Here is a 50,916-nt window from a genome sequence, read left to right on the forward strand (position 1 = left end):
GCACGGCCTCGGACAGCATCTCGTTGTAGAGCTGGAAACCCACCTCCATCATGTTGCCGCTCTGGTTCTCGCCCAGCACCTCGCCGGCGCCGCGGATCTCCAGGTCGTGCATGGCCAGGTAAAAGCCCGAGCCCAGTTCCTCCATCTGCTGGATGGCTTCCAGCCGCTGCTGGGCCTGCTTGGTCAGGCCGTCCAGGTCGGGCACCATCAGATAGGCATAGGCCTGGTGGTGGCTGCGGCCCACGCGCCCGCGCAGCTGGTGCAGCTGGGCCAGGCCGAACTTGTCGGCACGGCTGATGAGGATGGTGTTGGCGCTGGGCACGTCGATGCCGGTCTCGATGATGGTCGAGCACAGCAGGATGTTGTAGCGCTGGGCCACGAAGTCGCGCATCACCTTTTCCAGCTCGCGCTCGGGCATCTGGCCGTGGGCCACGGCGATGCGGGCCTCGGGCAGGATTTCCTCGAGCTTTTGCTTGCGGTTCTCTATGGTCTCGACCTCGTTGTGCAGGAAGTAGACCTGGCCGCCGCGCTTGAGCTCGCGCAGCACGGCCTCGCGGATCACGCCCGTGCCCTCGTTGCGCACAAAGGTCTTGATGGCCAGGCGGCGCTGCGGCGCCGTGGCGATGACGGACAGGTCGCGCAGGCCTTCGAGCGCCATGCCCATGGTGCGCGGGATCGGCGTGGCCGTGAGCGTGAGAACGTCCACCTCGGCGCGCATGGCCTTCATGGCCTCCTTGTGGCGCACGCCGAAGCGGTGCTCCTCGTCGATGATGAGCAGGCCCAGGTTCTTGAACTGGGTGGACTCGGACAGCAGCTTGTGCGTGCCCACCACGATGTCCACCGTGCCTTCGGCAATGCCCTTGACGGCGGCCGAAATCTCCTTGCCCGAACGGAAGCGCGAGACCTCGGCCACCTTGATCGGCCATTTGGAGAAACGGTCCACCAGGGTCTGGTAGTGCTGCTCGGCCAGCAGCGTGGTCGGAGCCAGGAAGGCCACCTGCTTGCCGCCCATGGCCGCCACGAAGGCCGCGCGCAGCGCGACCTCGGTCTTGCCGAAGCCCACGTCGCCGCAGACCAGCCGGTCCATGGGCCGGGGGCTGATCATGTCCTGTACCACGGCATGGATGGCCGCGCGCTGGTCGGCGGTCTCCTCGAAGCCGAAGTCGGCCACGAACTGCTCGTAGTCGGCCGCGGGAAAGCGGAAGGCATGGCCCTGGCGCGCGGCGCGGCGCGCGTAGATGTTGAGCAGCTCGGCGGCCGAGTCGCGCACCTGCTCGGCGGCCTTGCGCTTGGCCTTTTCCCACTGCGAGCCGCCCAGCTTGTGCAGCGGCGCATCCTCGGGCGAGACGCCGGTGTAGCGGCTGATGAGCTGCAGCTGGCTCACGGGCACGTAGAGCACGGCGTCGCTTGCGTACTCCAGGTGCAGGAACTCCTGCAGCGCGGGCGTGCCGTCGGGGTTCTTCTGGCCCATGTCCATGTTGACGAGGCCGCGGTAGCGGCCTATGCCGTGGTCGGCATGGACCACGGGGTCGCCCACCTTCAGCTCGGACAGGTCCTTGATCAGCGCCTCCACGTCGCTGACCTGCTCCTGGCGGCGCCGGCGGCGGCCCGTGGGCGCGGTGGCGAACAGCTCGGTCTCGGTGACGAAGTCCAGGCCTTCCTCGACCCAGGCGAAGCCATTCATCAGGCTGGAGGTGGCGATGCCGACCTTCTCCTGCGTATCAGCCTGGAACTCGGCCAGCGAGTCGAAGACCGGCGGATTCACGCCCGAGGCGCGGAAGAAGTCCAGCAGGCTTTCGCGCCGGCCGTCGGATTCGGCCAGGAGCAAGACCCGGTGCGCGCTGGATGCTATATGTTTCTGCAGCCTGGCCAGCGGGTCCTCGGCGCCGCGCATGACCGACAGGTCCTCGAGCTTCTGGAAGAGGGCGCTGTCCTGCACGTCCTCGGCGCCCGGGCGCAGGGCGAGCTGGGCATGCTCCCTGGAGCGGGTGTAGAACTGCTCGGCCGTGAGGAACAGCGCCTCGGGCGGCAGGGCCGGGTGGTCGGGATCGCCCTGCACCAGGCGGTAGCGGTCCCTGGTGTCCTGCCAAAAGCGCTGGAAGGCCGGTTCCAGCTCGCCGTGCAGCACCACGGTGGCGTCATCGCCCAGGTAGTCGAATACGGTGGCGGTCTCGTCGAAGAACAGCGGCAGGTAGTACTCGATGCCGGCCGTGGCAATGCCCTGGCCCATGTCCTTGTAGATGCGGCTGCGCGTGGGATCGCCCTCGAGCAGCTCGCGCCAGCGGCTGCGAAACTTGGCGCGCGCCTCCTCGTCCATGGGGAATTCGCGCCCCGGCAGCAGGCGCACCTCGGGCACGGGGTAGAGGCTGCGCTGGGTGTCGGGATCGAAGGTGCGGATGGAGTCGATCTCGTCGTCGAACAGGTCCACGCGGTAGGGCTGGGGCGAGCCCATGGGGAACAGGTCGATCAGGCCGCCGCGCACCGCGTATTCGCCATGGCTTACCACTTGCGATACATGCTGGTAGCCGGCCAGCGTGAGCTGGGCGCGCAGCCGGGCCTCGTCGAGCTTCTGGCCGGTCTTGAACTCGAAGGTGTAGCCCGCCAGGAAGGAGGGCGGCGCCAGCCGGTACAGCGCCGTGGTGGCGGGCACGACGACCACGTCGGCGCCGTGCTCGCGGTCGCGCTGGTTGATGCGCCACAGCGTGGCCAGGCGTTCGCTGATCAGGTCCTGGTGCGGCGAGAAGCTGTCGTAGGGCAGGGTCTCCCAGTCGGGAAACAGCGCGCAGCGCAGCCCGGGCGCGAAAAACGCCATCTCGTCGATCAGCCGCTGGGCATCCGCAGCGTCGGCCGTCACGATGGCCGTGACCCGCCCGGCGGCTTTCTCGCGTTCGCCCAGGCGAGCCAGCAACAGGGCGTCGGCGCTGCCGGTGGGGCGGGGCAAGGTGAAGCGTTTACCGGGAGTGAGCTTGGGCAGTTGCATGTTCAGATGAAGGCGCGGCAAGGTAGCGACAAAACCCCTCGGCGCAGGCAGAGGGGATGCGCCACATTCTACGCAGCCGTCTTTTGCGCATGGCAGACCCTAGAATTCGCTCCTATGACAGAGATGCAAGCGACAGCCCCGCGCCCGGTACGTCTATGGGCCCTGATTCCCTGCGCCGGCACGGGCACGCGGGCCGTGGCTGCCGGCGCACCGGCGCCGGAGCTGCCCAAGCAGTACCAGCCGGTGGCCGGCCAGCCCATGGTCATGCACACGCTGGCGGCCTTTGCCGCGGTCGCGCGCATCCATCACACCCTGCTGGTGATTGCCCCGGGCGACGGCTTCTGGAACGGCCGCGCGCCGGCTGCCCGCTGTTCGGTGGCGGCGTGCGGCGGCGCAAGCCGCGCGCAGACCGTGGGCAACGGCCTGCAGGCCCTGCTCGGGCGGGGCGCGAGCCTGCAGGACTGGGTGCTGGTGCACGATGCGGCGCGCTGCCTGGTGACGCCGCAGCTCATCGACGCACTGATCGATGCCTGCGAGCACGATGCCGTGGGCGGGCTGCTGGCCCACAAGCTGCCCGACACCCTCAAGACCGCGACCGTCGGGCCCGGCGGCGTGCGCGTGGCCGAGACCGTGGACCGCAGCGACAAATGGCTGGCGCAGACGCCGCAGATGTTCCGCATCGGCCCGCTGCAGCAGGCCCTGCACCAGGCCGGCGCCGAAGTGACCGACGAGGCCAGCGCCATGGAGGCTGCGGGCCTGCATCCGCGCCTGGTGCCGGGCGGGGCGCAGAATTTCAAGGTCACCTATCCCGACGATTTCGCGCTCGCCGCGGCCGTGCTGTCCCAGCGCCAGAACCAGGCCACTCTGGCGCGCTACAAGGGGCTGCGCGACCAGCCCCAGCCCCAGGGCAATCCATTTTTCTGATCAAAAAAGGAGCTGCTGGCGCTTGCGGTGCGTGGTTTTCAGATGGAAAACCATCTGAAAGCATTGAATGGCAGGCGCTGACAGCTACTTTGATTGACGGTCAACACGTTCCAAGGATTTGAGATGAATTTTCGTATTGGTGAAGGCTGGGATGTGCACGCGCTGGTGCCGGGCCGCAAGCTGATCCTGGGCGGCATCGAGGTGCCGCATACCCTGGGCCTGCTCGGCCATTCGGATGCCGACGTGCTGCTGCACGCCATCACCGACGCCTTGCTGGGCGCCGCGGCGCTGGGCGACATCGGCCGCCATTTCCCCGATACCGATGCGCAGTTCAAGGGCGCCGATTCCGTGGCGCTGCTGGCCGAGGCCGCCCGCCGCGTGCGCGCCACGGGACTGGAAATCGGCAATATCGACAGCACCATCGTGGCCCAGGCGCCCAAGCTGGCGCCTCATATCGACGCCATGCGCACTCGCATCGCCCAGGCCCTGGGGCTGGACGCGGGCCAGGTCAACGTCAAGGCCAAGACGGCCGAGAAAATGGGCCCGGTGGGCCAGCAGCAGGCCATGGAAGCGCGTGCCGTGGCCCTGCTGTACAAGGCCTGAAAAGCTTTCACGACGCGTTGCCGATCTCCGCGCGCCCCGACAGCGGCTTTGCGGGAGGGGCGGCCAGGCGCAGCACCGCAGCAACAGCCACGCTATCGCGAGGATTGGCGCGGCCGGCTAGGCAACGCCGCAGGCCGCCCCTCATCCGGGCGGCCGCCAAGCCACCGCCCCGCAGGGCTGGAGCGCCATCGGGCGATGTCTTCGCACTGTCTCTTGCCTGCACCCCGGTGCAAGCTGCGAACCATTGCTTTGAATTCATCCCGATGGCTCTCCAACGCGGCTGCGTAGAGACCGCAAACACGTTCTCAGGCCTGGGATAGCGCAGGCGCGCGGTAGACCAGCACCTTGAGGCTGCGCTCCTCGTCCACATCGGCAAACACGGGCGGGTTGGCCACGCGCTCCACCCATTGCAGCTCGGGTGCGAACTCCTGCATCTGGGCGGTGAGAAACCGGGTATCGAGTTCGGGCGCGTTCAGGCACAGCAGCACCTGGCCTTCGGGCAGCAGCAGATCGGGCAGGCGGCGCATCAGGCGGGCGTAGTCCTTGGTCGCCACGAAGCTGCCCTTCTGGTAGCTCGGAGGGTCCACGATGATGAGGTCGTAGGGGCCGCCGCGCGTGATCTTGCCCCAGCTGCTGAAGATGTCGTGGGCCGCAAAGCTGGCGCCGTTCTTGACGCCGTTGAGCTGGTGGTTCTGCTGGCCGATGGCCAGGGCGCCCTTGCTCATGTCCATGTTGAGCACCTGGCCCGCGCCCGCCAGCCGGGCCACGACGGAAAAGGCGCAGGTATAGGCAAAGAGGTTGAGCACCTTCATGCGCGCGGGGCGCGGATGGGCCTGCACCTGCCGGCGCACCCATTCGCGGCCGGCCGCCATGTCCAGGAACAGGCCGTGGTTCTGCCCGCGTGCCAGATGCACCAGATAGCGGGCGCCGTTTTCCGTGACCACATGGGGTTCGGGCACGGTGCCGGCCATGATGCGGATGTCGAACTTGCCGCCCACTTCGCGCGTCTGCAGCAGCCAGTTCAGCGGCTGGGCATCGGAGGCGATCCGGGCCCAGCGCGCGCGCAGGGCCTGGTCGACGGCGGCGACCGCCTGCTCGGCCAGCGGCTCGAAGCTGGTGAGCACGATGACCGGCGGGTAGGCATCCAGCGATAGCTGCTCGCAGCCCGGATGCCGGCCGCCACGCCCATGGAAGATGCGCCGGGCATCCGTGGGGTAGGGCATGGCGGCGATGGCATCGAGCAGGGGCTGCAGTGCTTGCATGGAAATACGGCTTTGGCGGTTCTGGTCAAAGCCGCCAAGTGTATGTCCGTGCAATGCCCTCCAAACGGGCGCGGTCCGGACCGCAGGCATCAGGCAAGAACCTGGACGGGCCGCGCCGCCGCGCAGCGCGGAGGTCGCCCCCATTGGGAGAAGGGCGCGAAGCGCCTCAGGGCGCCGCCTTCCTCACTTCGAAGAAGCAGGACTCGGTGCCGCCGATTCCCTGTAGCCCGGCTTCGGCTGCGGCGCGGGCAGCCTTCATCCAGCGCGTGAAGACCTGCTTGGCTTCCTCGGTGATTTCCTCCGGGGGCGTGTCCTCCAGCCTTTGCACGAGAGACAGGGCTTGTGTCACTTCGGCCTCGCCGCCGAACTGGCGGGCCAGCACACGGGCATAGCGGGCCTCGGCCTGCTGGCGCTTGTCTTCGGGCAGCTCGGGGTAGTCGCAAAGCGTGACGGTGAAAATGGCTTCTTGCATGTCCTTGGGTTCACTGTGTTGAGACTGTGTAAATATACAGCAAACAACTGTTGTTGCATCCAGTGTTTTTGCCATGGCATGCTTTCCACCTCCACCTGCTGTTGCTGCCCATGTCCGAGCCCTCGCTTTTTCCCGTCTGCGGCCATGCCGTGTTTGCCACGCGCATCGGCCTGTGCGCGCTGGCCTGGCGCGATGCGCGCATTGCGGCCGTGCAGTTGCCCGAGGGCGCGGCCGAGCCGACGCGCGCCCGCCTGCTGCGGGGCTTGCGCCAGCGCTGGCCCGGCGTGGCGGACGGGCAATGGACGGCGGTGGATGATGCTGGCGCCTTGCCGTCCGTGGCCCTGCAAGCGGTGGCCGGCGTCCAGGTCCTGATGGCGGGCCATGGGGCGTTCCATGCACAGGAGCACGAGGCGGACGGCGTGCTGCCCGATCTGCGCTCTGCCTTCCAGCCTGCCGGTGCCGTGGGAGGCGGCGTGCCGGGCGTCGATACGCCGGGTGCCGGTGCGCTGCCCATGCTGGGCGAAATCGAGCTGGACTGGCATGGCGTCTCCGACTTTCACCGCCAGGTCTATGAATGGGCGCGTGGCATTGCGCCCGGGCGCACCGTCACCTATGGAGAAGTGGCCAGTGCGTTGGGCGATGCCGCCCTGGCGCGCGCCGTGGGCCAGGCACTGGGCGCCAATCCGTTCGCGCCCATCGTGCCCTGCCACCGGGTACTGGCCGCCGGGGGGCGGCCGGGCGGTTTTTCGGGCGGCCAGGGGCCGTTGACCAAGCTGCGCATGCTGGAGCTGGAAGGGGCCGCTTGGGGCGGTTCGCGCTCGCTGTTCGAAGGCCTCTGAAGAGAGGGTGGCCGGCTCGACACGCAGGTGACAACGCGGCGCATGCGCCGCCTGCAAAATGGCCGGCAGATTTTTTGCATGGAATCCAAGGAGACAAGCGCATGACACGCAAGGTGCAGCAACTTTTTGATCTGACGGGCAAGACCGCCTTGGTGACCGGCGGCTCGCGCGGCCTGGGCCTGCAGATGGCCCATGCCCTGGGCGAGGCCGGGGCCCGCATTCTGCTGACGTCGCGCAAGGCGGCCGATCTGCAGGAGGCGGCGGCCGAGCTCAAGGCCGCGGGCATCGAGGCCGACTGGATCGCGGCCGACTGCGCCGACGAGGCCGACATCGCGCGCCTGGCCAAGGAGGCCGTGCAGCGCCTGGGCCATGTGGACATCCTGGTCAACAACGCGGGCGCCAGCTGGGGCGCGCCGGCCGAAGACCATCCGACGGCGGCCTGGGACAAGGTGATGAACCTCAATGTGCGCGGCTACTTCCTGCTGAGCCAGCAGATCGCGCGGCTGAGCATGATCCCGCGCGGCAGCGGCCGCATCATCAACCTGGCCTCCATCGCGGCGCTGGGCGGCAATCCCGTCGGCATGAAGACCATTGCCTACAACACCTCCAAGGGGGCCGTGCTCAACTTCACGCGGGCGCTGGCCGGCGAGTGGGGCGTGCACGGCATCACCGTCAACGCGATCTGCCCGGGCTTCTTCAAGACCAAGATGGCGGCCGTGCTGATCGAGACCCTGGGCGAGGACGAAATGAAGTCGCATGCGCCGCTGCGCCGCCTGGGCGACGACGAGGATCTCAAGGGCATCACGCTGCTGTACGCCAGCGACGCGGGCAAGCACATCACGGGCCAGTGGATGGCCGTCGACGGCGGCGTGAGCGCCCTGGTCGGCGGCTGAGCGCGGCAGCAAACCACCACGGCTTACGCAGATCAGTTCCGGGCGCGGGCCTTGCCTCGGGAAAAACATTCAGGCACCTCCTGGCTTGCGTAAGTCCTCACAATATTCATCCATCACCCTGGAAAGGTCGCACGTGCCGTCTTTTGGAGCAGAAATTCCCTTTGTGCATGAGTTGGGCTTCACGCTCCGGAAAATGGAAGGCGGCCAGTCCGAGCTGCACTACACGGCCCGGCCGGAGCACCTGAATTCCTTTGGCGTGACCCATGGCGGCGCATCCATGACGCTACTGGACGTGACCATGGCCGTGGCCGCGCGCAGCGTGCAGGCGGACATGGGCGTGGTGACGGTGGAGATGAAGACTTCGTTCATGCAGCCTGCCCGCGGCGCCCTGGTCGCCCGGGGCCGGCTGCTGCACCGCACGAGCCAGATGGCCTTCACCGAAGGCCATATCTACGATGCCGAAGGCAGGCTGTGCGCCCATGCCACGGGCACCTTCAAGTACATGCGCCGCAAGAGCGCGCCGGATGCCGGCGGTGCGGGCGAAACGGTCCTGGTGACCGATTGACTCTTTAGAAACGGTAGCGGCCAGCGCACGAAATGCCTTGCTTTCAAGGCGATGGAGCATTGAAAGCTCCGAACAGCGAGCGCTGGCCGCTATCAAAAAATCAGCCTGCGGCGATGAGGCATGGTCATCTCCGCAGCCCTTGCAAGGCGCTGCACTGCGCTGCCAATACTCCAGGAGATATGCCATGACCGCGAACCAGCAGATTACTTTGGACAACCGCCCCCAGGGCGAAGCCGTGGAGAGCAACTTCAAGCTGGTGCAGGGCACGGTGCCCGCACTGCAGGACGGGCAGGTGCTGGTGCGCCACCACTACCTGAGCCTGGACCCCTACATGCGCGGCCGCATGAACGATGCCAAGAGCTATGCGGCACCCCAGCCCCTGGGCGAAGTCATGCAGGGTGGCACCGTGGGCGAGGTGGTGGACAGCCGCCACCCCAAGTACCAGGCCGGCGACAAGGTGGTCGGCATGGGCGGCTGGCAGGAGTATTCGGTGGTCGACGGCAACGCGCCGGGCGCGCTGCGCAAGGTCGATACCACGCACGTGCCGCTGTCCTACTACCTGGGCGCCGTGGGCATGCCCGGCGTGACCGCCTGGTACGGCCTGGTGAAGATCATCAACCCCAAGGCCGGCGAGACCGTGGTGGTCAGCGCCGCCACGGGGGCCGTGGGCAGCGCGTTTGCGGCACTGGCCAAGGCGCGCGGCTGCCGCGTGGTGGGCATCGCGGGTGGCCCCGACAAGTGCCGCTACGCGACCGAGGAGCTGGGCTTCGACGCCTGTATCGACTACCGCGAGCATCCCGACCTCAAGAGCATGGCCAGGGCCTTGAAGGAGGCCTGCCCCGACGGCATCGACGGCTATTTCGAGAACGTGGGCGGCTACATCTTCGATGCCGTGCTGCTGCGCACCAACGCCTTTGCGCGCGTGGCCCTGTGCGGCATGATCGCCGGCTACGACGGCCAGCCGCTGCCGCTGGCCAATCCCGCGCTGATCCTGGTCAACCGGCTCAAGATCGAAGGCTTCATCGTCAGCGAGCACATGGAGGTCTGGGGCGAGGCGTTGGCCGAGCTGGCCGGCCTGGTCGCCGCCGGCAAGCTGCGTCCGCGCGAAACCATCTCCGAAGGCCTGGCCTCGGCACCCTCGGCCTTCCTGGGGCTGCTCAAGGGCAAGAACTTCGGCAAGCAGCTCGTGAAACTGGTCTGACCCCCTGAGCCCCCGACGCGGCTTCGCCCTTGAAGGAGGCGACATCCCCGGTGCGGGGAGGCTCTCGCCCGGTGTCTCCGGGCGAGGCGGCACCTGCATCAGGGGAGAGGGCCGTGTCCAGGCCGGGGTAACAGCCAAATCCAACCACAACAACCCCAGGAGACAAGGGAATGATCAAGAATTTCGCAGGCAAGACGGCGGTGCTGACCGGCGCGGGCTCGGGCTTCGGGCTGGAGTGCGCGCGCATAGGCGCGGCGCGGGGCATGAACCTGGTGCTCGTCGATGTGCAGCAGGAGGCGCTGGACAAGGCCGAGGCCGAGATGAAGGCCGCGGGCGCCAAGGTGCTGGCGCGGCGGGTCGACGTTTCGGATGCCGCGCAGATGGAGGCCCTGGCCGTCGAGGTCAAGGCCACCTTCGGTGCGCCGCACTTCGTGTTCAACAACGCCGGCGTGGGTGCGGGCGGCCTGGTCTGGGAAAACTCCGTGGCCGACTGGCAATGGGTGCTGGGCGTCAACCTCTGGGGCGTGATCCATGGCGTGCGCCTGTTCACGCCCATGATGCTGGAGGCCGCCAAGGCCGACCCGTCATTCGAGGGCCATATCGTCAACACGGCCAGCATGGCGGGCCTGCTCACGCCGCCCAACATGGGCATCTACAACGTGAGCAAGCACGCGGTGGTGAGCCTGACCGAGACGCTGTACCAGGACCTGGCCCTGGTGTCCGACCAGATCAGCGCCAGCGTGCTGTGCCCGTTCTTCGTGGCCACGGGCATCAGCCACAGCGAGCGCAACCGCCCGGCCCACCTCGCGGCCCAGCCGCTGACGGCCAGCCAGAAGATCGGCCAGGCCATGACCGACAAGGCCGTGGGCTCGGGCAAGGTGACGGCGCCCGATGTGGCGCAGAAGGTGTTCGACGCCATTGCCGCCAACCAGTTCTACATCTACAGCCACCCCCATGCGCTGGGCTCGGTGCAGGTGCGGCTGGAGGACGTGGTGCAGGGCCGCAACCCCACCGATCCGTTCGCCCACAAGCCCGAGCTGGGCGCCAGCCTCAAGGCCTCGTTGAGAGGAGCAGCCGCCTCCTGAAGCGCTGCGCGCCTTCATCCTGGAAGGGGGCGGCATCGCCGCTGCGGGGCGGTGCGGCCGGCCCGGGACCTTGCTCCATGTCCCTGGCTCGGCCCATGCCGGCTTGGCGGCACCTGGGCGGCGCGGGCGCCACCCGCAGCGGAGGCCGGTCAGGGCCGGGGCAGGTCCGCGTCCTGCATGGGACGCACCAGCCGCACCATGAGCTGGTTGCCGCGGCCCATGTCCGGGGCGGTTTCCAGCGTGTCCAGGTTGATGGCCCAGGCCTGCTGCGCGGCCAGCTGGGAGATCGGGCTCTGGCCCGAGATCTGGCTGTAGTTGTACGGGTTGGAAGGGCGCGCATTGACGGCTGCCGAGCCCGTCCAGTGCCAGCCGCGCGGCGCATCCGGGAACAGGACGGGATGCAGTCCCTGGGGGCGCACGCTGCGGTCTATCAGGCGGCGCATCTCGTTCACGCGCGGCATGCGCCAGCGCACATCGCCAGTGCGGCTTTGCTCCTGGGCCCGGGCCTGGGCCTGCTTGTAGGTCAGCAGGTCGGGCAGGCCCTGGCAATGCTGCCCGTCCCATTGCATGCCTTCCACGCAGCGCGGCCAGGCCAGGCGCGCGCGCATGTCCAGCACGAAGCGGCCATCCTGGGAGAGCTGGAATGCGGGCGGGGCGGTTTCCGCCTGGCTCGTCGCTGCCGCTGCGGGTTCTTGGGTGTCGGTGGCTGGGCTGGCCCATACCGGCATGGCCTGAAGACCGGCCAGGGCCAGCAGGACGGCGGCTTGGCGAAAAGGGCGGGGCAGTGAGGAGGCAAGGCTTGTGACGGGCATGGCAGGCATGGCAGGCATGGCAGAGGCGGCGAAGCGAAGTGAAGGGCGGCGTTCGCAAAAGCCATGGCAAAAGCGATGGCGAATGGTGGCCGCATTGAACGATTGTGTGGGACTTTTGCACAGGACATGGCTGTGATCAGCAAGGCGATTGCCCTGCAATTGGACGCTTGGGCCGCGCAGATGCCGGTTTGCCTGCGCCTCCATCGCCATATGTGCAGGCCGGATGGCCGCTCAAAGCCAGCGCCGCAAGCGTGCAACGGCACAAGCCGCGACAATGCAGGCTCTATGCAAGCGACTGTTTCTCTGCGCCTGGTGTTGATCCTCGGGCTTTTGTCGGCCATCGGGCCTTTTGCCATCGATATGTATCTGCCTGCCTTGCCCCAGATCGGCGCAAGCCTGGGCGCGCAGGTGGGGGCCGTGCAGGCCAGCCTCACGGCGTTCTTTCTTTCCGTGGGCGTGGGCCAACTGCTCTACGGGCCGGTTTCGGACATGCTGGGGCGCAAGCTGCCGCTGTACTTCGGCCTGCTGGTGTTCGCGCTGGCCAGCGTCGGCTGTGCGCTGGCCACCAGCATCGACACGCTGATCGTGCTGCGCTTCATCCAGGGTCTGGGCGCCGCGGCCTGCATGGTCGTGCCGCGCGCCGTGGTGCGGGATCTGCACACCGGCCACGCGGCGGCGCGCATGATGTCGCTTCTGATGCTGGTGTTCAGCGTGTCTCCCATCCTGGCGCCGCTGGCCGGCAGCGGAGTGATTGCCGTCAGCAGCTGGCGCGGCGTGTTCTGGGTCGTCATGGCCGCGGCCGTGCTGGGCCTGCTGCTGGTGTGGCGCGGCGTGGAGGAGACCCGCGGCGCCGAGGCCCGGCTGGACAGCAGCCTGTCAGGCGCCATCAAGGCCTACGGCGTGCTGATGCGCGACTGGCATTACCTGGGACTGGTGTTCATAGGCGGTTGCGCCATGGCGGGCTTTTTCGTCTACCTGGCCGGCTCGCCCTTTGTGCTCATCAACCACTACGGCCTGTCGTCCACCCAATACAGCATGGCGTTTGCGCTCAACGCCATTGCCTTCATCGGGGCGGCCCAGTTCACGGGTCGGCTGGGCCAGCGCTTTGGCCTGGTGCCGGTGGTCAAGGTGGCGGCCACGGCCTCGGGCGTGGTCATGGCGTCGCTGCTGGTCTATTACCTGCTGGGGGGCGAGCGGCTGGCGGTGCTGGTCGGCCTGTATTTCGTGGCCAGCGCGCTGATGGGGCTGGTGATTCCCACGACCTCGGTGCTGGCGCTGGAGGAGCATGGCGCCATTGCCGGCACGGCCTCGGCCTTGCTGGGCACGCTGCAGATGCTCACGGGCGCTGCGGCCATGCAGATCGTGGGCCATTTCTCCAACGGCAAGCCGCTGCCCATGGTGGTGGGCATGGCCGCGGGCGCCCTGCTTGGCGTGGCGCTGACCTGGCTCACGCTGGGCGGCGCGCAGGCGCGGTATGCCCATGCCACGGCCGGCCATGGGGCCGATCCGAAAGGACCGCAGCAATGACGGCCGCCATGCAGGCCCCGGACGGGCGCGACATGGGCGGCGCAGCGGTGGCCGACGGCATGCCTGCGGGTCCGCGCGGCAAGGCCATGCTGGTCATCGTGCTGGGCCTGATCCTGGCGGTGCTGGACAGCAGCATCGTCAATCTGGCCCTGCCGGCCATCGCGCGGGAGCTGCAGGCCAGCTCGGCCCACACGCTGTGGGTGGTGAATGCCTACCAGCTGGCCAGCCTGGTGCTGCTGCTGCCGCTGGCGGCGCTGGGCGAGCGGCTGGGCTACCGCCGCGTGTATCTGGTGGGCATGGCCGTGTTCATCGTGGCCTCGCTGGGCGCCATGCTGGCCGATTCGCTGGCCACGCTGATCGCGGCGCGCACCTTCCAGGGCGTGGGCGCGGCCGGCATCATGAGCGTGAATGCCGCCATGGTGCGCCTGATCTATCCGCGCGCCATGCTGGGCCGCGGCATGGCCATCAATTCCCTGGTCGTGGCCACGTCCTCGCTGGCCGGACCTTCGGTGGCGGCGGCCATTCTGTCGGTGGCCCACTGGCACTGGCTGTTCGCCATCAATCTGCCGCTGGGCCTGTTCACCTGGTGGCTGGGGCGCACGGCCCTGCCCGTGAATCCGGTGCGCAACACCGCGCACGAGGCGATTGCGCCGCTGGATGTGTTGCTCAACATCCTGATGTTTGCACTGCTGTTCCTGGGCGGAGAACAGCTGGGGGCGCGTGCCGGCGGCGGCGTCCATGCCGCAGCTTCGGCCCTGCCTTCGGGCTGGTGGCTGCTGGGCGCGGGCCTGGTGGTGGCCGTGTTCTACATCCGCCGGCAACTGGGCAAGACCGCACCGCTGTTTCCGGTGGACCTGCTGCGCATTCCCGTGTTCGCGCTGTCCATGTGCGGCTCGGTCAGCGCGTTCTGCGCCCAGATGCTGGCCTATCTGGCGTTGCCGTTCCTGCTGCTTGAATCGCGCGGCCTGTCGCCCATGGAGGCCGGCCTGCTGATCACGGCCTGGCCGCTGGCCACCATGATCACGGCGCCGGTTGCCGGCCGCCTGATCGGCAGGTATCCCGATGGCCTGCTGGGCGGCATAGGCATGGCCATGTTTGCCTGCGGGCTCTGGCTGCTGGCCGCCATGCCAGAGGCCACGGCCGGCTGGGACATGGTCTGGCGCATGGCCCTGGCGGGCTCGGGCTTTGCGCTGTACCAGTCGCCCAACAACCACACCATCGTGACTTCGGCGCCGCTGGCGCGCAGCGGGGCGGCCAGCGGCATGTTGGGCTCGGCGCGGCTGACGGGGCAGACCCTGGGCGCCGTGGTGCTGGGCACCATTTTCACGCTCACAGGCGGCCATGGCGGGCATGCGGAAACGCTGGCCCTGGCCGTTGCGGGCTTTTTTGCCGCGCTGGCCGGCGTGTTCAGCACCTTGCGCGTGAGTCGCGCGGCCTCCGCGGGGCATGGCGGCTGAGCGGCTGCGCGCATTCTACAAGGGGCGGTGGCTTCGATACGCCGGCAGGTGCCGGGCAATATTTGTCACTCAATTGTCCGTTTGGAACGGTGGCTGCCACGGATAATTTCCCGTTGCGCGGCAGGCTCGCCTGCCGCAAGCGGCATACCCACAATCCAAAGGAGCGACAAGCCATGGCAGAGACCCTGCTCAATCCCCAGTCCGATGTGATCGCCGAGGTGCGCGGCCGGCTGGGCATGATCACGCTGAACCGGGCCAAGGCGCTCAATGCGCTGTCCCTGGGCATGGTGCGCGATCTGCTGGCCGCCTTGCTCGCATGGCAGAACGACGACAAGGTCATGGCCGTGGCCATCCGCGGCATGGGCAAGGAGGGCGCATTCGGCGCCTTCTGCGCGGGCGGCGACATCCGTTTTCTGCATGCGGCAGGCAGCACCGGCAACCCGCAGCTGGAGGATTTCTTCACCGAGGAATACACGCTCAACCACCTGATCCACCACTACGGCAAGCCCTATATCGCCTTCATGGACGGCATCGTCATGGGCGGCGGCATGGGTATCAGCCAGGGCGGCTCGCTGCGCATCGTGACCGAGCGCACCAAGATGGCCATGCCCGAGACGGCGATCGGCCTGTTTCCCGATGTGGGCGGCGGCTACTTTCTCTCGCGCTGCCCCGGCCATGTGGGCGAGTGGCTGGCCCTGACCGGCGAGACCATCGCTGCGGGCGATGCGTTGGCCTTCGGCCTTGCGGACGGCTGCATTCCGTCCGACCAGCAGGCCGTTCTCTGGGAGACGCTGGCGACCACCGACTTTGCCAATGTTCAGGCACTGGATGCCGTGGTGCGGGCCCGCTTTGTCGAGATGCCGGCCAGGAACGCGGCCCGTCGCGAGGAGATCGACGCCTGCTTTGCCAGGCCCTCGGTGCTGGAGATCGAGCAGTCGCTGCGGGCGGGCAGCGACTGGGCGCGGACGCAGGCAGATGTCCTGCGCAGGCGCTCTCCGCTGATGCTGCATGTGGTGCTGGAGCAGATCCGCCGGGCGCGCGGCATGACGCTGGCCGAGGACCTGCGCATGGAGCGCGACATGGTGCGCCACTGCTTCTACCTGCGCCCCGGCCAGAGCGAGACCGTGGAAGGCATCCGCGCACTGGCGGTGGACAAGGACCACCAGCCGCGCTGGAACCCCGCGCGCATCGAGGATGTGCAGGAGGCGCAGTGGCAGGCCTTCTTCGACAGCCCCTGGCCGGCATTTGCCCATCCGCTGCGCTATCTGCGCCACTGATCCTGCCCCGCGGGCAGGGGCGACGGCCGCCGCCTTTTTCACAGGGTGGCGGACGGGAGCGCAGGTCAATCGCCGCCGACTTCGCGTTCTTCTTCCCAGTCCCCGCTTTCATCGGCCTGCGCCGCAGCCAGGGCCAGCATGCGGTCGAATGTGGCCTCCAGCGTGAGCCTACGGTTGTGCCTGTAGTCGGCATCGGGCTCCAGGGCGTCGATGCTGGCATCCCAGGCAGCCAGAAAGGTTTCTTTCCATCGGGCCAGCGTTGCGCTGGCGGGCCACTGGGGTTCCATGCCGTTTTCGGTCATCACGCACAGCAGTTCGATCCGGCAGGGCACCAGGTCGGCGTCCGGCTCGTCGGCCCCCAGCGATTGCGGCGAGGCCATGGCTTCGGCAATCTCGTCAAGCAGCTGGCCCGTGATGTCGTCCAGCCAGTCCAGTGCGGTGTCGTTGTCGAAGTTCCCGTGCGACCAAGTGCCCATATGACCTCCTGTTGCTGCTTGGCTTGGACAGGAGCCCACCTTAGGTCGCGCCGATGTCAAAGCCGTGTCAGAGAACATCGGCAGGCAGGGGCGGTGCGCAGCCGTGGACTGCGGTGTTCTGGCTCTCTTGCTGCAGATCAATCGGGGTCCGGGTTTTACCTGATATATGTAGGGTGTCACCATCAATGGCATCCGAGAAAGGCAAGACCATGAATCGTGCAGACTTCAACACCCCCAGCCAACCCAGGGCTTCTGTTCGTGTCGAGGCGAATGTTGGGGAGGGCTTCTGGCGCAAGGGCGCGAAAGACACCTTGCCCCCGCCGGACATGGTGGGCCCGTACATGCGCAATCGTCCGGTACCCGCAGCGCCGGTGCCGGGGCGCAAGGCATGGATCATCGGCAGCGGCATCGCCGGGCTGGCAGCGGCTTTCTACCTGATCCGCGACGGCGGCATGAAGGGGGAGGACATCACCATCCTCGACACCCAGCGCGTGGCCGGCGGCTCTCTCGATGGCGCGGGCAATGCCGAGGACGGCTACATCGTGCGCGGCGGCCGTGAAATGAACTGGAACTATGACAACTTCTGGGATCTGTTCCAGGATGTGCCGGCACTGGAGTTGCCCGCAGGCTTCAGCGTGCTCGACGAGTACCGCTGGGTCAACGACAACGACCCCAACTGGTCCAAGGCGCGGCTGATGCACAAGCAGGGCCAGATCCGCGATTTCTCGACGCTGGGCCTGAGCAAGTCGCACCAGTGGGAGATCGTCAAGCTGCTGCTCAAGCGCAAGGAGGACCTGGACGACATCACGATCGAGCAGTATTTCAGCAAGAGCTTCCTCGAGACCAATTTCTGGTACCTGTGGCGTTCGATGTTCGCCTTCGAGAACTGGCAAAGCCTGCTGGAGATGAAGCTGTACATGCACCGCTTCCTCGACGCCATCGATGGCCTGACCGACATGTCGGCCCTGGTGTTCCCCAAGTACAACCAGTACGACAGCTTTGTCGTGCCGCTGACCCGCATGCTGCGGGACCAGGGCGTACGGGTGCAGTTCGATACCCGGGCCCATGACCTGGACCTGCGCGAGGAGGGTGGCAGCCGTACCGTGACCGCGATCCGCTGCAAGGTGGCGGGCCGCGAGGAGACCATTGAAGTCGGCGCCAACGACGTGGTGTTCGCGCTCACGGGATCGATGACCGAGGGCACGGCCTATGGTGACATGGATACGGTGCCGGTGCTGGCGCGCGGCAATGCAGAGCCGGGCGAGGACAGCGACTGGATGCTGTGGAAGAACCTGGCGAAGAAATCGCCGGTCTTCGGCAGGCCCGAGAAGTTCTGCGGCGACGTCTCTCGTTCGATGTGGGAGTCGGCCACGCTGACCTGCAGGCCTTCGCCGCTCATCGACAAGCTCAAGGAGCTGGCCGTCAACGATCCGTATTCGGGCAAAACCGTCACCGGCGGCATCATCACCTTCACCGACTCCAACTGGGTGATGAGCTTTACCTGCAACCGCCAGCCGCACTTTCCCGACCAGCCGGACGACGTGCTGGTGCTGTGGGTCTATGCGCTGCTGATGGACAAGGACGGCAACCATGTCAAGAAGCCCATGCCGGCCTGCACCGGGCGCGAGATCCTGGCCGAGCTGTGCCATCACCTGGGCATCGCCGACCAGCTCGACGCGGTGGCCGCCAACACCAAGGTGCGCCTGGCGCTGATGCCCTACATCACCGCGCAGTTCATGCCGCGCGCGGCGGGCGACCGGCCCCGTGTGGTGCCGCAAGGCTGCACCAACCTGGCCTTGCTGGGCCAGTTCGTGGAGACCAGCAACGACGTCATCTTCACGATGGAGAGCTCGGTACGCACCGCGCGCATCGGCGTCTACACGCTGCTGGGCTTGCCCAAGCAGGTGCCCGACATCAGCCCCACGCAGTACGACATCCGCAACATCCTGAAGGGCGCGCGGGCGCTGAACAACAACGAGCCTTTCCCGGGCGAGCGCCTGCTGCACCGGGTGCTGGGCAACAGCTATTACGCCCATGTGCTGCCGCCGCTGCCCGAAGGCGAGGAGACGCTGCGCGAGCGCGCCGAGGCGGAGCTTTCCACGCTGCTGGGCAAGGGCAGCCAGGCGCTGGCGTCAGCCTCGGGCTGGCTGGAGCGCTGGCGTAGCGGCCTGCGCGACAAAGCCAAATAACGGCGGTCAGCCGGTGTCTGTGGGGCCGGGGAGCCGCAGTCTCCATGCTCCCCAGAGGCCTTGAGACCTGGGGCTGGTCTGCTGCCCTTGAGGCGAGGGCGCAATGAACAGGGCAGCTGCGTACGCATCTCCAGGTATGCCAACCCTGGGGATGCGTCGTGCAGGTCAGCGGCTGCGGTTCTTCATGGCGCGTTCGACCTCCCGCTTGCCTTCGCGGTCCTTGATCACGTCGCGCTTGTCGTGCTCGGCCTTGCCCTTGGCCAGCGCGATATCGCATTTCACGAAGCCGTTCTTCCAGTGCAGGTTGACGGGCACCAGGGTGTAGCCCTTTTGCTCGACCTTGCCGATCAGGCGGCGGATGTCGTCCTTCTTCATCAGGAGCTTCTTGATGCGCGCCGCATCAGGATTGACATGGGTGGAGGCGGTCTTGAGCGGGTTGATCTGGCAGCCCAGCAGAAACAGCTCGCCGTCCTTGATGATCACATAGCCGTCCGTGAGCTGGACCTTGCCGCTGCGCAAGGCCTTGACTTCCCAGCCGTGCAGCACGATGCCAGCCTCGTGGCGCTCCTCGAAGAAATAGTTGAATGCAGCTTTTTTGTTGTCGGCAATGCGCGACGAAGTTTCTGGTTTCTTGGCCATGGAGTATTAAGTGCGGCGCGAACCCGGAGATAAAAGCTCTCCCTACAATACTGGATTGCCGTCTCGCCTCTGGGTGGGATTTTAGTTTCGCATGGCGGCTTTGGGGGCAAAGGCCTGCACGATGCCCTGGAACCGCGGCCATGCTGATTGCTCTTGTCCATGAAAAACGTCAACAAGTCCGTCCTGATCTGGTACAGCCCCGAAGAAATGTTTGCCCTCGTGACGGACGTGGCCCACTATGCCGACTTCCTGCCCTGGTGCGATCAGGCCCGGGTGCTGGAGCAGGACGAGACGGGCATGACGGCCGAAGTGGGCATCGCCTTCGGCGGCCTGCGCAAGTCGTTCGTGACGCGCAACACGCACAGCGATCTGGAAGGGGGCGGCAAGCAGGTACGCATCCGGCTGGTCAAGGGGCCTTTCTCGCGCCTGGAAGGCGATTGGCGTTTCCGCCCGGTGGGCGACGGCAAGCAGCGCGCGTGCCGGGTGGAACTGCAGCTGGACTATGGCTTTGAAAGCGGCGCCCTTGCCGCAGTGATCGGTCCGGTGTTCGATCGCATTGCCGGCTCCATGGTCGATGCCTTCATCAAGCGCGCCGAACAGGTCTATGGCTGAAGCCGCGGTGCTGAAGATCACGCTGGCCTACAGCCCGTGCGCGGGCAGCGTGCATGAACGGCTTCTGGAGCTGGCGCCTGGGGCAAAGGTCGAGGACGCAATAACCGCAGCCGGCGGATGGGCGGCGCTGGGTCTTGCGGGAGTGAGGGAGGGCGCTTCCATGGTAGGCATCTGGGGGAAGCGCGTGCGGCCGGAGCAGCTTCTGGCCGATGGCGACCGCGTGGAATGCTACCGGCCCTTGAGCGTGGATCCCAAGGTCGCACGCCGTGAGCGTTTTGCCCGGCAAGGCGCGCGCGGTGCGGGCCTTTTCAAGCGGCAGCGCCCGGGCGCCAAGGCCGGCTACTAGCATCGCACAGCTGCTGCAAAGCGCCGGCCCACCAAAAAGCGCCCCTGAACGGGCGCTTTTGCTTGTAGGGCAGGTGGGGCTTATTGCGCCGCTTGCGGTGCCGGTCCGCAGTCGGAGGCGATCACGGCATCGGCGCGCTTGACCTCGGCTTCCCGGGTCGCATCGTCCATGAAGCCGCGCTCGCCCTTGGCATTGACATGGGCGAGCAACTGGCCGGAAGTCAGCGCCGTCCTGGACTGCCTGGCGCGTGCGCAGTTGTCCTGGCGTTGCTTCTCGCGCTGCAGCTGCTCGGCCCTGGCCTTGGCAGCTTCCTGTTCTTCCTGCTTGCGCTTTTGCTCTTCCAGCCCCTTGTCCACGCCTTTGTCCGTGCTCTTGTCTTCGGGCCGGGCGGCGGATTTCTCGGGCGCTGCTGCGGTGGCAACGGTGGCGGAAGTTGCCGCACCGCTGGCGGGGATGCCGGCTTGCCGGGTGGCTGCCGAGCCGGGCTGGCGCAGGATGTTCTTGCTCGGAATGTCGGGTGGCGGCGCGCGGTCGCTGAACACCTTGTGGCCCTGGCCGTCTATCCATTGCCACTGCGCCATGGCAGGGACGGCGCAGCAGGCGACGGCGGCAATCAAAGCGAGCTTGATGGAATGCATGGGGGTAGTGAATCCTGTGGGGCCTCTGGAGGCAGAGCATACATTGTGGGCCAAGACGCGGGTACAATCCTTCTTTTGGAGCCTTCACATGCGCCTTCTCGGAAAAGCACTGACCTTTGACGACGTCCTGCTCGTTCCCGCCTACTCCGAAGTCCTGCCCAAGGACGTTTCCCTCGCCACCCAATTCACCCGCAATATCCGCCTGAACCTGCCCCTGGTGTCTGCCGCCATGGACACGGTGACGGAAGCGCGCCTGGCCATTGCCATTGCGCAAGAGGGTGGTATCGGCGTGATCCACAAGAACATGACGGCCGAGCAGCAAGCGGCCGAAGTGTCCAAGGTCAAGCGCCATGAATCCGGCGTCGTGCACGACCCCGTGGTCATCACGCCCGAGCACACGGTGCTGCAGGTGCTGCAGCTGTCCGAAGAGCGGGGGATATCGGGCTTCCCCGTCTGCGACGGAGGCAAGGTGGTCGGCATCGTGACCAGCCGCGATGTGCGCTTCGAGACCCGCTATGACGTCAAGGTCCGTGAGATCATGACGCCGCGCGAGAAGCTCATCACCGTCAATGAAAAGGACGGCACCACGCCCGCCCAGGCCAAGGCCCTGCTCAACAAGCACAAGCTCGAGCGCCTGCTGGTCGTCAACGACGCTTTCGAGCTCAAGGGCCTGATCACCGTCAAGGACATCAACAAGCAGACCACCTTCCCCAATGCGGCGCGCGATGCCGCAGGCCGCCTGCGCGTGGCCGCGGCCGTCGGCGTCGGTGCCGGCACTGAAGAGCGTGTGGAGCTGCTGGTCAAGGCCGGCGTGGATGCCCTGGTCGTGGATACGGCCCATGGCCATTCCAAGGGCGTGATCGAGCGCGTGCGCTGGGTCAAGCAGAACTATCCGCAAGTGGATGTGATCGGCGGCAACATTGCCACCGGTGCAGCCGCGCTGGCCCTGGTGGAAGCCGGTGCCGATGCGGTCAAGGTCGGTATCGGCCCCGGCTCCATTTGCACGACCCGCATCGTGGCAGGCGTGGGCGTGCCCCAGATCATGGCCATCGACAACGTGGCCCAGGCGCTCAAGGGTACCGGCGTACCCCTGATCGCCGACGGCGGCATCCGCTTCTCGGGCGATATTTCCAAGGCCCTGGCTGCCGGCGCTTCCACCATCATGATGGGCGGCATGTTCGCGGGTACCGAAGAGGCTCCCGGCGAAGTCATCCTCTACCAGGGCCGCTCGTACAAGAGCTACCGCGGCATGGGCTCCATCGGTGCCATGCAGCAGGGCTCGGCCGACCGCTACTTCCAGGAATCGACCACCGGCAACCCCAATGCCGACAAGCTGGTTCCCGAAGGCATCGAAGGCCGCGTCCCCTACAAGGGCTCCATGGTTTCCATCGTCTACCAGATGGCGGGCGGCGTGCGCGCCTCCATGGGTTACTGCGGCTGCGCCACCATCGTCGAGATGAACGAGAAAGCCGAGTTCGTGGAGATCACCGCGGCCGGTATTCGCGAATCTCACGTGCACGACGTGCAGATCACCAAGGAAGCGCCCAACTATCGCGCTGACTAAGTGCGGTGACTCTGACCAGATTGCGATGATCTGGTCAGAATGCTAAAATCTGGCCTGAGTCTAAATTCAGGCCAGATTTTTTGTTTTCCAGCCCATGCAATCTGTCGGTATCTACGAAGCCAAGACCCGTTTCTCCGCCTTGATCGAACTGGTGGAGCAGGGCGAGGAGGTGCGCATCACGCGCCACGGCAAGGAGGTCGTGCGCATGCTGCCGGTGCGCCGCAAGCCCGTGATCACCGATGAGCAGATTGCCCGGGAGCTGAAACAGATCCAGGCGCTGCAGCAAACCATTCAAGCACCGAAAGCTACGGATTCCGTAGCAGTTCTGCGCCGGACAGGCCGGAGCGACGCATGAGCGCCGCGGCTTTCGTCCTCGATGCATCGGTCACCGCAGCATGGCTGCTGCCCGATAGCGCCAGCGAACACACCCAGCGCCTGTATGCCCGCATCCGCCGCGATGAGGTCGACCCCCAGGCACCCAATCTGTGGCAGTGGGAATGCGGAAATCTGATCGCCTCGGGCGTGAATAACGGCCGTATCCCGCATGCCAGTGTCGAAGGCCTGTGGAGCGTGCTGGAGGCCATTCGCCATCGCGTGGAGTTGCACGATCTGGCCCCCGCCCAGCACAAGGCCGTGCTCGATGTGGCGCTCGATACCGGCCTGCCTGCTTACGATGCCGCCTACCTGTGGCTGGCGCAGTCCTTGCGCCTGCCGCTGGCCACTTTTGATGAAGCCCAGATGGCGGCTGCCAGGAAACGAGGCATTGCATTGCTGGCCCCTGAAGATTTCTAGAACCTTTCTTCCCTCTCTTGCCCTTGAACACCATGCAACACGACAAGATTCTCATTCTGGACTTTGGCTCCCAGGTCACGCAGCTGATTGCACGCCGCGTGCGCGAGGCCCATGTGTACTGCGAAGTCCATCCCTGCGACGTGAGCAGCGACTGGGTGCGCGAATTTGCTGCCGACGGCAAGCTCAAGGGCATCATCCTGTCCGGCAGCCATGCCAGCGTTTACGAAGTGGACGACCGAGCCCCCGACGCCGTGTTCGAGCTGGGCCTGCCCGTTTTGGGCATCTGCTATGGCATGCAGACCATGGCGACCCAGCTGGGCGGCAAGGTCGAGGGCTCCAACAGCCGCGAATTCGGCTATGCCGAAGTCCGCGCGCACGGCCACACCGAACTGCTCAAGGGCATCGAGGACTTCGTCACGCCCGAAGGCCACGGCATGCTCAAGGTCTGGATGAGCCATGGCGACAAGGTCACCGAACTGCCTCCGGGCTTCAAGGTCATGGCTTCCACGCCGTCCTGCCCCATCGCCGGCATGGCCGACGAGGCGCGCCGTTACTATGCGGTGCAATTCCACCCCGAAGTCACCCACACCGTGCAGGGCCAGGCGTTGCTCAATCGCTTCGTGCTGGACATCTGCGCAACCAGGGCAGACTGGATCATGGGCGACTACATCGAGGAAGCCGTGGCCAGGATTCGCGAGCAGGTTGGCGACGAGGAAGTGATCCTGGGCCTGTCCGGCGGCGTGGACTCCTCCGTGGCCGCGGCGCTGATCCATCGCGCCATCGGCGACCAGCTGACCTGCGTGTTCGTGGACCACGGCCTGCTGCGCCTGAACGAGGGCGACATGGTCATGGACATGTTCGCAGGCAAGCTGCACGCCAAGGTGGTGCGCGTCGATGCTTCCGAGCTGTTCCTGGGCGAACTGGCCGGTGTTTCGGATCCCGAGCAGAAGCGCAAGATCATCGGCCGCCTGTTCGTCGATGTGTTCAAGGCCGAAGCCGCCAAGCTCAAGGCCGCCACTGCCGGCTCCAAGGGCGCGACCTTCCTGGCCCAGGGCACGATCTATCCCGACGTGATCGAATCGGGCGGCGCCAAGAGCAAGAAGGCCGTGACCATCAAGAGCCACCACAACGTGGGCGGCCTGCCCGAGCAGCTGGGCCTGAAGCTGCTGGAGCCGCTGCGCGACCTTTTCAAGGACGAAGTGCGCGAACTCGGCGTGGCCCTGGGTCTGCCGCGCGGCATGGTGTATCGCCATCCCTTCCCCGGCCCCGGCCTGGGCGTGCGCATTCTGGGTGAAGTGAAGAAGGAATATGCCGACCTGCTGCGCCGTGCCGACGCCATCTTCATCGAAGAGCTGAACAACTGGATCGACGAAAAGACCGGCAAGAGCTGGTACGACCTGACCAGCCAGGCCTTCACCGTCTTCCTGCCCGTCAAGAGCGTGGGCGTGATGGGCGATGGCCGCACCTACGACTACGTCGTGGCCCTGCGCGCCGTGCAGACCAGCGACTTCATGACCGCCGACTGGGCCGAGCTGCCCTATGGCCTGCTGAAAAAGGTCTCCGGCCGCATCATCAACGAAGTGCGCGGCATCAACCGCGTGACCTACGACGTCTCGACCAAGCCGCCGGCAACCATCGAGTGGGAGTGATTTGGCGTCTGGCATCGGCTGGCACCGAGTAGCACGAAAACACACCTAAGCCCGCGTCACTGCGGGCTTTTTTGTGATTTCTTCCGGCACTGGCTGGCAATCTTTGGTATCGCCAAGCACCGTTTTTTCATGGCATGATGAATGGCATTGAATGCTTCGATGCCATGAGATGCCGCCGATGCCATGTAACCGCCTTTCTGGTGATCATGGTATTGATATAGCGTAGTGCAATGATTTCATTGTGTTTTTACGCCAAGGTGGGGTTGGTTCCAGATCATGGTATTTAAGCCGAATCAGGGCGAGAACCATGCTGACCGATACCAAGCTGCGTAACCTCAAGCCGAGGGACAAGCTCTACAAGGAAAATGACCGTGACGGCCTCTATGTGGCCGTCACGCCCGCTGGGGCGATCTCGTTCCGCTACAACTACTCGATCCACGGTCGGCAGGAGACCATCACCTTCGGCCGCTATGGCGTCGGCGGCATCACCCTTGCGGAAGCCCGCGAGCGGTTGGGAGAGGCTAAGAAGATGATCGCAGCCGGGAAGTCGCCGGCCAAAGAGAAGGCTCGGGACAAGGCCCGCGTCAAGGATGCGGAGACGTTCGGGGCGTGGGCGGAAAAGTGGCTGCGCGGCTACCAAATGGCTGACTCCACCCGCGACATGCGCCGTTCAGTCTACGAGCGCGAGCTGAAGCCGAAATTCGGCAATCAGAAACTGGGAGAGATCACCCACGAGGACTTGCGGGCGCTGACCGATGCCATCGTGGAGCGCGGTGCACCGGCGACCGCAGTGCATGCTCGCGAGGTGATGTTGCAGGTCTTTCGCTGGGCCATCGAGCGCGGCCAGAAGGTCGAGAACCCGGCAGAGCTGGTGCGGCCGACGACTATCGCCAAGTTCGAGCCGCGCGACCGTGCGCTGACGCCCGACGAGATCGGTCTGATGTATCAGTACATGGAGCGCATCGGCACAACGCCATCCATTCGGGCTGCCGCCAAGTTGTTGCTGCTGACGATGGTGCGCAAGAGCGAGCTGACCAACGCGACCTGGAGCGAGATCAACTTCAGCGAGGCGCTTTGGACCATCCCGAAGGAGCGGATGAAGCGACGCAATCCGCACCTGGTGTTCCTGTCCCGGCAGGCGTTGGACATCTTCATTGCCCTCAAGACCTTTGCCGGCGGATCGGACTACGTGTTGCCGTCGCGGTACGACTCGGACTTGCCCATGAGCAGCGCCACGCTCAACCAGGTGCTGACGCTGACGTATCGGCTGGCGCAGAAGGAAGGGAAGTCGCTCGCCAAGTTCGGGCCACATGACTTGCGGCGCACGGCCAGCACGTTGTTGCATGAGGCCGGCTACAACACGGACTGGATTGAGAAGTGCCTTGCGCACGAGCAGCGAGGCGTCAGGGCCGTCTACAACAAGGCCGAGTACCGCGAGCAGCGGACGGCGATGTTGCAAGACTGGGCGGACATGATCGACGAATGGACACTGAAGCGGCCGAAGGCGTAAGCCAGAAGATTACAGTTCGCTCGCCTGCCCGAACATCGAGGCATGGCCCCGGGTTTCATTGACACTTGAGGGGCGTAGCGTTTTAGCCGCTAAAAAGTGGCTGCTGCGACCGACGGGGTGAAGCCGGGACGCATGGCCTGAGTGCCCGATGCCTTGCGCGCCTCGATCCATTCCTCGACCTCGGCCAAGTCCCAGGCGACGTTTCGGCTGGTGAGCGCAATGCGACGCGGAAACTCCCCCCGCTGCTCCATATTGAAAATCGTGCGCTCAGACAGCGGGATCATCGCCAGTAGCTTCTTGCGGTTGATGAGCGTCTTACTTGTCGTTGTCTGCATCCCTTGGCCTCTTTCAGTCACTTGCGAACATGTGCCTGATGGTGCCTGTGAATGCGGATTGTTTCGTCCTATTAGTTGGTCAATTTGGTTGACGCCGCGAGCGCGACTTTGAACTCAAGTGGAACATCGCAGGGATCGACGTCAGTGCCTTCGATACGGCTTGGCGTTCTATACCTAGCTTTCGCGCAATCTCCGACTGGTTGAGTCCAGACCGCTGGAGCATCAGCATCTGCTTTTTGCGATCCGATAGCTTTGAGTCCACCATCAGCCGTGCTTGATTGCGCAGCTCTGCCTTGTCCGCCGGCTGTAAGGTCTGGCCTGCGACATAGTGGAAGAAGTAGCTGTCAACCAGTTGATCGCCCGATTTCACTTGGGCAGTGGCCGGCTTCGCGCATTGCTGGTTGAGTCTCGCCAGTTCGAGGTCGAATTGCGCGAGGGATCGCCTTGCTTGTCTGTAGACAGGGTTCCATGCGCCGCTCGGCAATTTAGGCCGGTGATCCAGGCAATACAGGCTGCTTAGTCGAAGCCTTTCCTCTGGATCGTCCGCCTTCGGATCATCGCTCCCGCCGGCGAATGAGGTCAGCTCGGCGAGTGATCCGCAGAACCGGCAGAACCCCTGGAGGCGTTCGCCATTCAGTCGGGTGTCGCGCACCTTCGACTTCACCGGCCGTTTGCAGGCGCAGTCCCATACAAGCCCGATCAACGATTCGAGTGTTGCAACAAACCGCCGATCTCTTGGCGTCTGCCTATCCTCCGTTTTGATGAACTGGCGCAGCAACTGCCGCTGCATGCGAACCATCGCATCAAGTCCAATCAGTCGAATGATTCCGCTGAAGCTCACCCCTGTTCCTGCTCCGGGGATATGGCCCAAGTAGCGTTGTGGCAGCGTCGCCGTGTACGCAGCCACGGCGGGGTCAATAAGTTCCTGTAACAGCCCAACGATGGGGTAGCGCCGCGAGGAGGCGGAATACGGCCGCCAGCGATCCTCAAACTGCCCGATGGCTTCCGAGACAGTGGGATCGCAGCCTTCCCAGATGACAATGGTTGGATCGTTCTTCATGTCAACCATTTTGGACAACTAATAAGATGTAGGCAACCCCCAATAACGCCTAACCTTCGTAGCAATTCAGTTGATAACGGAGGTTTACGCAATGACGATAGAAGACACGCTACTGCAACGCTTCGGCCCGCTGCTGAGCATGGCACAGCTCGCCTCCGTCCTGGATCGATCACCGGATGGCCTGCGGGTCAGTTTGCGCACGACGAGCGAATGGGCGGGGCGAATCAACAAGGCTCGCTTGAAGATCGGTCGGCGCGTCTACTTTCGAACCTCGCAGATCGCCGAGGTGCTGAGCGACGAATCCCTGTACGGAACGGGGAACTGAGTCGTGGCGATTGACGTCCTGGCGGCGTTCGAGTGCGAACCGCCGGTGCTGGACTTCATATGGCCGGGCTTCCTCGCGGGAACCGTCGGCGCGCTCGTCGCCCCAGGGGCCACGGGCAAGAGCTTCTGGGCGCTGGAAGCGGCCATGAGCATCGCATGCAGCGTTGCCGGCGGCGACCTCGTGGGCCTGGCCCCCGCACACACCGGGCGCGTGGTCTATCTGGCCGGGGAAGACCCGCCGCCCGCGCTTGTCCGGCGCATTCACGCCATCGGCCAGCACCTTGGGCATACAGCCCGCCAAGCCATCGCCGAGAACCTCGTGCTTGAGCCGATCATGGGCAAGCGCCTGAACGTCATGGACGAGGCTCACTTGCGCCGCGTCATCGAGTACAGCGCCGGGGCGAGGCTGATCGTGCTGGACACCCTGAGCCGCATCCACGCCCTCGATGAGAACAGCAACGGCAACATGGCCCACCTCGTGGCCGTGCTGGAGCAGGTCGCGGCTACCACGGGCGCATCCGTGCTCTACCTGCACCACGTCAGCAAAGGAAGCGCCCGCGAAGGGCAGACCGACCAGCAGCAGGCCGCGCGTGGCGCGTCCGCGCTGATCGACAACGCCAGGTGGTGCGGTTACGTCGCCCGCATGACTGAGGACGAGGCGAAGCGCCTCAGCGACCGCGCCCATGACCGGCAGCCCATCGGCGATGAGCGGCGCGGCTTCTTCGTGCGTTTCGGCGTCAGCAAGCAGAACTACGACGCCACGCCGCTTGATCGCTGGTACATGCGGCACGCCGGCGGCGTGCTGGTGCCGGTGGAGCTGTATGAGGCCAGCAGGAATGAGGAAAGACGTAATAGTCGGAGGCGAGGCGATGGCTTTTGACCTCACCCATGCCAGGCACGACCCAATGCACTGCTTGGTCCCCGGCTTGTTCCGCAGTCTCAAGCGCGGTGAACGGAAGAAACTCAAGCTCGATGTGACGTATCACTACGCCGGGACTGAACAAGCGCGGTTCGTCGGTTTCGAGCCTCTTGGCGCTGATGACATGCGGCTGCTGCAAGGTCTTGTGGCTCTTGGAGGGCCGAAGGGCATCATCCTGACGCCAGAGCCAACAGCGGACTTGCCGAAGCAACTCCGTCTATTCCTTGAGCCGAAGTTCGACGCGGTGGGGCAGGATGCGCTGGTCGTGCGAGAGAGCATGACCCGCCTGCTAGGCGAAATCGGCTTGACCGATGGCGGTGACAACATCCGGGCGATCAAGGCGTGCTTGCTGCGCATGGCAAACGTGACGGTGGTGCTCACCAAGGGAAGCCGGCAAAGGTCTTTTCACCTGATGAGCTATGCCTTCGATGAGGATGACGGACGGCTGTTTGTCGCGTTGAATCCTCAGATTGCAGAGGCGATTCTTGGGCGGCGCCCATATACCCGCATCGAGATGGTCGAGGTGCGGGCGCTGCAAACCGACCCGGCCCGCCTGATTCACCAACGGCTATGCGGCTGGATCGACCCCGGCAAAGCCGGGCGCGTGGAACTCGATACCCTTGCTGGCTACGTCTGGCCGGACGAGGCGAACGCCGAGGCCATGAAGAAGCGCCGCCAGAAGGCCCGCAAGGCTCTGGCCGAGCTTGCCACCGTGGGATGGAAGGTCAGCGAGTATGCGGCAGGGAAGTGGGAAATTGGCAGGCCGAAGCCCGTAGTAACGTTCCCCAAGCTCCGTAGCAACGTTCCCCTTCACCCGTAGCAACGTTCCCCGCCTCAAACCGGAAAACAGAGCAACGGCGCGGGCTTGCGGCTAGTCCGCAAATTCCATCCATGATCTTCCAAGATCATCCACTAGGCGCGGCACTTGCCGCCGCCCTTTAGGGCGACGCCAAGTCCTTGCCGATGGTCGGCCTGCGGCCGAGTTGTACGCCAGAAGGGCGGTCAGCTCCGGCCGGTTCTTTTTAGCGGCTAAAACGCTGCGCCCCTCAAGTGTCAATAAGATGTTGTATGTTGTATGTTGTATGTTGTAGCGCGCTACAACATACAACAGTTCAATTCAATGCCCTGGCCACGTCATGAGATCGGCCTTTCTTTCGCGCGCTACGTCGAGCTGCAGCATCGTCATCTCCGGCGAGGCTGGCCATGTCCGGGCCATGGTCGACCATCGCCACGTCCGACGATGCACCGAGGGCCCCATCGCCAGTTCTGACGATGACGGCCGCCGGCGCTGGAGCTCGCATCGCCACTTCTGACGATGCGATCCTCTCTTTGACACTTGAGGGGCCGAGCGGCGGGGATCTCCCGGCCTACTCCCCTCTTGGCGTTCAATTTTCCGTGCTGAATGAGCTGCCATCCCTGTTTCGATGGGCGTGCCTGTGTCATCGGCTCTATGTCAACCATTTCGGCCAATTATTGGAATGTTGTGTAGGCCAGCACTCCGTAACCTTCGGAGTAGTTCAGTTGATAACGGAGGTTTACGGACATGGCGACGACAGAAAGCAGCTACCCCGAGGAGCTGGCCGCACGGCTGGCTCTTCAGCAGAAGACCTCGCAAACAAAGCGCAGGGACTACCTGGCCGCTTTCATGGCGGTGCGCTCGGACGTGAAGGAAGCGATGGAGGCCGGCTACGCGCTCAAGATCATCTGGGAGCACCTGCGCGAGGTCGGGCGCATCCCTTTCCGGTATGAGACGTTCCTGAAGTACGTTCGCCAGCACATCACCAATGCGCGGCCTAGCTCAATGGGGCAGGGTACGAAGTAAGCAAAGTTCCATGCTCAATCGCTGCAAGCGCATGGCTGAAACGCTGTTACCGGCCTCTTGGATCTCTGCAAGCACGCGGACATTGGCAATTTCCGTTGGTTTTCCCGCTGTTGGCGCGCTGTTGCGAAGCAACGGTGCGGTTACAGCGCGAAGTTCGATGAGTCATACGAGGCAAAAACAACGCCGTAAGGCGGGCAGGATGTGTGAAGTAGGCCCACCGGCAAGCCGGTTGTCCTTCTTCACTGTCCCTTATTCGCGCGGGGCGCTCAACGGGCATCCTGCTCTGCGAGGCTGCCGGCTACCGCCGGTTGGAGGACACATGGGTGACGAGAATCGAATCACCAGGAAGGGCAGCCCGCCGATCAAGGTGTACTGCCTTCCAGAAGAACGCGAACTGATTGAGGCGAACGCCAAGATGGCGGGGATCAGCGTGGCGCGCTATCTGCGCGACGTAGGCCAGGGCTACCAGGTCAAGGGAGTCATGGACTACCACTACGTACGCGAGCTGGCGCGGGTGAATGGCGACCTTGGCCGGCTGGGCGGATTGCTCAAGCTCTGGCTGACCGACGATCCGCGCACTGCCCGTTTCGGCGATGCAACGATTCTCGCCCTGTTGGCTCGGATCGAAGCTACTCAGGATGAAATGAGTCGGCTTATGAAATCGGTGGTGCAGCCGAGGGCCGACCGTTGAGAGTTTTAGCGGCTAAATTTCCGTGTGCCGGACGCGACACGAGGCACTTCCAGGCCGCCGGCCTGAGCGTTATCAACTCTCGGGAGGACGCATAAGGCCAGGGACACCCCGTAAGGGCCGAGAGCAGAATCACCGAAGCCCGGGCCTCAGTGCCAAGGGCGATACCGATTAGCTAGTGGCGTAGCTCTTCGATGAAACCTTGCCGTGGGCAAGCGCGAGCTTGGTCAAGGCATTGCCTTTCTTTCATCGAATGGAGATTGCGACCATGAAGCACGTCCGTTTTTTAGCGGCTAAAACCGCGCTCGCCGCCGCTCTGGCCGGCAGCATCATCGTCACCCCGGCGCAGGCCGGCATCCCCGTCATCGACGGCGGCAACCTGGTGCAGAACGTCATGACCGCCATTGAGTCGGTGGCGCAGACGCTCAAGCAGATCGAGCAGTACCAGACTCAATTGCAGCAGTACGAAAACATGCTGCAAAACACCATGGCTCCGGCCGCCTATATCTGGGACCAGGCGCAGTCCACCATCAATGGACTGATGGCCGCCACCGACACGCTGAACTACTACCGGAATCAGCTCGGCAGCATCGATGCGTACCTGGGCAAGTTCCAGGATGTGGCCTATTACCGTGGTTCGCCTTGCTTCTCGGCCGCTGGGTGCTCGGATGCCGAGCGCGCTGCGATGGAGCAAAACCGCAGCCTGGCGAGCGAGAGTCAGAAGAAGGCGAACGACGCGCTTTTCAAGGGCCTGGAGCAACAGCAGCGCAACCTTTCCGCCGATGCTCGCCAGCTCGAACGGCTCCAGTCCGCCGCGCAGGGCGCGACCGGGCAGATGCAGGCCATCGGCTACGCCAACCAGCTCGCCGCCAACCAGGCAAACCAGCTTCTGCAAATCCGTGGCCTGCTGATCGCACAGCAGAACGCCGCGACGGCCAGGATGCAGGCGCAGGCCGACCTAGAGGCGCAACAGCAGGCCGCCGGCGCGACTTCCCGGGAGTCCAGGATCGAGCGGACGGCCAACCCGAGAAACTGGCTCGAACTGACCCGCTGACGGAGGCCCTGCACCATGAAGAAAACGATGCTGCTTACCGGCCTCGTGGTGGTGCTGGTGGCTGGTTGCGACAACAAGCCGGCCATCCCGCCCATGCCCGAGGTCAATGACACCAATTGCCAGATCGAGGCGATCAAGAAGATCGAGGACAGGGCCACGCGCGAGAAATTCGCCGGGCTGTGCTCGCGCCGGTCGCCGGCCGCCGGCGGCATCGCGCCGACCGAGAAGCCCATGAACTGGCTCGAACTGGCCGACCCGAAAGACCAGAAGGAGGCGAAGCCATGAAAACACTGCACAAGGCGGCGCTGATCGGCGTCGCCCTCGCGCTTTACTCCACCGCCGCATCGGCCCAACTCACCAATCAGGGGATGCTTGACCAGGTGGTGACGGAGTTCGCCACGCGAGCCACGTCCTGGCAGACGGTGGTGATGAATGCCGCGATGTTCCTGTTCTGGACGCTGGGCACGATCTCGCTGGTTTTCACCTTCGGCTTCATGGCGCTGCGCAAGGCTGACATTGGCGAGTTCTTCGCCGAGTTCATCAGGTTCATCCTGTTCTTCGGCTTCTTCCTCTGGCTATTGCGCAACGGCCCGGCCTTCGCCAACTCGATCATCCAGTCACTGGCCCGGATCGGCGAGCAGGCGTCCGGGGTGGCGTCGGTGACACCCTCGGGCATTGTGGATATCGGCTTCATGATCTTGAAGCAGGCATTCAGGAACTCGTCGATCTGGTCGCCCGTGGATAGCTTCATCGGTGTGGCCTTGAGCGTCGGCATCCTGATCCTGCTGGCTGTTGTCGCCGTGAATATGTTGCTGCTGCTCGTATCAGGCTGGCTGCTGATGTACGCCGGAATCTTCTTCCTCGGCTTCGGTGGAAGCCGTTGGACTTCCGACATGGCGATCAACTACTACAAGACCGTGCTGGGCGTGGCCGCGCAGATCATGACGATGGTGCTCCTGGTCGGCATCGGGAACGACCTGCTTTCCAGCTTCTACGCCAGGATGAACACCGGCACCCTGAACTTTGAAGAGCTGGGCGTGATGCTGGTGTTCTGCGTGGCGTTGCTCATGCTGGTCAATCGTGTGCCCCCGCTTGTCGCCGGCATCATCACCGGCTCGGGGATCGGTGGCGCTGGCGGCATTGGCAACTTCGGTGCAGGTGCCGCCATCGGTGCGGCTATGGGCGCGTCGAGTATGGCCGCCGGAGCGGCCAGCGTGGCTGGCGCGGCCGTGATGGGCGGTGCGGCCTCGGCCGCCGGCGGCATGTCGGCGATTAGGGCGGCGTTCGAGAAAGCAGGGGCTAGCGCCGGTGGCGAATCGGGCGGAGTGCCCATGTTTGGTGGTGGTGCTGGCGGTGATTCCGATGCTGGACCGTTCGCGCAGGCGGCGGGCTTTGGTGGCGGCGGTTCCAGTGCCGGCACAAGTACGCCGCTCGGCCAGGCGGCTGGCTTTTACAGCTCTGGAAGCTCCAGCAATTCGGGCGGCAGCGGCGGCGAATCGAGGGGCGGCGACAAAGCCGGCTCCAGCTCGAAGGGTAGCGGCGATGTCGGCGGCTCGAAGGCCGGCGGCGGCAGCGACGCTGGCGGCCAAGCCGGCCGAGGTGCGGGAGGCCTTGTCGCTGCGACGGCTGCGAACCTGGTGCAAGGCATTGGCGACGTTGCGCAGGCCAAGGCGGCCAGCATCCGCGACGCCGCCGCCGAACGCATCGCCGACACCACCGGAGGGAAGATCGCCGCCGCAATCCGGGCGAGCAGCCAGACAGACCGGGCGGTCGACGATGTGCCCAGCTTCGGCGGCAACAGCCTGGCAGGGGCCGATTCGGCTGCTGCTGATCCTGATGATGAAGTGGTCGCGTTCGCCAACCGCGACAAGGAGGTATGACGATGACGCCGAGAGGATTTTTCGACTGCCTGGACGTTGCCGCTGCCGAGCAGCGCCAGGCGCAGGCGGTTGAGGTTGAGCCGGTCGACGATCAATCGACTGATGCAGACCCGGCGGCAGAAGTTGCGGCCTTTGTTGATCGACCTGCTCCGCCCGTCATTGAGGCCACCAAGCTGGCGGCCAGGTCGGGCGGCTACGCCAGCAGCTACGGCAGCAGCGCGAGAAGCACGCCGCTGGCCGAGGCCGCCGGCTTCTACGGCACCGGCAGCCGATAAGCGCGTCGGCCGGCGTGGGGCCGGCCGACACTTCCACAACCCACCTGTTAGAGAGGTGAATCATGGCAACCCTGAATCCTACCAATGCAACGCAGGCCGTTCATCATGCAGCCGTGCAACTCGCCGCGCTCGACTGGCTAGACCAGGACGCGGCGCGGCAGCTCGGGCCGCTCGCCGAGGCCGTGGCGAACGCTTTCATGGTCGTGTTTTACCAGGCCGAGACGGGCCAGGCGACACCTGCCGACTTTCGCGAGGCCCTGGACGCGGTGCGGCAGTCACTCGGCGCCGCGTAGGCACGCGCACCAGGAGCAGCAAGGGCGGCCATTGGCCGCCCTTGTCATTTCCGGGCCTGCATCGTCAAAGGTGACGATGTGCGCTGGCGTGCTCGAGCATCGCCAGATCGGACGATGACGGCCGCTCTGGCCTTCTCCCTTGGCGTGGATCGCATCGTCGCTTCTAGCGATGAGATCCAGCGCACCAGAACGGCGCACGTCGAGCTGCAGCACCGCCAGGAATGGCGATGCTGGCCAGCTCTCCTACTCGATGCCGTGCATGGCCTTCGCCCGCGCTGCGACGGCCTGTGCGTGTTCGATATAGGCCGGGTCGGCTGTGGCCTCGGCTTCGGCCAGGAAGGTGCTGATCGCCTCGGCCGAGGTCAGCGTCTCGGCCGGGTCGAAAGGCGTCAGCTCACGGCCAACGGCCGGCGCATCCACCCATTCGCGTTGTTCCGGCGGCAGTGGATACACGCCGGCGGCTTCGGCCTCGGCCAGCAGCTCGGCCAGGGTGTAGCGCACCTGGTCAGGCGTGACGGCGCGGGCGGGATCGGCCTTCAAGGCGTCATAGGCCGGGCCGACCTTCTCATGCAGCCAGTTTTCCAGGTTCTTCGAGCCTGTCATCGACTGGCCTCATCAAGCATGGATGCCAGGCGCTCCAGGTCATTGACCGATTGCGAGCGAAAGCGGCCGGTCAGCAGCTCGTGCAGCGCGGCCGGCGTCAATCCGAGAAGCGTAGCCGCTTGCTCGGTCGACAACTGTCGCGCCTTGATGGCCTCGCCGATCTTGGTGACGAGTCGGGTCTTGACCAGCATTTCGCCGGCGTCGGGATAGCCCAGGTCGGCATAGACGTTGGCGCTGCCGTGCTGAATGTTCGGGGTGTCGTCAGCGTTCAGGTCGGCCAGCAGCTCGGCGACTGTGGCGAACCGCCCCGAGACACGGCCGGCGCGGCTGTCTGCAATTGCTTCCTCGGTTTCCTTCCTGCCCATCGCACACCTCACGCTGATTTGCCTAGCCCGTCTCATCCAGATGAGGCCACAGAGAGCGCGGCTGTGAAGGCCAAAGAGTACTACGTTGCGTGTTTTCCCCGGAAGAAGACACGCCGACCACCTTCTTGGCGTAAACCATCTACGACCCGGTGGCTAAAGCACATGGCCTTGCCATCGAGCCGGTGCCGCGAGCCCGCCGCAACGCATGGCGCCGGCCGAATCCATGGCGTCGCGCACATGAGATTCGGGGTTCACTTGGGTGGATCAGATGGTAAACTTGGCCAAACTTTGGAAGACTTCGCCGCGCGACACCAAGCGAGCCGCCTGACATGAACCAACCTGATAGCGAAATTCTCACGCTGGATGAAGTGGCGGTCTACCTCAAGGCAGGGAAGAAGACCGTTTACCGGCTGGCCCAGCAGGGGGAGATACCGGGATTCAAGCTGGGCGGCACCTGGCGGTTTCGTCGCAGCGAGCTGGATCGCTGGATTGCCGCGCAGATAGCCGAGAAAACGCAGGACAAGACATGAGCGCCCCGAAAAACGATAGCAACCAGGCGGCCTCGCCCCGAGAGGGGGCTGCACGTCCATGAACGCCGTAGAAATCGAACAAGCCATCACCGACCTCGCGGAGCAGCCGTTCGACCGTGCGGAGTTCCCCTATGCCTTTCTTGAGGCGTTCGGCAACAAAGCGACCACCATCAAGCGCCTGCGCGCGGGGGCGTCGAACAAGTCCGACCTCGGCGGTGTTCTCCAGACCAGCAATATCCACATCCTGACCTGCGACGTAGGGCGGGTGACACAGACGCTGGCCGCTCTCAAGGCCAGCCCGGCGACGGCCAAGGCCAAGGCGAAGTTCATCCTCGCCACCGACGGTGCGGACTTCGAGGCCGAAGACCTGGCCAGCGGTGAGACCGTCGCCTGTGCCTTCAAAGACTTTCCCGACCACTTCGGCTTCTTCCTGCCGCTGGCGGGCATCAGTACCGTCCGCCAGATCAGCGAAAACGCCTTCGACATTCGGGCCACCAGCCGCCTGAACCGTCTGTACGTCGAACTGCTGAAAGACAACCCTGAATGGGGCACGGCGGAGCGCCGCCACGACATGAACAAGCTCATGGCGCGGCTGATTTTCTGTTTCTTCGCCGAGGACACCGACATTTTCATCGGGAAGGGGCGTTTCACCGAAACCGTTGCGCAGATGAGCGCCAAGGACTCGTCCAACACGCACGAGGTCATCGCCACGCTGTTCCGCGCCATGAACACCAAGCGCGAGGACCGGGCTGCCGCCAAGATTCCTCGATGGGCCGAAGATTTCCCCTACGTCAACGGGGCTTTGTTCTCCGGCGGCGACGAGGTGCCGCGATTCAGCAAGATCGCCCGGTCCTACCTGCTGCACGTTGGTGGCCTGGACTGGACCAAGATCAATCCTGACATCTTCGGCTCGATGATCCAGGCCGTGGCCGAAGACGAGGAGCGCGGCGAGCTGGGGATGCACTACACCAGCGTTCCCAACATTCTGAAGGTGCTCAATCCGCTGTTCCTCGACGACCTGCGGGCGAAGCTGGAGGAGGCGGGCGACAACGCCCGCGTGTTGCTCAACCTGCGCAAGCGCATTGCCAAGATCAGGGTATTCGACCCGGCCTGCGGCTCGGGCAATTTTCTGGTCATCGCTTATAAGGAAATGCGCGCCATCGAGGCCGAGATCAATCGGCGGCGCGGCGAGCCGGATCGCGCGTCGGAGATCCCGCTCACCAACTTTCGCGGGATTGAGCTGCGTGACTTCCCGGCGGAGATTGCCCGCCTTGCGCTGGTCATCGCCGAGTATCAGTGCGACGTGCTGTACCGGGGGCAGAAGCTGGCCCTGGCCGAGTTTCTGCCCCTGCGTAACGAGAACTGGATCACCTGCGGCAACGCGCTGCGGCTCGACTGGTTGAGCGTTTGCCCGCCCACCGGGACGGACGTGAAGGTGCTGGCGGATGATCTGTTTGAGACGCCGCTCGACCAAGCGGAGATTGACTTCGAGAACGAAGGCGGCGAGACGTACATCTGCGGCAATCCGCCGTACCAAGGAAGCGTTGGTCAGACAGCGCAGCAGAAGGAAGACATGGCGCGAGTCCTCGCGCCCCTTCTAAAGACTTACAAGGATTTGGACTATGTAGCCGCGTTCGTTCTGAAAGCAGCTCAGTTCAACAATTTTACTGGGGCGGCAAGCGCATTCGTAACGACTAACTCCATCACTCAAGGAGAGCAAGTTGCAATGCTTTGGCCGCTCGTATTTAAAGAGTGCAACACGATCAACTTTGCGCACACATCGTTCTTGTGGAGCAACCTCGCTAGTAACAAAGCTGCTGTCACGTGTGTGATTCTCGGCCTGACGACCAACCCTGGCTCTGAAAGGAAACTGTTCGGCGAAGGCACTGTTAGATCATGCGCCAACATTAGTCCGTATCTTGTCGCTGCTGATACCGTGATTGTCACGAAGAGATCGAGTGCGCTTTCAGCCATCGGACATATGCAGTCGGGGAATAAGCCGACTGATGGAGGTCATCTGACACCATCTACTGAAGAGAAGGATCAAATAATTGCAGCGAGTCCAGATGCCAGACGCTTCCTAAAGCGCTACGTTGGATCGCGCGAATTGATAAACGGTGGAGCTCGCTGGTGCATATGGATCGAGGATGACGATCTTGAAGAGGTAAATCGCATCGATATTCTTCGTGACCGCCTCGAAAAGGTTCGCGAAATGCGCTTGAGTAGTAACGGAGCTCAAGCCAACGAGAACGCTGCCACGCCGCATCGCTTCGTTTTCGCCCCTCATAGTCGCCACGCTGCAATCGCAGTTCCGAATGTGTCGTCGGAACGAAGGTTGTTTCTTCCGTGCGAGATAACTGGATATGACACCGTTGTCTCCAATCTCGCGTCGGTGATTTACGATGCGCCGCTTTGGAACTTGGCACTGATTGCATCACGCCTGCATCTCGTTTGGATCGCCACCGTTTGTGGCAGGCTGAAGACCGATATTCGCTACTCCAATACCCTCGGCTGGAACACCTTCCCCGTGCCCACGCTCACCGACAAGAACAAGGTCGATCTCACGCGCTGCGCTGAGGATATCTTGCTGGCGCGGGAGCATCACTTCCCCGCGACCATCGCGGACCTGTACGACCCCGAGAACATGCCCGCTGACCTGCGTGCCGCACATGATCGCAACGACGAAGTGCTGGAGCGCATCTACATCGGTCGGCGCTTCAAGAACGACACTGAGCGGCTGGAAAAGCTGTTTGACCTTTATACCAAGATGACCGCTTCGGCTGCACCGGCCAAGGGCAAGAAACGCAAGGCGGGAGCCAACGCATGAGCGACAAGATCAAGTCCGTACCGTCCGTTTCCGTCACCTACGCCCGAAACGGCGCATCGACCAAGGCCAATGCTCTTGGGATGCGGCCCATGCAGGAGCGGGCCTACGAGAAGCGGGGCGAGCAATACCTGCTTATCAAGTCGCCGCCCGCATCGGGCAAGAGCCGTGCGCTGATGTTCGTGGCACTCGACAAGCTCAAGAACCAAGGCTTGAAGCAGGCCATCATCGTTGTGCCGGAGAGGTCCATCGGTGCCAGCTTCAACGACGAACCGCTGTCGAAGTACGGCTTCTGGGCGGACTGGCAGGTCGAACCCAAGTGGAACCTGTGCAATGCGCCAGGCAACGACAACGGCGGCAAGGTCAAGTCGCTGGGCGCATTCCTCGAAGGCGAGGACAAGGTGCTGGTCTGCACCCATGCGACCTTCCGCTTCGCTGTCGATGCCTACGGCGTCGAGGCGTTCGACGACCGATTGATCGCGGTCGATGAGTTCCACCACGTTTCGGCCAATCCGGACAACAAGCTCGGCTTGCACCTGGGGCAGTTCTTCGCGCGGGGCAAGACGCACATCGTCGCCATGACCGGCTCCTACTTCCGTGGCGACGCCGAGGCCGTGCTCGCGCCGCAGGATGAGTCGAAGTTCGATACCGTCACCTACACCTACTACGAGCAGCTCAACGGCTACGAGTACCTCAAGCAACTCGACATCGGCTACTTCTTCTACAGCGGGCCTTACGTCGACGACATCCTCAATGTCCTCGATCCCGCCGAGAAGACCATCATCCACATCCCGAATGTCAATTCGCGCGAGAGCACGAAGGACAAGATGCGGGAAGTGGAGCACATCATCGAGGCGCTGGGTGAATGGCAAGGCATCGACCCTGCGACCGGCTTCCAACGTGTCAAGCGCCCCGATGGCCGCGTGCTGCGGATCGCCGATCTCGTCGATGACGATGCCGCCAAGCGCGACCGCGTGTCCGCCGCGCTCAAAGACCCGGCGCAGAAGAACAGCCGCGACCATGTGGACATCATCATCGCGCTGGGCATGGCGAAGGAAGGCTTCGATTGGATTTGGTGCGAACATGCACTGACCGTGGGCTACCGCGCCAGCCTGACCGAGATCGTGCAGATCATCGGCCGAGCTACCCGCGACGCGCCCGGCAAGACCCGCGCGAGGTTCACCAACCTGATCGCCGAGCCGGACGCAGCCGAGGAAGCTGTCACCGAGGCCGTTAACGATACGTTAAAGGCCATCGCGGCGAGCCTGCTGATGGAGCAGGTTCTTGCTCCGCGCTTCGAGTTCAAGCCCAAGAACCCCGACAGTGGCCCGGTGCCGGGTTTTAACTACGGCGAGGGTGGCTACGACCCGGATCGCTGCAACATCGGCGTCAATGAGCAGACAGGGGCGTACCAAATCGAGATCAAGGGCATCGCCGAGCCCAAGAGCAAGGAGGCGGCGCGAATCTGTCAGGAAGACCTGAACGAAGTCATCGCGGCCTTCGTGCAGGACAAGCCCACCATTGAGCGCGGCCTGTTCGATGAGGAGTTGGTGCCCGAGGAGCTGACGCAGGTTCGCATGGGCAAGATCATCAAGGACAAGTATCCCGAGCTTGACGCCGAAGATCAGGAGGCCGTGCGCCAGCATGCCATCGCCGCCCTCAACCTGACGCAACAGGCCAAGCGGCTTGTCACCGAAGGCGAGAGCGACGGGTCGCCCAACACCGCCCTGATCGACGGCGTGCGCCGCTTCGCGATGGACGTGCGCGAGCTGGACATTGACCTCATCGACCGCATCAACCCCTTTGGCGAAGCCTACGCCATCCTCGCCAAGACCATGAGCGAGGACAGCTTGAAGCAGGTCGCGGCGGCCATCTCGGCGAAGCGCACGAGTCTGACGCCGGACGAGGCGAAGGAGATGGCTGTTCGCGCCGTTCAGTTCAAGAAGGAGCGCGGACGCATTCCTGCACTCGATTCCCAGGATGCCTGGGAGCGACGCATGGCCGAAGGCGCGGCCGCCTTTATGCGATTCAAGGCGGAGGGGCGCTATGAGTAACTCCGATCTTGACGAACTCGCTGCGGAGCTTGCCGAGTTCGCACCGCCCGAGGCGAAGGCCGGACGGCCGGCCAGTGAGGAGCGCGTCATCGCGGGCTTCGAGGAAATCCAACGCTTCACCGAGAAGCACGGGCGTGCGCCGCAGCATGGTGAGGATCGCGATATTTTCGAGCGCCTCTATGCCGTGCGCCTGGACCGCTTGCGTGCGCTCCCGGACTGCCGCGCCCTGCTGGAGCCGCTGGACCATCAGGGCTTGCTTGCCGGGGCGCCTACCGTTGCCGCTTCGGCAGATGAAGCCATCGACATCGACGACCTGGCCGCCGAGCTGGCGGGCGTAGCCGACGCAGACGACATCACGGTCCTACGCCATGTCCGCACCAGCGCCGACAAGCGCGCCGCCGAGGAGATCGCGGATCGCAAGCCTTGCGAAGACTTCGAGGCGTTCAAGCCACTGTTCGAGCGCGTAGCGACGGAAGTCAAGACCGGATTGCGCCAGTCCCAGCCCATAGAGGCGGGCCGCCGCGCGATTGAGGCCGGGGACTTTTTCGTTCTCGATGGAATCACGCTCTACGTCGCAGACGTCGGCGAACCGCTGAGAACCACCGCCGGGGAAGTGGACCGCCGCCTGCGCCTCATCTTCTCCAACGGCACCGAAAGCAATCTGCTGTTGCGCTCGCTCCAGCGCGCTTTCTACAACGACCCCGCCGCGCGGCGGCTGGCCTCGCCCGAGAGCGGACAACTCTCCTTCGGCGGCGAGCTTGAGGCCGATGATGTCGAAAGCGGCACGATCTACGTCCTGCGCTCCCTCTCCGATCATCCCTATGTCGCGCAGCACCGCGACATCATCCACAAGATGGGCGTGACCGGGGGCAGGGTGGAGACGCGCATTGCCAACGCCGAACACGACTCCACCTACCTGCTGGCGAAGGTCGAAGTGGTAGCGACCTACAAGCTCGCGGGCGTCAACCGCACCCGGATGGAGAACCTGTTCCACAGACTGTTCGCGCCCGCGCGGTTGAACATCACGATCAACGACCGCTTCGGTCATCCTGTGCAGCCTGAGGAATGGTTCCTAGTGCCACTTCATGTGATCGACGAGGCGGTTCAGCGCATTCGAGATGGATCGATCACCGAGTTTATCTATGACCCGCAGACCGCTCGACTGGTGGGCTACGCGCGGACTAACTATAAGGATGAACCATGATGGAAAGTCTGCGACCGAAGCAGTCAGAGGCTCGATCCATGGTCTTTGCAGAAGGGGCGCAGTGGGTCCGTGCTGACTTTCATCTGCATACCCGAGCGGACCGAGAATTCAAGTTCACGGGCGATGACAACTTCTACAACAGCAACTATGTGGATGCGTTGGAGAAAGCGGACATCCGATTGGGCGTCATTACCAACCACAACAAGTTCGACTTCGAAGAATTCAAAGCACTGCGCAAGACGGCCCAGAAGAAGGGTATTGCGCTGCTGCCAGGCGTTGAGTTGTCGGTCAATGACGGGGCTAATGGCATCCACACGCTTGTTGTGTTCTCCGACGAATGGATCGATGAACACAATTACATCAACCCCTTTCTGACCAGCGCATTCGAAGGTAAAACGCCCGCGCAGTACGAGCAGGAGAACGGGCGCACTTCATGGTCGCTTCTGGAGACCATCAAGAAGCTGGAAGGCTATCACCGGGACTTCTTCCTTGTCTTCGCCCATGTCGAAGCCCCGAGTGGCCTGTGGGCGGAGCTGGATGGCGGCCGGCTTACTGAGTTGGGGCAAAACGAGTTCTTCCGACGCAGAACGCTGGCTTTTCAGAAGGTACGCACGCACGACGGCGCAGGCAAAGACAAACCCTGCCGCACCAAGATTCAAAGCTGGCTACAGAGCTGGTACCCCGCCGAACTGGAAGGCAGCGACCCTAAGAGTGTCGATGAAATCGGTCGAGGCAAAGCCAGCTACCTGAAGCTGGGCGAACTGTCCTTCGAGGCGGTCAAGTTTGCCTTGAGCGATCCCGCTGGGCGGGTAGCCATGGAGCCGCCCAAACATCAAGCGTCGCACATCCGCAGCATCCGCTTCGACGGCGGCATCCTCGATGGGCAAGTGCTGCATTTCTCTTCCGAACTCAACACGTTGATCGGCATCCGGGGCAGCGGCAAATCGTCCATCCTGGAGGCAGTACGCTACGCCCTCGACATTCCACGCGGCGAGAAGGCGCAGGACACCAAGTACAAGGATGAGTTGATCCGCCATACCCTTGGCAGCGGCGGCAAGGTGACGCTGACAGCATGTGACGTGTACGGACAGGAGTTCACCATCTCCCGCATCTTCCGCGAAGCCCCGAATGTCTATTTGGGCGGCAAGTTGCAACCCGGCGTGTCGATCCGGGAAACCGTACTGCGCCGTCCGATCTACTTCGGCCAGAAGGACCTTTCCAGCACCGGCGAAGGCTTCGAGACCGATCTGGTGGAAAAGCTGGTTGGCGAGAAGCTGCGTGTGCTGCGTGACGAAATAGAGGTTCAACGCCAGCGCGTGCGTGACGCTGCTCAGCGCTGGCTCAAGCTCAGCAACACGGCCGAACTCAAGCGCGACTTCGAGACCCAACTAAATGATGCCAACTTCCGTCTGACCAAGTTCGCGGAGCACGGTGTCGCCGATAAGCTCCAAAAGCGACTTGGCTTCCAGCAGGACGCCACAGCGCTCGCGCGCATGATGGAGCGGGCAGACAGCTTCATCCTCGCTCTAGGAAGTCTGATTGCCGAGCATGAGGACGAGCTGCGGAACGCAACGAGCTACGTTTCCAAGCAGAACCCGGATTTCTTCACGGCCTACTACGCTGAGTTCTCCAGCCTCGTTGCCAAGGTCGATCAGCTCAAGCAGATCGAGCGAGAAGCGAACGTCATTGCAGCTCGCCTCAAGACCAAACAGGGCGAATTTGAAGGCGCAAGCAGGAGCCTTCAGGAGGAGTTCGCACAAGTCGAGCGCCAACTGGCTCAGGAGCTCAAGCAAACCGGCATGACTGCCATCCAGCCGGACGACTTCCTGGCCCAGCAGCAGCGCAAAACCAAGGCGGAGCAAATGCTGGAGGCGCTGGCCAAGCAGGAATCACAGCAGACCAGCATCCGCGACGCGCTGTTTGCCGAGATCGACAAACTCAATGAACTATGGCTGCGCGAGTTCAATACCATCAAGGTAGAGCTGGACCGCGTGAACGCTGGCCACACCGCCCTGCAGATCGAAGCGGACTTCAAGGGCGACAAGGAAGCCGCCATCAGCTTCATGCAGCAGCTCTTCAAGGGCAGCAACATTCGCGAAACCACGCTGCGCGCAGTGATGGAGGACTATGCCGATTTTGGCGGCCTCCTACGTGCCTTGCCGGGAGCCTTGGCGAAGGCCGGCAGCACCCCCGAGGTCTTCGAAAAGACCTTCATGCAGAACCTGACCGATTTCGTCACCTGGCAGGTGCCCAACCGCTTCGTCATCCGCTATCGCGGCAAAGAGTTGAAGCACCACTCTCTCGGGCAGCGCGCTTCGGCGCTGTTGCTGTACGTGCTCAGTCAACGCCAGAACGACGTGATCATCATCGACCAACCGGAAGACGATCTGGACAACCAGACCATTTACGACGATGTGATCAAGCTGCTACGGGAAATGAAGCCTCACGCCCAATTCATCTTCGCCACCCACAACGCCAACTTCCCGGTGCTGGGTGACGCGGAACAGGTGCACGCCTGCCAATACCAGGACGAGAAGGTCGCCACGCGAAGCGGCAGCATCGACGCCCGCCCGGTGCAGGACGCCATCATCAACATCATGGAAGGAGGCCAGGAAGCCTTCAACCGTCGCAAAGAGGTCTACAACCTATGGAAACCACAGAGCTGATCGACCTGCTCAGCCGGGGCGAGGACAGTCGGCAGCAGTTCAAGACGGACATCAACAATGCCGACGCCTTGGCAGCAGAGATCGTTGCCTTCAGCAACACCGCTGGTGGTCGCATCTTCATTGGGGTGAACGACGACGGTTCGGTGCGCGGTCTATCCGGCGCCGACGTTGCTCGTCTCAACATGCTCATCGCCAACGTGGCCTCGCAGGTCGTGCGTCCCGCCGTGAACCCGCTCACGGAAAACGTGCCTCACCCGGCAGGCACGGTGCTGGTGCTCTCTATCGCTGAGGGCGTCAACAAGCCCTACATGGACAAGAACGGCGCGATTTGGGTGAAGAACGGCTCGGACAAGCGCCGCGCCACCTCGCGCGAGGAATTGCAGCGCCTGTTCCAGCAGGCGGGTTTGGTGCACGCCGACGAAACGCCCGTAGCGGGCTTGAGCGCGGGCGATGTGGACATGCCCTATTTCGAAACCTTCTTCGAGCAGCAATTCGGTGAGCCGCTCGCCCAGCATAACCAGCCGCTGCCGCAGTTGCTGACCAACATGAACCTGATGAACCAGGGGCAGCTCAACGTGGCGGGCGGTCTGCTGTTCGCCAAATCACCGCACTACGCGCTACCCGCCTTCGTCGTCAAGGCCGTCGCCTTTGTCGGCACCCAGATTGAGGACGAACGCTACATCGACAGCCGCGACATCGTCGGCAAGCTGGCCGACGTGTTCCAGCAGACGTTGGGCTTTATCGTCGCTAACACCCGCGCCGCGCAGGGCGAGCAGGGCTTCAACTCCCAGGGGCAGCCTGAGATTCCCCGCATCGTCTGGGAAGAACTGGTCGCCAACGCCCTCATTCACCGCGACTACTTCGTCAGCGCGCCGATCCGCGTACTGGTCTTCGCGGATCGTGTCGAGATCATCAGCCCTGGCCACCTGCCCAACAACCTGACTATCGAGAACATCAAGGCCGGCAACTCCAATATGCGCAACCCCATCCTGGCGTCCTTTGCCGCCAAGCTCCTGCCTTATCGCGGATTGGGTAGCGGCCTGCTGCGCTCACTGAGGGCATGGCCGCAGATCGAACTCATCGATGATCGGTCCGCCAATCTGTTCAAGGCTATCGTGGCGCGTCCCAGCTTGCTGGAGCCGGCCGGAAGTTCTTGACTGGGGTCGTCTCAGAAAACGGAAAATAAAGCACGCTAAGGCATAGCCGAACCTGCCAAGCTTGCTCCACCCTGTAGTGACGCGATCAGCGGGCAGGAAACGTTCCCCCTTCGCGCATGGCAGGCGCACACCAACTCAGACAGCACGGCCTCCATGCGCGCCAGGTCAGCCATTTTCTCGCGCACGTCCTTGAGCTTGTGCTCGGCCAGACTGCTGGCTTCCTCGCAATGGGTGCCATCCTCCAGCCGCAGCAGCTCGGCGATCTCATCCAGGCTGAAGCCCAGCCGCTGGGCTGATTTCACGAAGCGCACCCGCGTTACATCCGCCTCGCCATAGCGGCGGATGCTGCCATAGGGCTTGTCAGGCTCCAGCAACAAGCCCTTGCGCTGATAGAAACGGATGGTCTCCACATTGACCCCGGCCGCCTTGGCGAAAACGCCAATGGTCAGGTTCTCCAAATTGTTTTCCATATCGCTTGACTCCGTACATGAGTACGGAAGTAAGGTTACGCTATCCAATTTCAATTCGAAAGGACAAGCGCATGTCTGAACCAAAAACCGGGCGCGGCGCGCTCTTCACTGGAGGGCTTGCCGCCATCCTCGCCTCGGCTTGCTGCCTCGGGCCGTTGGTTCTGATCGCCTTGGGGTTCAGCGGCGCTTGGATCGGCAACTTGGCGGTGTTGGAACCCTATCGCCCCATCTTTATCGGCGTGGCGCTGGTGGCGTTGTTCTTCGCCTGGCGGCGCATCTACCGGCAGGCAGCGGCCTGCAAACCGGGTGAGGTCTGCGCGATTCCCCAAGTGCGAGCTACTTACAAGCTCATTTTCTGGATCGTGGCCGCGCTGGTTCTGGTCGCGCTCGGATTTCCCTACGTCATGCCATTTTTCTACTGATCGGAGTTCACCATGAAGAAACTGTTTGCCTCCCTCGCCCTCGCCGCCGTTGTTGCCCCCGTCTGGGCCGCCACCCAGACCGTCACGCTGTCCGTACCGGGCATGACCTGCTCCGCCTGCCCGATCACTGTCAAGAAGGCGATTTCCAAGGTCGAAGGCGTCAGCAAAGTTGACGTGACTTTCGAGACACGCCAAGCGGTCGTCACCTTCGACGATGCCAAGACCAGCGTGCAGAAGCTGACCAAGGCAACCGCAGACGCGGGCTATCCGTCCAGCGTCAAGCAGTGAGTCACTGAAAACGGCACCGCAGCACAACGGACGTCATTGTCTGGCGCCACAAACGATAAAGGATCTGTTGCATGACCCATCTAAAAATCACCGGCATGACTTGCGACTCGTGCGCGGCGCACGTCAAGGAAGCGCTGGAAAAAGTGCCAGGCGTGCAGTCGGCGCTGGTGTCCTATCCGAAGGGCACAGCGCAACTCGCCATCGTGCCGGGCACATCGCCGGACGCGCTGACTGCCGCCGTGGCCGGACTGGGCTACAAGGCAACGCTAGCCGATGCGCCACTGGCGGACAACCGCGTCGGACTGCTCGACAAGGTGCGGGGATGGATGGCCGCCGCCGAAAAGCACAGTGGCAACGAGCCCCCGGTGCAGGTAGCGGTCATTGGCAGCGGTGGAGCCGCGATGGCGGCGGCGCTGAAAGCCGTCGAGCAAGGCGCGCAGGTCACGCTGATCGAGCGCGGCACCATCGGCGGCACCTGCGTCAATGTCGGCTGTGTGCCGTCCAAGATCATGATCCGCGCCGCCCACATCGCCCATCTGCGCCGGGAAAGCCCGTTCGATGGCGGTATTGCGGCAACTGTGCCTACGATTGACCGCAGTAAGCTGCTGGCCCAGCAGCAGGCCCGCGTCGACGAACTGCGGCACGCCAAGTACGAAGGCATCCTGGGCGGTAATCCGGCCATCACCGTTGTGCACGGTGAGGCGCGCTTCAAGGACGACCAGAGCCTTACCGTCCGTTTGAACGAGGGTGGCGAGCGCGTCGTGATGTTCGACCGCTGCCTGGTCGCCACGGGTGCCAGCCCGGCGGTCCCGCCGATTCCGGGCTTGAAAGAGTCACCCTACTGGACTTCCACCGAGGCCCTGGCGAGCGACACCATTCCCGAACGCCTTGCCGTAATCGGCTCGTCGGTGGTGGCGCTGGAGCTGGCGCAAGCCTTTGCCCGGCTGGGCAGCAAGGTCACGGTCCTGGCGCGCAATACCTTGTTCTTCCGTGAAGACCCGGCCATCGGCGAGGCGGTGACAGCCGCTTTCCGTGCCGAGGGCATCGAGGTGCTGGAGCACACGCAAGCCAGCCAGGTCGCCCATATGGACGGTGAATTCGTGCTGACCACCACGCACGGTGAATTGCGCGCCGACAAACTGCTGGTTGCCACCGGTCGGACACCGAACACGCGCAGCCTCGCGCTGGACGCAGCGGGGGTCACTGTCAATGCGCAAGGTGCCATCGCCATCGACCAAAGCATGCGCACGAGCAACCCGAACATCTACGCGGCCGGCGACTGCACCGACCAGCCGCAGTTCGTCTATGTGGCGGCAGCGGCCGGCACCCGTGCCGCGATCAACATGACCGGCGGCGATGCGGCGCTCGACCTGACCGCAATGCCGGCCGTGGTGTTCACCGATCCGCAAGTGGCGACCGTGGGCTACAGCGAGGCGGAAGCCCACCACGACGGGATCGAGACCGACAGCCGCACCTTGACCTTGGACAACGTGCCGCGTGCGCTCGCCAACTTCGACACACGCGGCTTCATCAAGTTGGTTATCGAGGAAGGCAGCCATCGGCTGATCGGCGTACAGGCGGTCGCGCCGGAAGCGGGTGAACTGATCCAGACGGCGGCTCTGGCCATTCGCAACCGCATGACGGTGCAGGAACTGGCCGACCAGTTGTTCCCCTACCTGACGATGGTCGAGGGGTTGAAGCTCGCGGCGCAGACCTTCAACAAGGATGTGAAGCAGCTTTCCTGCTGCGCCGGGTGAGAAAAAGGAGGTGTTCAATGAACGCCTACACGGTGTCCCGGCTGGCTCTTGATGCCGGGGTGAGCGTGCATATCGTGCGCGACTACCTGCTGCGCGGATTGCTGCGCCCGGTGGCGTGCACACCAGGCGGCTACGGCTTGTTCGATGACGCCGCCTTGCAACGGCTGTGCTTCGTGCGGGCGGCCTTCGAGGCGGGCATCGGCCTCGACGCGCTGGCGCGGCTGTGCCGGGCGCTGGATGCGGCGGACGGCGACGAAGCGGCCGCGCAGCTTGCCCTGCTGCGTCAGTTCGTCGAGCGTCGGCGCGAAGCGTTGGCCGATCTGGAAGTGCAGTTGGCCACCCTGCCGACCGAGCCGGCACAGCACGCGGAGAGTCTGCCATGAACAACCCCGAGCGCTTGCCGTCCGAGACGCACAAACCGATCACCGGCTACCTGTGGGGCGGACTGGCTGTGCTGACTTGCCCCTGCCACCTGCCCATCCTCGCTGTCGTGCTGGCCGGCACAACCGCCGGTGCTTTCCTCGGCGAGCATTGGGTCATCGCGGCGCTCGGTTTGACCGGCCTGTTCCTTCTGTCCCTGTCGCGGGCGTTGCGGGCATTCAGGGAAAGAGAATGAGCGCTTTCCGGCCGGATGGATGGACGACGCCGGAACTGGCCCAAGCGGTCGAGCGCGGGCAGCTTGAACTGCACTACCAGCCCGTCGTCGATCTGCGCAGTGGTGGGATTGTCGGCGCGGAAGCCCTGTTGCGCTGGCGTCATCCGACGCTTGGACTATTGCCACCGGGCCAGTTCCTGCCCGTGGTCGAATCGTCCGGCCTGATGCCTGAAATCGGCGCTTGGGTGCTGGGCGAAGCCTGCCGCCAGATGCGTGACTGGCGAATGCTGGCATGGCGACCGTTCCGGCTGGCCGTCAATGTTTCGGCGAGCCAAGTGGGACCGGACTTCGACGGGTGGGTAAAGGGCGTGCTGGCTGATGCCGAGTTGCCCGCCGAGTATCTCGAAATCGAGCTGACCGAATCGGTCGCGTTTGGTGATCCGGCGATCTTCCCCGCCCTGGACGCCTTGCGGCAGATCGGTGTGCGCTTCGCCGCCGATGACTTCGGGACGGGGTATTCCTGTCTGCAACATCTGAAGTGCTGCCCAATCAGCACGCTCAAGATCGACCAATCGTTTGTCGCCGGGCTCGCCAACGACCGCCGCGACCAAACCATCGTGCACACCGTGATTCAGCTTGCGCACGGGCTGGGCATGGATGTGGTGGCTGAAGGCGTGGAAACATCGGCGAGTCTTGATCTATTGCGACAAGCGGACTGCGACACAGGACAAGGCTTCCTGTTCGCGAAGCCAATGCCGGCGGCGGCATTCGCCGTCTTCGTCAGTCAATGGAGGGGTGCCACCATGAATGCAAGTGACTCGACCACCACCAGTTGCTGCGTGTGCTGCAAGGAAATCCCGCTCGATGCCGCCTTCACCCCGGAAGGCGCGGAATACGTCGAGCACTTCTGCGGGTTGGAGGGCTCCGTTGCAATAAGGAAGTTCGCATGAGCGAAAGCGAGCAGTGCCGATCGCTCAGGCGGCCAAGGAATAGAACTGGTCTGCGGCGGACGCAACTTG

The 50,916-nt window shown here is 64.1% G+C and carries 52 protein-coding genes (1 of these 52 cut by a window edge); 40 read left to right on the forward strand and 12 right to left on the reverse strand.

Going from position 1 to position 50,916, the window contains the following annotated elements; translation table 11 throughout:
* On the reverse strand, positions 1 to 2,980 hold the 5' portion of the coding sequence (gene mfd / locus V8Z74_RS10955; protein ID WP_066478913.1) for a transcription-repair coupling factor. 524 nt of this gene lie to the left of the window's left edge; 2,980 of the gene's 3,504 nt are visible here — the first part of the coding sequence; its start codon is at positions 2,978 to 2,980; the stop codon falls past the left edge of the window.
* 114 nt (positions 2,981 to 3,094) lie between these two features.
* On the opposite strand from mfd, the gene ispD reads away from it, so the two are divergent.
* Entirely contained in the window at positions 3,095 to 3,904 is an 810-nt protein-coding gene (gene ispD, locus V8Z74_RS10960; protein WP_349709286.1) for a 2-C-methyl-D-erythritol 4-phosphate cytidylyltransferase, read from the forward strand.
* A 123-nt stretch (positions 3,905 to 4,027) separates the two neighbouring features.
* Complete coding sequence (gene ispF, locus V8Z74_RS10965) at positions 4,028 to 4,507, forward strand: 2-C-methyl-D-erythritol 2,4-cyclodiphosphate synthase (protein ID WP_066478927.1); 480 nt, start codon at positions 4,028 to 4,030, stop codon at positions 4,505 to 4,507.
* 305 nt (positions 4,508 to 4,812) lie between these two features.
* Here ispF and V8Z74_RS10970 read toward each other — a convergent pair whose 3' ends face one another.
* Both V8Z74_RS10970 and V8Z74_RS10975 read right to left on the reverse strand, forming a co-directional pair.
* Positions 4,813 to 5,760, reverse strand: coding sequence for a class I SAM-dependent methyltransferase (locus tag V8Z74_RS10970; RefSeq protein ID WP_349709316.1), 948 nt, complete (start codon positions 5,758 to 5,760; stop codon positions 4,813 to 4,815).
* A gap of 175 nt (positions 5,761 to 5,935) precedes the next feature.
* Positions 5,936 to 6,241 carry a hypothetical protein gene (locus tag V8Z74_RS10975; RefSeq protein WP_349709287.1) on the reverse strand — a complete coding sequence of 102 codons (306 nt, stop codon included), beginning with the start codon at positions 6,239 to 6,241 and terminating at the stop codon, positions 5,936 to 5,938.
* A gap of 110 nt (positions 6,242 to 6,351) precedes the next feature.
* Here V8Z74_RS10975 and V8Z74_RS10980 point away from each other — a divergent pair, with 110 nt between their 5' ends.
* The 5 genes from V8Z74_RS10980 to V8Z74_RS11000 all read left to right on the forward strand — a co-directional run bounded on the left by V8Z74_RS10980 (position 6,352) and on the right by V8Z74_RS11000 (position 10,824).
* A complete protein-coding gene (locus V8Z74_RS10980; RefSeq protein WP_349709288.1) occupies positions 6,352 to 7,080 on the forward strand; it encodes a methylated-DNA--[protein]-cysteine S-methyltransferase in 729 nt (242 codons plus the stop codon).
* Between the two features lie 101 nt (positions 7,081 to 7,181).
* Complete coding sequence (locus V8Z74_RS10985) at positions 7,182 to 7,973, forward strand: SDR family oxidoreductase (protein ID WP_349709290.1); 792 nt, start codon at positions 7,182 to 7,184, stop codon at positions 7,971 to 7,973.
* A 133-nt stretch (positions 7,974 to 8,106) separates the two neighbouring features.
* Complete coding sequence (locus tag V8Z74_RS10990) at positions 8,107 to 8,538, forward strand: PaaI family thioesterase (protein ID WP_349709292.1); 432 nt, start codon at positions 8,107 to 8,109, stop codon at positions 8,536 to 8,538.
* Positions 8,539 to 8,722: 184 nt separating this feature from the next.
* Positions 8,723 to 9,739: an NADP-dependent oxidoreductase gene (locus V8Z74_RS10995; protein WP_349709293.1), complete on the forward strand. Its 1,017-nt coding sequence runs from the start codon at positions 8,723 to 8,725 to the stop codon at positions 9,737 to 9,739.
* Positions 9,740 to 9,909: 170 nt separating this feature from the next.
* Positions 9,910 to 10,824, forward strand: a complete 915-nt coding sequence (locus V8Z74_RS11000; RefSeq protein ID WP_349709294.1) for an SDR family oxidoreductase — start codon at positions 9,910 to 9,912, stop codon at positions 10,822 to 10,824.
* 149 nt (positions 10,825 to 10,973) lie between these two features.
* On the opposite strand, the gene V8Z74_RS11005 is transcribed toward V8Z74_RS11000, so the two are convergent.
* Entirely contained in the window at positions 10,974 to 11,654 is a 681-nt protein-coding gene (locus V8Z74_RS11005) for an Lcl C-terminal domain-containing protein (RefSeq protein WP_349709295.1), read from the reverse strand.
* 267 nt (positions 11,655 to 11,921) lie between these two features.
* Here V8Z74_RS11005 and V8Z74_RS11010 point away from each other — a divergent pair, with 267 nt between their 5' ends.
* The 3 genes from V8Z74_RS11010 (at position 11,922) to V8Z74_RS11020 (ending at position 15,897) form a co-directional block, all read left to right on the forward strand.
* On the forward strand, positions 11,922 to 13,163 hold the full coding sequence (locus V8Z74_RS11010; protein WP_349709297.1) for a multidrug effflux MFS transporter: 1,242 nt from the start codon (positions 11,922 to 11,924) through the stop codon (positions 13,161 to 13,163).
* Complete coding sequence (locus V8Z74_RS11015) at positions 13,160 to 14,620, forward strand: MFS transporter (protein WP_349709298.1); 1,461 nt, start codon at positions 13,160 to 13,162, stop codon at positions 14,618 to 14,620. Before V8Z74_RS11010 ends, V8Z74_RS11015 begins: the two co-directional genes overlap by 4 nt.
* A gap of 173 nt (positions 14,621 to 14,793) precedes the next feature.
* Entirely contained in the window at positions 14,794 to 15,897 is a 1,104-nt protein-coding gene (locus tag V8Z74_RS11020) for an enoyl-CoA hydratase/isomerase family protein (RefSeq protein WP_349709300.1), read from the forward strand.
* Positions 15,898 to 15,962: 65 nt separating this feature from the next.
* Here the strand turns inward: V8Z74_RS11020 and V8Z74_RS11025 are convergent, their stop codons facing one another.
* Complete coding sequence (locus V8Z74_RS11025) at positions 15,963 to 16,373, reverse strand: DUF4259 domain-containing protein (RefSeq protein WP_349709302.1); 411 nt, start codon at positions 16,371 to 16,373, stop codon at positions 15,963 to 15,965.
* Between the two features lie 209 nt (positions 16,374 to 16,582).
* Here V8Z74_RS11025 and V8Z74_RS11030 point away from each other — a divergent pair, with 209 nt between their 5' ends.
* A complete protein-coding gene (locus tag V8Z74_RS11030; protein WP_349709303.1) occupies positions 16,583 to 18,562 on the forward strand; it encodes an oleate hydratase in 1,980 nt (659 codons plus the stop codon).
* Positions 18,563 to 18,727: 165 nt separating this feature from the next.
* Here the strand turns inward: V8Z74_RS11030 and smpB are convergent, their stop codons facing one another.
* Positions 18,728 to 19,201 carry an SsrA-binding protein SmpB gene (gene smpB / locus V8Z74_RS11035; RefSeq protein WP_066478963.1) on the reverse strand — a complete coding sequence of 158 codons (474 nt, stop codon included), beginning with the start codon at positions 19,199 to 19,201 and terminating at the stop codon, positions 18,728 to 18,730.
* Between the two features lie 159 nt (positions 19,202 to 19,360).
* Here smpB and V8Z74_RS11040 point away from each other — a divergent pair, with 159 nt between their 5' ends.
* Both V8Z74_RS11040 and V8Z74_RS11045 read left to right on the forward strand, forming a co-directional pair.
* Positions 19,361 to 19,813 (forward strand): type II toxin-antitoxin system RatA family toxin, encoded by a 453-nt coding sequence (locus V8Z74_RS11040; protein WP_066478965.1) that lies wholly within the window; start codon positions 19,361 to 19,363, stop codon positions 19,811 to 19,813.
* Positions 19,806 to 20,159 (forward strand): RnfH family protein, encoded by a 354-nt coding sequence (locus tag V8Z74_RS11045; protein WP_349709304.1) that lies wholly within the window; start codon positions 19,806 to 19,808, stop codon positions 20,157 to 20,159. The genes V8Z74_RS11040 and V8Z74_RS11045 overlap by 8 nt, the downstream gene beginning before the upstream one ends.
* 80 nt (positions 20,160 to 20,239) lie before the next feature.
* On the opposite strand, the gene V8Z74_RS11050 is transcribed toward V8Z74_RS11045, so the two are convergent.
* A complete protein-coding gene (locus tag V8Z74_RS11050; RefSeq protein WP_349709306.1) occupies positions 20,240 to 20,797 on the reverse strand; it encodes a DUF4124 domain-containing protein in 558 nt (185 codons plus the stop codon).
* 88 nt (positions 20,798 to 20,885) lie between these two features.
* Between V8Z74_RS11050 and guaB the strand changes: the two genes are divergently transcribed.
* The 5 genes from guaB to V8Z74_RS11075 all read left to right on the forward strand — a co-directional run bounded on the left by guaB (position 20,886) and on the right by V8Z74_RS11075 (position 26,312).
* Positions 20,886 to 22,361: an IMP dehydrogenase gene (guaB, locus tag V8Z74_RS11055; RefSeq protein ID WP_066478982.1), complete on the forward strand. Its 1,476-nt coding sequence runs from the start codon at positions 20,886 to 20,888 to the stop codon at positions 22,359 to 22,361.
* A gap of 94 nt (positions 22,362 to 22,455) precedes the next feature.
* Positions 22,456 to 22,716: a type II toxin-antitoxin system Phd/YefM family antitoxin gene (locus V8Z74_RS11060; protein ID WP_066478983.1), complete on the forward strand. Its 261-nt coding sequence runs from the start codon at positions 22,456 to 22,458 to the stop codon at positions 22,714 to 22,716.
* Entirely contained in the window at positions 22,713 to 23,153 is a 441-nt protein-coding gene (locus V8Z74_RS11065; protein WP_066478984.1) for a type II toxin-antitoxin system VapC family toxin, read from the forward strand. Before V8Z74_RS11060 ends, V8Z74_RS11065 begins: the two co-directional genes overlap by 4 nt.
* Positions 23,154 to 23,185: 32 nt before the next feature.
* Complete coding sequence (gene guaA, locus V8Z74_RS11070) at positions 23,186 to 24,802, forward strand: glutamine-hydrolyzing GMP synthase (RefSeq protein ID WP_349709308.1); 1,617 nt, start codon at positions 23,186 to 23,188, stop codon at positions 24,800 to 24,802.
* 307 nt (positions 24,803 to 25,109) lie between these two features.
* Complete coding sequence (locus V8Z74_RS11075) at positions 25,110 to 26,312, forward strand: tyrosine-type recombinase/integrase (RefSeq protein WP_166226515.1); 1,203 nt, start codon at positions 25,110 to 25,112, stop codon at positions 26,310 to 26,312.
* Between the two features lie 89 nt (positions 26,313 to 26,401).
* Here the strand turns inward: V8Z74_RS11075 and V8Z74_RS11080 are convergent, their stop codons facing one another.
* Positions 26,402 to 26,647, reverse strand: coding sequence for a helix-turn-helix transcriptional regulator (locus V8Z74_RS11080; RefSeq protein ID WP_015649464.1), 246 nt, complete (start codon positions 26,645 to 26,647; stop codon positions 26,402 to 26,404).
* Between the two features lie 79 nt (positions 26,648 to 26,726).
* Complete coding sequence (locus V8Z74_RS11085) at positions 26,727 to 27,707, reverse strand: LuxR family transcriptional regulator (protein WP_240936558.1); 981 nt, start codon at positions 27,705 to 27,707, stop codon at positions 26,727 to 26,729.
* A gap of 91 nt (positions 27,708 to 27,798) precedes the next feature.
* Between V8Z74_RS11085 and V8Z74_RS11090 the strand changes: the two genes are divergently transcribed.
* From V8Z74_RS11090 to V8Z74_RS11135, 10 genes are all read left to right on the forward strand, one after another.
* The gene (locus V8Z74_RS11090) at positions 27,799 to 28,032 is read left to right on the forward strand and encodes an SPRY domain-containing protein (RefSeq protein ID WP_033996783.1); all 234 of its coding nucleotides are present in this window, start codon (positions 27,799 to 27,801) and stop codon (positions 28,030 to 28,032) included.
* Between the two features lie 3 nt (positions 28,033 to 28,035).
* Positions 28,036 to 28,911 (forward strand): helicase RepA family protein, encoded by an 876-nt coding sequence (locus V8Z74_RS11095; protein WP_166226519.1) that lies wholly within the window; start codon positions 28,036 to 28,038, stop codon positions 28,909 to 28,911.
* A complete protein-coding gene (repC, locus tag V8Z74_RS11100) occupies positions 28,901 to 29,770 on the forward strand; it encodes a replication protein C, IncQ-type (RefSeq protein ID WP_166226522.1) in 870 nt (289 codons plus the stop codon). The genes V8Z74_RS11095 and repC overlap by 11 nt, the downstream gene beginning before the upstream one ends.
* Positions 29,771 to 30,493: 723 nt before the next feature.
* The gene (locus V8Z74_RS11105) at positions 30,494 to 30,772 is read left to right on the forward strand and encodes a TraK family protein (protein ID WP_047350570.1); all 279 of its coding nucleotides are present in this window, start codon (positions 30,494 to 30,496) and stop codon (positions 30,770 to 30,772) included.
* A 319-nt stretch (positions 30,773 to 31,091) separates the two neighbouring features.
* Positions 31,092 to 31,463 carry a conjugal transfer transcriptional regulator TraJ gene (gene traJ / locus V8Z74_RS11110; RefSeq protein WP_166226524.1) on the forward strand — a complete coding sequence of 124 codons (372 nt, stop codon included), beginning with the start codon at positions 31,092 to 31,094 and terminating at the stop codon, positions 31,461 to 31,463.
* Positions 31,464 to 31,728: 265 nt separating this feature from the next.
* A complete protein-coding gene (trbJ, locus tag V8Z74_RS11115) occupies positions 31,729 to 32,514 on the forward strand; it encodes a P-type conjugative transfer protein TrbJ (protein ID WP_033996778.1) in 786 nt (261 codons plus the stop codon).
* Positions 32,515 to 32,529: 15 nt separating this feature from the next.
* Complete coding sequence (gene trbK, locus V8Z74_RS11120; protein WP_026437069.1) at positions 32,530 to 32,799, forward strand: entry exclusion lipoprotein TrbK; 270 nt, start codon at positions 32,530 to 32,532, stop codon at positions 32,797 to 32,799.
* Complete coding sequence (gene trbL, locus V8Z74_RS11125; RefSeq protein ID WP_166226526.1) at positions 32,796 to 34,394, forward strand: P-type conjugative transfer protein TrbL; 1,599 nt, start codon at positions 32,796 to 32,798, stop codon at positions 34,392 to 34,394. The genes trbK and trbL overlap by 4 nt, the downstream gene beginning before the upstream one ends.
* On the forward strand, positions 34,391 to 34,669 hold the full coding sequence (locus tag V8Z74_RS11130; RefSeq protein ID WP_047350574.1) for a hypothetical protein: 279 nt from the start codon (positions 34,391 to 34,393) through the stop codon (positions 34,667 to 34,669). The genes trbL and V8Z74_RS11130 overlap by 4 nt, the downstream gene beginning before the upstream one ends.
* Positions 34,670 to 34,731: 62 nt before the next feature.
* Positions 34,732 to 34,962 (forward strand): type I toxin-antitoxin system ptaRNA1 family toxin, encoded by a 231-nt coding sequence (locus V8Z74_RS11135; protein ID WP_010378963.1) that lies wholly within the window; start codon positions 34,732 to 34,734, stop codon positions 34,960 to 34,962.
* A gap of 243 nt (positions 34,963 to 35,205) precedes the next feature.
* On the opposite strand, the gene V8Z74_RS11140 is transcribed toward V8Z74_RS11135, so the two are convergent.
* Positions 35,206 to 35,565 carry a helix-turn-helix domain-containing protein gene (locus V8Z74_RS11140; RefSeq protein WP_047350575.1) on the reverse strand — a complete coding sequence of 120 codons (360 nt, stop codon included), beginning with the start codon at positions 35,563 to 35,565 and terminating at the stop codon, positions 35,206 to 35,208.
* A complete protein-coding gene (locus V8Z74_RS11145; RefSeq protein WP_166226528.1) occupies positions 35,562 to 35,930 on the reverse strand; it encodes a helix-turn-helix domain-containing protein in 369 nt (122 codons plus the stop codon). The genes V8Z74_RS11140 and V8Z74_RS11145 overlap by 4 nt, the downstream gene beginning before the upstream one ends.
* A gap of 329 nt (positions 35,931 to 36,259) precedes the next feature.
* On the opposite strand from V8Z74_RS11145, the gene mads1 reads away from it, so the two are divergent.
* The 6 genes from mads1 to V8Z74_RS11175 are packed head-to-tail and all read left to right on the forward strand — an operon-like array spanning position 36,260 to position 46,365.
* Entirely contained in the window at positions 36,260 to 36,460 is a 201-nt protein-coding gene (gene mads1 / locus V8Z74_RS11150; protein WP_010378957.1) for a methylation-associated defense system helix-turn-helix domain-containing protein MAD1, read from the forward strand.
* 58 nt (positions 36,461 to 36,518) lie between these two features.
* Positions 36,519 to 39,287, forward strand: a complete 2,769-nt coding sequence (locus V8Z74_RS11155) for a class I SAM-dependent DNA methyltransferase (RefSeq protein ID WP_166226530.1) — start codon at positions 36,519 to 36,521, stop codon at positions 39,285 to 39,287.
* Positions 39,284 to 41,338 (forward strand): DEAD/DEAH box helicase, encoded by a 2,055-nt coding sequence (locus tag V8Z74_RS11160; protein WP_166226532.1) that lies wholly within the window; start codon positions 39,284 to 39,286, stop codon positions 41,336 to 41,338. The genes V8Z74_RS11155 and V8Z74_RS11160 overlap by 4 nt, the downstream gene beginning before the upstream one ends.
* On the forward strand, positions 41,331 to 42,542 hold the full coding sequence (locus V8Z74_RS11165; protein ID WP_166226534.1) for a GIY-YIG nuclease family protein: 1,212 nt from the start codon (positions 41,331 to 41,333) through the stop codon (positions 42,540 to 42,542). The genes V8Z74_RS11160 and V8Z74_RS11165 overlap by 8 nt, the downstream gene beginning before the upstream one ends.
* Positions 42,539 to 45,208, forward strand: coding sequence for a TrlF family AAA-like ATPase (locus V8Z74_RS11170; RefSeq protein WP_116356570.1), 2,670 nt, complete (start codon positions 42,539 to 42,541; stop codon positions 45,206 to 45,208). Before V8Z74_RS11165 ends, V8Z74_RS11170 begins: the two co-directional genes overlap by 4 nt.
* Positions 45,190 to 46,365, forward strand: coding sequence for an RNA/DNA-binding domain-containing protein (locus V8Z74_RS11175; protein WP_166226536.1), 1,176 nt, complete (start codon positions 45,190 to 45,192; stop codon positions 46,363 to 46,365). Before V8Z74_RS11170 ends, V8Z74_RS11175 begins: the two co-directional genes overlap by 19 nt.
* A gap of 35 nt (positions 46,366 to 46,400) precedes the next feature.
* Here the strand turns inward: V8Z74_RS11175 and merR are convergent, their stop codons facing one another.
* Positions 46,401 to 46,835, reverse strand: a complete 435-nt coding sequence (merR, locus tag V8Z74_RS11180; RefSeq protein ID WP_003131969.1) for a mercury resistance transcriptional regulator MerR — start codon at positions 46,833 to 46,835, stop codon at positions 46,401 to 46,403.
* Between the two features lie 71 nt (positions 46,836 to 46,906).
* Between merR and merT the strand changes: the two genes are divergently transcribed.
* The 6 genes from merT (at position 46,907) to V8Z74_RS11210 (ending at position 50,847) form a co-directional block, all read left to right on the forward strand.
* The gene (gene merT, locus V8Z74_RS11185) at positions 46,907 to 47,257 is read left to right on the forward strand and encodes a mercuric ion transporter MerT (protein ID WP_003131974.1); all 351 of its coding nucleotides are present in this window, start codon (positions 46,907 to 46,909) and stop codon (positions 47,255 to 47,257) included.
* A gap of 12 nt (positions 47,258 to 47,269) precedes the next feature.
* The gene (gene merP, locus V8Z74_RS11190) at positions 47,270 to 47,545 is read left to right on the forward strand and encodes a mercury resistance system periplasmic binding protein MerP (protein ID WP_003131987.1); all 276 of its coding nucleotides are present in this window, start codon (positions 47,270 to 47,272) and stop codon (positions 47,543 to 47,545) included.
* 71 nt (positions 47,546 to 47,616) lie between these two features.
* On the forward strand, positions 47,617 to 49,302 hold the full coding sequence (gene merA, locus V8Z74_RS11195; protein ID WP_017518823.1) for a mercury(II) reductase: 1,686 nt from the start codon (positions 47,617 to 47,619) through the stop codon (positions 49,300 to 49,302).
* A gap of 17 nt (positions 49,303 to 49,319) precedes the next feature.
* Positions 49,320 to 49,685, forward strand: a complete 366-nt coding sequence (gene merD / locus V8Z74_RS11200) for a mercury resistance co-regulator MerD (protein WP_000995360.1) — start codon at positions 49,320 to 49,322, stop codon at positions 49,683 to 49,685.
* Entirely contained in the window at positions 49,682 to 49,918 is a 237-nt protein-coding gene (gene merE, locus V8Z74_RS11205) for a broad-spectrum mercury transporter MerE (RefSeq protein WP_003132004.1), read from the forward strand. Before merD ends, merE begins: the two co-directional genes overlap by 4 nt.
* Positions 49,915 to 50,847: a DUF3330 domain-containing protein gene (locus tag V8Z74_RS11210; protein WP_349709310.1), complete on the forward strand. Its 933-nt coding sequence runs from the start codon at positions 49,915 to 49,917 to the stop codon at positions 50,845 to 50,847. Before merE ends, V8Z74_RS11210 begins: the two co-directional genes overlap by 4 nt.
* Positions 50,848 to 50,916: the final 69 nt, after the last annotated feature.

This window comes from Comamonas sp. w2-DMI (genome assembly GCF_040187735.1).
Lineage (GTDB): Bacteria > Pseudomonadota > Gammaproteobacteria > Burkholderiales > Burkholderiaceae_C > Comamonas > Comamonas terrae.

What these genes read in the sequence shown, in the direction of transcription:
- V8Z74_RS11085 (WP_240936558.1), bottom strand. Translation starts at nt 27,707, where the DNA reads ATGAAGAACGATCCAACCATTGTCATCTGGGAAGGCTGCGATCCCACT.
- V8Z74_RS11130 (WP_047350574.1), top strand. Translation starts at nt 34,391, where the DNA reads ATGACGATGACGCCGAGAGGATTTTTCGACTGCCTGGACGTTGCCGCT.
- V8Z74_RS11020 (WP_349709300.1), top strand. Translation starts at nt 14,794, where the DNA reads ATGGCAGAGACCCTGCTCAATCCCCAGTCCGATGTGATCGCCGAGGTG.
- V8Z74_RS11000 (WP_349709294.1), top strand. Translation starts at nt 9,910, where the DNA reads ATGATCAAGAATTTCGCAGGCAAGACGGCGGTGCTGACCGGCGCGGGC.
- V8Z74_RS11015 (WP_349709298.1), top strand. Translation starts at nt 13,160, where the DNA reads ATGACGGCCGCCATGCAGGCCCCGGACGGGCGCGACATGGGCGGCGCA.
- merP (WP_003131987.1), top strand. Translation starts at nt 47,270, where the DNA reads ATGAAGAAACTGTTTGCCTCCCTCGCCCTCGCCGCCGTTGTTGCCCCC.
- V8Z74_RS11090 (WP_033996783.1), top strand. Translation starts at nt 27,799, where the DNA reads ATGACGATAGAAGACACGCTACTGCAACGCTTCGGCCCGCTGCTGAGC.
- V8Z74_RS10980 (WP_349709288.1), top strand. Translation starts at nt 6,352, where the DNA reads ATGTCCGAGCCCTCGCTTTTTCCCGTCTGCGGCCATGCCGTGTTTGCC.
- merT (WP_003131974.1), top strand. Translation starts at nt 46,907, where the DNA reads ATGTCTGAACCAAAAACCGGGCGCGGCGCGCTCTTCACTGGAGGGCTT.
- V8Z74_RS11145 (WP_166226528.1), bottom strand. Translation starts at nt 35,930, where the DNA reads ATGGGCAGGAAGGAAACCGAGGAAGCAATTGCAGACAGCCGCGCCGGC.
- smpB (WP_066478963.1), bottom strand. Translation starts at nt 19,201, where the DNA reads ATGGCCAAGAAACCAGAAACTTCGTCGCGCATTGCCGACAACAAAAAA.
- V8Z74_RS11165 (WP_166226534.1), top strand. Translation starts at nt 41,331, where the DNA reads ATGAGTAACTCCGATCTTGACGAACTCGCTGCGGAGCTTGCCGAGTTC.
- repC (WP_166226522.1), top strand. Translation starts at nt 28,901, where the DNA reads ATGGCTTTTGACCTCACCCATGCCAGGCACGACCCAATGCACTGCTTG.
- V8Z74_RS11135 (WP_010378963.1), top strand. Translation starts at nt 34,732, where the DNA reads ATGGCAACCCTGAATCCTACCAATGCAACGCAGGCCGTTCATCATGCA.
- merE (WP_003132004.1), top strand. Translation starts at nt 49,682, where the DNA reads ATGAACAACCCCGAGCGCTTGCCGTCCGAGACGCACAAACCGATCACC.
- V8Z74_RS11025 (WP_349709302.1), bottom strand. Translation starts at nt 16,373, where the DNA reads ATGGGCACTTGGTCGCACGGGAACTTCGACAACGACACCGCACTGGAC.
- V8Z74_RS11170 (WP_116356570.1), top strand. Translation starts at nt 42,539, where the DNA reads ATGATGGAAAGTCTGCGACCGAAGCAGTCAGAGGCTCGATCCATGGTC.
- merD (WP_000995360.1), top strand. Translation starts at nt 49,320, where the DNA reads ATGAACGCCTACACGGTGTCCCGGCTGGCTCTTGATGCCGGGGTGAGC.
- merA (WP_017518823.1), top strand. Translation starts at nt 47,617, where the DNA reads ATGACCCATCTAAAAATCACCGGCATGACTTGCGACTCGTGCGCGGCG.
- V8Z74_RS11155 (WP_166226530.1), top strand. Translation starts at nt 36,519, where the DNA reads ATGAACGCCGTAGAAATCGAACAAGCCATCACCGACCTCGCGGAGCAG.
- trbL (WP_166226526.1), top strand. Translation starts at nt 32,796, where the DNA reads ATGAAAACACTGCACAAGGCGGCGCTGATCGGCGTCGCCCTCGCGCTT.
- guaB (WP_066478982.1), top strand. Translation starts at nt 20,886, where the DNA reads ATGCGCCTTCTCGGAAAAGCACTGACCTTTGACGACGTCCTGCTCGTT.
- V8Z74_RS11160 (WP_166226532.1), top strand. Translation starts at nt 39,284, where the DNA reads ATGAGCGACAAGATCAAGTCCGTACCGTCCGTTTCCGTCACCTACGCC.
- V8Z74_RS11210 (WP_349709310.1), top strand. Translation starts at nt 49,915, where the DNA reads ATGAGCGCTTTCCGGCCGGATGGATGGACGACGCCGGAACTGGCCCAA.
- V8Z74_RS10995 (WP_349709293.1), top strand. Translation starts at nt 8,723, where the DNA reads ATGACCGCGAACCAGCAGATTACTTTGGACAACCGCCCCCAGGGCGAA.
- V8Z74_RS11030 (WP_349709303.1), top strand. Translation starts at nt 16,583, where the DNA reads ATGAATCGTGCAGACTTCAACACCCCCAGCCAACCCAGGGCTTCTGTT.
- V8Z74_RS11080 (WP_015649464.1), bottom strand. Translation starts at nt 26,647, where the DNA reads ATGCAGACAACGACAAGTAAGACGCTCATCAACCGCAAGAAGCTACTG.
- V8Z74_RS11040 (WP_066478965.1), top strand. Translation starts at nt 19,361, where the DNA reads ATGAAAAACGTCAACAAGTCCGTCCTGATCTGGTACAGCCCCGAAGAA.
- V8Z74_RS11045 (WP_349709304.1), top strand. Translation starts at nt 19,806, where the DNA reads ATGGCTGAAGCCGCGGTGCTGAAGATCACGCTGGCCTACAGCCCGTGC.
- V8Z74_RS11010 (WP_349709297.1), top strand. Translation starts at nt 11,922, where the DNA reads ATGCAAGCGACTGTTTCTCTGCGCCTGGTGTTGATCCTCGGGCTTTTG.
- V8Z74_RS11065 (WP_066478984.1), top strand. Translation starts at nt 22,713, where the DNA reads ATGAGCGCCGCGGCTTTCGTCCTCGATGCATCGGTCACCGCAGCATGG.
- trbJ (WP_033996778.1), top strand. Translation starts at nt 31,729, where the DNA reads ATGAAGCACGTCCGTTTTTTAGCGGCTAAAACCGCGCTCGCCGCCGCT.
- V8Z74_RS11075 (WP_166226515.1), top strand. Translation starts at nt 25,110, where the DNA reads ATGCTGACCGATACCAAGCTGCGTAACCTCAAGCCGAGGGACAAGCTC.
- mads1 (WP_010378957.1), top strand. Translation starts at nt 36,260, where the DNA reads ATGAACCAACCTGATAGCGAAATTCTCACGCTGGATGAAGTGGCGGTC.
- trbK (WP_026437069.1), top strand. Translation starts at nt 32,530, where the DNA reads ATGAAGAAAACGATGCTGCTTACCGGCCTCGTGGTGGTGCTGGTGGCT.
- merR (WP_003131969.1), bottom strand. Translation starts at nt 46,835, where the DNA reads ATGGAAAACAATTTGGAGAACCTGACCATTGGCGTTTTCGCCAAGGCG.
- V8Z74_RS11060 (WP_066478983.1), top strand. Translation starts at nt 22,456, where the DNA reads ATGCAATCTGTCGGTATCTACGAAGCCAAGACCCGTTTCTCCGCCTTG.
- V8Z74_RS11105 (WP_047350570.1), top strand. Translation starts at nt 30,494, where the DNA reads ATGGCGACGACAGAAAGCAGCTACCCCGAGGAGCTGGCCGCACGGCTG.
- V8Z74_RS11050 (WP_349709306.1), bottom strand. Translation starts at nt 20,797, where the DNA reads ATGCATTCCATCAAGCTCGCTTTGATTGCCGCCGTCGCCTGCTGCGCC.
- V8Z74_RS11140 (WP_047350575.1), bottom strand. Translation starts at nt 35,565, where the DNA reads ATGACAGGCTCGAAGAACCTGGAAAACTGGCTGCATGAGAAGGTCGGC.
- V8Z74_RS10975 (WP_349709287.1), bottom strand. Translation starts at nt 6,241, where the DNA reads ATGCAAGAAGCCATTTTCACCGTCACGCTTTGCGACTACCCCGAGCTG.
- V8Z74_RS11005 (WP_349709295.1), bottom strand. Translation starts at nt 11,654, where the DNA reads ATGCCTGCCATGCCTGCCATGCCCGTCACAAGCCTTGCCTCCTCACTG.
- ispD (WP_349709286.1), top strand. Translation starts at nt 3,095, where the DNA reads ATGACAGAGATGCAAGCGACAGCCCCGCGCCCGGTACGTCTATGGGCC.
- traJ (WP_166226524.1), top strand. Translation starts at nt 31,092, where the DNA reads ATGGGTGACGAGAATCGAATCACCAGGAAGGGCAGCCCGCCGATCAAG.
- V8Z74_RS10985 (WP_349709290.1), top strand. Translation starts at nt 7,182, where the DNA reads ATGACACGCAAGGTGCAGCAACTTTTTGATCTGACGGGCAAGACCGCC.
- ispF (WP_066478927.1), top strand. Translation starts at nt 4,028, where the DNA reads ATGAATTTTCGTATTGGTGAAGGCTGGGATGTGCACGCGCTGGTGCCG.
- V8Z74_RS11175 (WP_166226536.1), top strand. Translation starts at nt 45,190, where the DNA reads ATGGAAACCACAGAGCTGATCGACCTGCTCAGCCGGGGCGAGGACAGT.
- guaA (WP_349709308.1), top strand. Translation starts at nt 23,186, where the DNA reads ATGCAACACGACAAGATTCTCATTCTGGACTTTGGCTCCCAGGTCACG.